The 57,671-nt window shown below is 63.8% G+C and carries 44 protein-coding genes and 1 pseudogene (1 of these 45 running past the window's edge); 17 read left to right on the top strand and 28 right to left on the bottom strand.

Going from position 1 to position 57,671, the window contains the following annotated elements; genetic code table 11:
• A protein-coding gene (locus tag LB554_RS05535) for an ABC transporter ATP-binding protein (protein ID WP_015317161.1) crosses the window boundary here: on the bottom strand, positions 1 to 273 show its 5' portion. It extends 519 nt beyond the left edge of the window; only the first 273 of its 792 coding nucleotides appear in the window; it begins with the start codon at positions 271 to 273; the stop codon falls past the left edge of the window.
• Between the two features lie 130 nt (positions 274 to 403).
• On the opposite strand from LB554_RS05535, the gene LB554_RS05530 reads away from it, so the two are divergent.
• On the top strand, positions 404 to 808 hold the full coding sequence (locus tag LB554_RS05530) for a cupin domain-containing protein (RefSeq protein ID WP_015317160.1): 405 nt from the start codon (positions 404 to 406) through the stop codon (positions 806 to 808).
• A gap of 242 nt (positions 809 to 1,050) precedes the next feature.
• Here LB554_RS05530 and LB554_RS05525 read toward each other — a convergent pair whose 3' ends face one another.
• The 4 genes from LB554_RS05525 to LB554_RS05510 form a co-directional block, all read right to left on the bottom strand.
• On the bottom strand, positions 1,051 to 1,437 hold the full coding sequence (locus LB554_RS05525; protein ID WP_224583452.1) for a hypothetical protein: 387 nt from the start codon (positions 1,435 to 1,437) through the stop codon (positions 1,051 to 1,053).
• The gene (gene hydA, locus LB554_RS05520) at positions 1,430 to 2,881 is read right to left on the bottom strand and encodes a dihydropyrimidinase (protein ID WP_140873295.1); all 1,452 of its coding nucleotides are present in this window, start codon (positions 2,879 to 2,881) and stop codon (positions 1,430 to 1,432) included. The genes LB554_RS05525 and hydA overlap by 8 nt, the downstream gene beginning before the upstream one ends.
• 67 nt (positions 2,882 to 2,948) lie before the next feature.
• On the bottom strand, positions 2,949 to 4,199 hold the full coding sequence (locus tag LB554_RS05515) for a Zn-dependent hydrolase (protein ID WP_224583450.1): 1,251 nt from the start codon (positions 4,197 to 4,199) through the stop codon (positions 2,949 to 2,951).
• Between the two features lie 67 nt (positions 4,200 to 4,266).
• Positions 4,267 to 5,595: an aspartate aminotransferase family protein gene (locus LB554_RS05510; RefSeq protein WP_140822299.1), complete on the bottom strand. Its 1,329-nt coding sequence runs from the start codon at positions 5,593 to 5,595 to the stop codon at positions 4,267 to 4,269.
• 242 nt (positions 5,596 to 5,837) lie between these two features.
• Here LB554_RS05510 and LB554_RS05505 point away from each other — a divergent pair, with 242 nt between their 5' ends.
• Entirely contained in the window at positions 5,838 to 6,473 is a 636-nt protein-coding gene (locus LB554_RS05505; protein WP_224583448.1) for a TetR family transcriptional regulator C-terminal domain-containing protein, read from the top strand.
• 250 nt (positions 6,474 to 6,723) lie between these two features.
• Here the strand turns inward: LB554_RS05505 and LB554_RS05500 are convergent, their stop codons facing one another.
• Positions 6,724 to 7,605, bottom strand: a complete 882-nt coding sequence (locus LB554_RS05500) for a helix-turn-helix transcriptional regulator (protein ID WP_140615556.1) — start codon at positions 7,603 to 7,605, stop codon at positions 6,724 to 6,726.
• A 103-nt stretch (positions 7,606 to 7,708) separates the two neighbouring features.
• Between LB554_RS05500 and LB554_RS05495 the strand changes: the two genes are divergently transcribed.
• The gene (locus LB554_RS05495; RefSeq protein ID WP_224583446.1) at positions 7,709 to 8,548 is read left to right on the top strand and encodes an SDR family NAD(P)-dependent oxidoreductase; all 840 of its coding nucleotides are present in this window, start codon (positions 7,709 to 7,711) and stop codon (positions 8,546 to 8,548) included.
• Positions 8,545 to 9,267 carry an SDR family oxidoreductase gene (locus LB554_RS05490; RefSeq protein ID WP_224583444.1) on the top strand — a complete coding sequence of 241 codons (723 nt, stop codon included), beginning with the start codon at positions 8,545 to 8,547 and terminating at the stop codon, positions 9,265 to 9,267. Before LB554_RS05495 ends, LB554_RS05490 begins: the two co-directional genes overlap by 4 nt.
• Positions 9,268 to 9,279: 12 nt before the next feature.
• On the opposite strand, the pseudogene LB554_RS05485 reads toward LB554_RS05490, so the two are convergent.
• The 7 genes and pseudogenes from LB554_RS05485 to LB554_RS05455 all read right to left on the bottom strand — a co-directional run bounded on the left by LB554_RS05485 (position 9,280) and on the right by LB554_RS05455 (position 15,217).
• Positions 9,280 to 9,655 (bottom strand): annotated as a pseudogene (locus LB554_RS05485) (DoxX family protein).
• Between the two features lie 69 nt (positions 9,656 to 9,724).
• Complete coding sequence (locus LB554_RS05480) at positions 9,725 to 10,183, bottom strand: carboxymuconolactone decarboxylase family protein (protein WP_140714521.1); 459 nt, start codon at positions 10,181 to 10,183, stop codon at positions 9,725 to 9,727.
• Positions 10,184 to 10,216: 33 nt separating this feature from the next.
• Positions 10,217 to 10,735, bottom strand: coding sequence for an RrF2 family transcriptional regulator (locus LB554_RS05475; protein ID WP_015317148.1), 519 nt, complete (start codon positions 10,733 to 10,735; stop codon positions 10,217 to 10,219).
• Between the two features lie 105 nt (positions 10,736 to 10,840).
• Positions 10,841 to 12,154 (bottom strand): NAD-dependent dihydropyrimidine dehydrogenase subunit PreA, encoded by a 1,314-nt coding sequence (gene preA, locus LB554_RS05470; protein ID WP_224583442.1) that lies wholly within the window; start codon positions 12,152 to 12,154, stop codon positions 10,841 to 10,843.
• A gap of 12 nt (positions 12,155 to 12,166) precedes the next feature.
• Entirely contained in the window at positions 12,167 to 13,009 is an 843-nt protein-coding gene (locus LB554_RS05465) for a class I SAM-dependent methyltransferase (RefSeq protein ID WP_140714519.1), read from the bottom strand.
• A 5-nt stretch (positions 13,010 to 13,014) separates the two neighbouring features.
• Positions 13,015 to 14,370: an NAD(P)-dependent oxidoreductase gene (locus LB554_RS05460; protein WP_015317145.1), complete on the bottom strand. Its 1,356-nt coding sequence runs from the start codon at positions 14,368 to 14,370 to the stop codon at positions 13,015 to 13,017.
• A 121-nt stretch (positions 14,371 to 14,491) separates the two neighbouring features.
• Positions 14,492 to 15,217 (bottom strand): gamma-glutamylcyclotransferase, encoded by a 726-nt coding sequence (locus LB554_RS05455; protein WP_015317144.1) that lies wholly within the window; start codon positions 15,215 to 15,217, stop codon positions 14,492 to 14,494.
• 178 nt (positions 15,218 to 15,395) lie between these two features.
• On the opposite strand from LB554_RS05455, the gene LB554_RS05450 reads away from it, so the two are divergent.
• Positions 15,396 to 16,172, top strand: coding sequence for a VOC family protein (locus LB554_RS05450; protein ID WP_140665321.1), 777 nt, complete (start codon positions 15,396 to 15,398; stop codon positions 16,170 to 16,172).
• A gap of 42 nt (positions 16,173 to 16,214) precedes the next feature.
• Here LB554_RS05450 and LB554_RS05445 read toward each other — a convergent pair whose 3' ends face one another.
• A complete protein-coding gene (locus tag LB554_RS05445; RefSeq protein WP_140615536.1) occupies positions 16,215 to 16,703 on the bottom strand; it encodes a hypothetical protein in 489 nt (162 codons plus the stop codon).
• Positions 16,704 to 16,910: 207 nt separating this feature from the next.
• Between LB554_RS05445 and LB554_RS05440 the strand changes: the two genes are divergently transcribed.
• A complete protein-coding gene (locus LB554_RS05440; protein WP_224583440.1) occupies positions 16,911 to 17,306 on the top strand; it encodes a DoxX family protein in 396 nt (131 codons plus the stop codon).
• 18 nt (positions 17,307 to 17,324) lie between these two features.
• Here the strand turns inward: LB554_RS05440 and LB554_RS05435 are convergent, their stop codons facing one another.
• Together LB554_RS05435 and LB554_RS05430 are read right to left on the bottom strand one after the other, a co-directional pair.
• The gene (locus LB554_RS05435; RefSeq protein ID WP_224583438.1) at positions 17,325 to 19,766 is read right to left on the bottom strand and encodes an FAD-dependent oxidoreductase; all 2,442 of its coding nucleotides are present in this window, start codon (positions 19,764 to 19,766) and stop codon (positions 17,325 to 17,327) included.
• Positions 19,767 to 19,832: 66 nt separating this feature from the next.
• Positions 19,833 to 21,371, bottom strand: a complete 1,539-nt coding sequence (locus tag LB554_RS05430) for a trimethylamine methyltransferase family protein (protein WP_224583436.1) — start codon at positions 21,369 to 21,371, stop codon at positions 19,833 to 19,835.
• Positions 21,372 to 21,587: 216 nt separating this feature from the next.
• Here LB554_RS05430 and LB554_RS05425 point away from each other — a divergent pair, with 216 nt between their 5' ends.
• Positions 21,588 to 22,178: a transglycosylase SLT domain-containing protein gene (locus LB554_RS05425; RefSeq protein ID WP_224583434.1), complete on the top strand. Its 591-nt coding sequence runs from the start codon at positions 21,588 to 21,590 to the stop codon at positions 22,176 to 22,178.
• Between the two features lie 13 nt (positions 22,179 to 22,191).
• Here LB554_RS05425 and LB554_RS05420 read toward each other — a convergent pair whose 3' ends face one another.
• The 6 genes from LB554_RS05420 to LB554_RS05395 form a co-directional block, all read right to left on the bottom strand.
• Positions 22,192 to 24,513 carry an ABC transporter ATP-binding protein gene (locus tag LB554_RS05420; protein ID WP_140873275.1) on the bottom strand — a complete coding sequence of 774 codons (2,322 nt, stop codon included), beginning with the start codon at positions 24,511 to 24,513 and terminating at the stop codon, positions 22,192 to 22,194.
• A 50-nt stretch (positions 24,514 to 24,563) separates the two neighbouring features.
• A complete protein-coding gene (locus tag LB554_RS05415) occupies positions 24,564 to 25,721 on the bottom strand; it encodes an ABC transporter permease (RefSeq protein WP_015317136.1) in 1,158 nt (385 codons plus the stop codon).
• A gap of 11 nt (positions 25,722 to 25,732) precedes the next feature.
• Positions 25,733 to 26,767, bottom strand: coding sequence for an ABC transporter permease (locus tag LB554_RS05410; RefSeq protein ID WP_015317135.1), 1,035 nt, complete (start codon positions 26,765 to 26,767; stop codon positions 25,733 to 25,735).
• Positions 26,768 to 26,914: 147 nt separating this feature from the next.
• A complete protein-coding gene (locus LB554_RS05405) occupies positions 26,915 to 28,573 on the bottom strand; it encodes an ABC transporter substrate-binding protein (protein ID WP_015317134.1) in 1,659 nt (552 codons plus the stop codon).
• 252 nt (positions 28,574 to 28,825) lie between these two features.
• Positions 28,826 to 34,879, bottom strand: a complete 6,054-nt coding sequence (locus tag LB554_RS05400) for a translocation/assembly module TamB domain-containing protein (RefSeq protein ID WP_224583433.1) — start codon at positions 34,877 to 34,879, stop codon at positions 28,826 to 28,828.
• Positions 34,880 to 34,881: 2 nt separating this feature from the next.
• Entirely contained in the window at positions 34,882 to 36,810 is a 1,929-nt protein-coding gene (locus LB554_RS05395) for an autotransporter assembly complex protein TamA (protein ID WP_224583432.1), read from the bottom strand.
• Between the two features lie 280 nt (positions 36,811 to 37,090).
• On the opposite strand from LB554_RS05395, the gene LB554_RS05390 reads away from it, so the two are divergent.
• The 7 genes from LB554_RS05390 (at position 37,091) to LB554_RS05360 (ending at position 49,672) form a co-directional block, all read left to right on the top strand.
• Positions 37,091 to 42,571, top strand: a complete 5,481-nt coding sequence (locus tag LB554_RS05390) for an alpha-2-macroglobulin family protein (RefSeq protein ID WP_224583431.1) — start codon at positions 37,091 to 37,093, stop codon at positions 42,569 to 42,571.
• Between the two features lie 212 nt (positions 42,572 to 42,783).
• Positions 42,784 to 44,874, top strand: coding sequence for a penicillin-binding protein 1C (gene pbpC, locus LB554_RS05385; RefSeq protein WP_224583430.1), 2,091 nt, complete (start codon positions 42,784 to 42,786; stop codon positions 44,872 to 44,874).
• 18 nt (positions 44,875 to 44,892) lie between these two features.
• The gene (locus tag LB554_RS05380; RefSeq protein ID WP_224583678.1) at positions 44,893 to 45,615 is read left to right on the top strand and encodes a M15 family metallopeptidase; all 723 of its coding nucleotides are present in this window, start codon (positions 44,893 to 44,895) and stop codon (positions 45,613 to 45,615) included.
• A 224-nt stretch (positions 45,616 to 45,839) separates the two neighbouring features.
• Positions 45,840 to 46,868 (top strand): sulfate ABC transporter substrate-binding protein, encoded by a 1,029-nt coding sequence (locus LB554_RS05375; protein ID WP_224583429.1) that lies wholly within the window; start codon positions 45,840 to 45,842, stop codon positions 46,866 to 46,868.
• 22 nt (positions 46,869 to 46,890) lie between these two features.
• Positions 46,891 to 47,742 carry a sulfate ABC transporter permease subunit CysT gene (cysT, locus tag LB554_RS05370; protein WP_224583428.1) on the top strand — a complete coding sequence of 284 codons (852 nt, stop codon included), beginning with the start codon at positions 46,891 to 46,893 and terminating at the stop codon, positions 47,740 to 47,742.
• On the top strand, positions 47,735 to 48,619 hold the full coding sequence (gene cysW, locus LB554_RS05365) for a sulfate ABC transporter permease subunit CysW (protein WP_224583426.1): 885 nt from the start codon (positions 47,735 to 47,737) through the stop codon (positions 48,617 to 48,619). Before cysT ends, cysW begins: the two co-directional genes overlap by 8 nt.
• 12 nt (positions 48,620 to 48,631) lie before the next feature.
• Positions 48,632 to 49,672 (top strand): sulfate/molybdate ABC transporter ATP-binding protein, encoded by a 1,041-nt coding sequence (locus LB554_RS05360; RefSeq protein WP_224583424.1) that lies wholly within the window; start codon positions 48,632 to 48,634, stop codon positions 49,670 to 49,672.
• Positions 49,673 to 49,716: 44 nt separating this feature from the next.
• On the opposite strand, the gene LB554_RS05355 is transcribed toward LB554_RS05360, so the two are convergent.
• Complete coding sequence (locus LB554_RS05355; RefSeq protein ID WP_224583676.1) at positions 49,717 to 50,202, bottom strand: GNAT family N-acetyltransferase; 486 nt, start codon at positions 50,200 to 50,202, stop codon at positions 49,717 to 49,719.
• Entirely contained in the window at positions 50,202 to 50,483 is a 282-nt protein-coding gene (locus tag LB554_RS05350; RefSeq protein ID WP_140714495.1) for a DUF1778 domain-containing protein, read from the bottom strand. Before LB554_RS05350 ends, LB554_RS05355 begins: the two co-directional genes overlap by 1 nt.
• A gap of 245 nt (positions 50,484 to 50,728) precedes the next feature.
• On the opposite strand from LB554_RS05350, the gene LB554_RS05345 reads away from it, so the two are divergent.
• The 3 genes from LB554_RS05345 to LB554_RS05335 all read left to right on the top strand — a co-directional run bounded on the left by LB554_RS05345 (position 50,729) and on the right by LB554_RS05335 (position 53,575).
• A complete protein-coding gene (locus LB554_RS05345; protein ID WP_224583422.1) occupies positions 50,729 to 51,715 on the top strand; it encodes a sulfate ABC transporter substrate-binding protein in 987 nt (328 codons plus the stop codon).
• A gap of 251 nt (positions 51,716 to 51,966) precedes the next feature.
• Entirely contained in the window at positions 51,967 to 52,416 is a 450-nt protein-coding gene (locus LB554_RS05340) for an RrF2 family transcriptional regulator (RefSeq protein ID WP_023769580.1), read from the top strand.
• 10 nt (positions 52,417 to 52,426) lie between these two features.
• Positions 52,427 to 53,575 carry a hypothetical protein gene (locus LB554_RS05335; RefSeq protein WP_224583421.1) on the top strand — a complete coding sequence of 383 codons (1,149 nt, stop codon included), beginning with the start codon at positions 52,427 to 52,429 and terminating at the stop codon, positions 53,573 to 53,575.
• On the opposite strand, the gene LB554_RS05330 is transcribed toward LB554_RS05335, so the two are convergent.
• Genes LB554_RS05330 through LB554_RS05315 form a run of 4 tightly spaced genes read right to left on the bottom strand, consistent with a single transcriptional unit; the run spans position 53,570 to position 57,628 of the window.
• Positions 53,570 to 54,118 carry a gluconokinase gene (locus LB554_RS05330; protein WP_140714487.1) on the bottom strand — a complete coding sequence of 183 codons (549 nt, stop codon included), beginning with the start codon at positions 54,116 to 54,118 and terminating at the stop codon, positions 53,570 to 53,572. The two genes, LB554_RS05335 and LB554_RS05330, sit on opposite strands and share 6 nt — an antisense overlap.
• Positions 54,119 to 54,120: 2 nt before the next feature.
• Positions 54,121 to 55,107 (bottom strand): ABC transporter permease, encoded by a 987-nt coding sequence (locus tag LB554_RS05325; RefSeq protein WP_015317118.1) that lies wholly within the window; start codon positions 55,105 to 55,107, stop codon positions 54,121 to 54,123.
• Positions 55,104 to 56,084 carry an ABC transporter permease gene (locus LB554_RS05320; RefSeq protein WP_015317117.1) on the bottom strand — a complete coding sequence of 327 codons (981 nt, stop codon included), beginning with the start codon at positions 56,082 to 56,084 and terminating at the stop codon, positions 55,104 to 55,106. The genes LB554_RS05325 and LB554_RS05320 overlap by 4 nt, the downstream gene beginning before the upstream one ends.
• Positions 56,081 to 57,628, bottom strand: coding sequence for a sugar ABC transporter ATP-binding protein (locus LB554_RS05315; RefSeq protein ID WP_224583675.1), 1,548 nt, complete (start codon positions 57,626 to 57,628; stop codon positions 56,081 to 56,083). The genes LB554_RS05320 and LB554_RS05315 overlap by 4 nt, the downstream gene beginning before the upstream one ends.
• Between the last annotated feature and the right edge of the window lie 43 nt (positions 57,629 to 57,671).

Below are 57,671 nucleotides of genomic sequence, written 5' to 3'. Positions count from 1 at the left end.
GGCCTGGAAGACATAGCCGTAGGCACGCCTCTCGCGCGCCTGTTCCGGCGTCATGCCATTGACCGAGATCGTCCCCGAAGTGGGCTTTTCCAGATCGGCGATGACGCGCAGCAAAGTAGTCTTGCCGCAACCTGAAGGCCCGATGAAGGAGACGAACTCACCCTTGCCGATGGTCAGGTCGACATTGGACAGCGCCTGTACCGGCCCGTCATTGGTCTGGAAGGTGAGGCCCAGTTTGCTTGCCGAAACGACGGCTGGCGAAGGTCCCGTCATCGGTTGCTGCCTGCCTTCCGCCGCACGAAACCGATTGCTTTTATCGTGATGTTGTTTTCCACTCGACCCGTCCCATTGGCCCCAGTCCTGCTGAGTTTGTCCCGCTCGGTCGACGCCCGGAGTTTCCCCGATGTCGCCTAAACCGACTTGTCATCTTATCCGCCCTGAAAGCACTTATGAAGGCAAGCAGGGCCTGACCTACTTCGCCGGCATAGCCACCGAGTCGGTCGGCTCCTCCGGCATCTGCATGCACGTGCTCACCATGCCGCCCGGTGCCCGCGCCAAGGCGCATCTGCACGAGAACCATGAAACGGCGATCTACGTGCTCTCCGGCGAGGTCCATACCTGGTATGGCGACCGGCTGGAGCATCACATCGTCGTCAAGGCCGGCGACCTTTTCTACATTCCCGCAGGCGTGCCGCATTTGCCGGCCAATCTGAGCAATGCGCCGTCCTCGGCCGTCATCGCCCGCACCGATCCCAACGAACAGGAAAGCGTCGTCCTGCTGCCGGAACTGGACGCGCTCGTCGCCTGAGGGCGGTATTGGCGGGTTGGCCGGCCGAGGCTCAATAGCTCCAGGTCCGCGCTGCCCCTCATCGCCCTGCCGGGCACTTCTCACCGTAGAGTGACGGGGAGAAGGACGCCATCGCGAAGGATTCCGCCAATCGCCTGCGTCGCCAGAAAGAGCACCGAGATCGCACTCGGCCCCCTTCTCCCCGTCACTATACGGGGAGAAGATGCCGGCAGGCAGATGAGGGGCGGCGCCGACCTCGGCAATCATCTGCACCGAGACACTTCCCCGTATACGCTGCCGTCCTCGTCGGCGATCACCAATTTCTTGTCATTCTTGGCGCTGTGCTTGATCGTGAAGGTGGCCGGCGACTTTCCCTCCTCGCCTTCGGCTTCGCACTCAGCCTTGACCGTCAGCGAACCATCGGCCTCACCGTGTTTGCCGGTGAAGGCGCAGGCGCTGGTCGCGGTGATAAAATCGGTGTCGGTCAGCAGCAGCATGTCTTCGGCATAGACCTTCTGGCCGTTCTTGTTGATGCAGCCGGACTTATTGCCATAAGGCTTGGACAGGTCGATGCCGGCCGCAGAGGCGGAGCCGGCTGCCAGAACAACAACGGCGGTGAGATAGAGCCCCGCGCACCTCACCTCAAACACCCGTCGCCGGAATGCCCGTCCGCTCGACCTTGCGCGGCGCGGTGATCTCCTTCCAGGTCGACAGCGCCCGGTTGACGGCCGCGTTCGGTTCGCGGCCGACGAACTCACCATGGCCAGGCTTCGCCTTGACCTCGGCCTCCTCGACCGACAGCTCGCCGCGCGAGAACACGAAGCGCGGCAGGCCGGTCACTTCGACCCCTTCGAAGACGTTGTAGTCGATGACGGATTGCTGCTTCTTGGCGGAAATCTTCTTCTTGCGCTGGGGGTCCCAGACGATGATGTCGGCATCCGCGCCTTCGACGATCGCGCCCTTCTTCGGATACATGTTGAGGATCTTGGCGATGTTGGTCGAGGTCACGGCGACAAACTCGTTCATCGTCAGCCGGCCGGTATTGACGCCCCTGGTCCACAGCACCGGCAACCGGTCCTCGAGGCCACCCGTGCCGTTGGGGATCTTGGTGAAATTGCCGACGCCGAAGCGCTTCTGGTCGGTGGTGAAGGCGCAATGGTCGGTCGCCACCACTTGCAGCGAACCGGCCTGCAGGCCGGCCCATAGCGAATCCTGGTGCAGTTTGTTGCGGAAGGGTGGGCTCATCACGCGGCGCGCCGCATGGTCCCAGTCCTTGTCGAAGTACTCGCTCTCGTCCAGCGTCAGGTGCTGGATCAGCGGCTCGCCGAACACCCGCATGCCTTTCTGGCGTGCCCGGCGGATCGCCTCGTGGCTCTGTTCGCACGAGACATGCACGACATAGAGCGGCACGCCCGCCATGTCGGCGATCATGATGGCGCGGTTGGTCGCCTCGCCCTCCACTTCCGGCGGGCGCGAATAGGCATGTCCCTCGGGGCCGTTATTGCCGGCGGCAAGCAACTTCTGCGACAGGGCCGCGACCACGTCGCCATTCTCGGCATGCACCAGCGGCAGCGCGCCGAGGTCGGCGCAGCGCTGGAACGACGCGTACATCTCGTCGTCGTCGACCATCAGCGCGCCCTTGTACGCCATGAAGTGCTTGAACGAGGTGATGCCCTTGTCGACCACGGTGGCCATCTCGTCGAACACCTGCTTGCCCCACCAGGTGATCGCCATGTGGAACGAATAATCGCAGGACGCCCTCGAGGTCTTGTTGTCCCACATCTGCAGGGCTTCGAGCAGCGATTGCTGCGGCGCCGGCAGGCAGAAATCGACCACCATCGTGGTGCCGCCGGCCAAGGCCGCACGCGTGCCGGATTCGAAATCATCGGCCGAATAGGTGCCCATGAACGGCATTTCGAGATGGGTGTGCGGGTCGATGCCGCCCGGCATCACATAGCAGCCGGTGGCGTCGTACTCATGGTCGCCATGCAGGTCCGAGCCGATGGCGACGATCCTGCCGTGCTGCATCAGCACGTCGGCCTTCCACGTTCGGTCGGCGGTGACGACGGTGCCGTTCTTGATGACTTTGGTCATTTTGCTGTTCCCTTGTTCTTCTCTTCCCGCTTCTTGGTGAGCGGCGTTTGAAGGTAAATCTCTAAGTTCACTCCACTATAACGGCCGTCTCCACCACCGCATGGAACAGAACGTCGGTGCCGGCCGCTGCCCATTCCTTGGTGATCTCTTCCGCCTCATTGTGGCTCAACCCATCCACGCAAGGGCACATCACCATGGCGGTCGGCGCGACGCGGTTGATCCAGCAGGCGTCGTGGCCGGCACCCGAGACGATGTTGCGATGCGTATAGCCAAGCCGCTCGGCCGCGTCGCGGATCGCCTTGACGCAGCCCTTGTCGAAGGTGACCGGATCGAAAGCGCCAACCTGCTCGATCTTGTACTGGATGTCGAGGGCGTCGCAGATCGTGTCGATGCCTTCGCGGATGCGGCCATCCATGGCGTCGAGCACTTCCTTTTCCGGCGAGCGTATGTCTATGGTGAAGACGGTGCGCCCGGCGATGATGTTGCGCGAGTTGGGATAGACCTCCATGTGGCCGACCGCGCCGACAGCGTCGGGCTGGTAGTCCATGGCGATCTCGTGGACCAATTCGATCACCCGCGCCATGCCGAGCCCGGCATTGCGGCGCTTGGGCATCGGCGTCGAGCCGGTATGCGCCTCCTTGCCGGTCAGCGTCACCTGCAGCCATTTCAGGCCCTGGCCATGGGTGACGACACCGATGTCGATGTCCTCGTCCTCGAGGATCGGGCCCTGCTCGATATGCAGTTCGAAGAAGGCGTGGATCTTGCGATCACCGACCTTCTCGGCGCCCTTCCAGCCGATGCGCTCCAGTTCCTCGCCGAATTTCTTGCCGTTCTTGTCCGTGTGCTCGTAGACGTCGGCCTGGTCGAGCACGCCGGCGAACACGCCGGACGCCATCATAGCCGGCGCGAAGCGCGCGCCCTCCTCGTTGGTCCAGTTGGTGACGACGATCGGATGTTTCGTCTTAATGTCGAGATCATTGAGCGAGCGCACGATCTCCAGGCCGCCGAGAACGCCGAGAACGCCGTCATATTTGCCACCGGTCGGCTGCGTATCGAGATGGCTGCCGACATAGACCGGCGGCAGGCTGGGGTCGGTGCCTTCGCGGCGGGCAAACATGGTGCCCATCTCGTCGACACCCATTTCGAGCCCCGCGGCATCGCACCAGCGCTTGAACAGATGCCGGCCCTCGCCATCCTCATCGGTCACGGTCTGGCGATTGTTGCCGCCGGCGATGCCGGGGCCGATCTTCGCCATCTCCATCAGCGAATCCCACAAACGGTCTGAATTGATTCGCAAATTCTCACCGGGTGCGGCCATTCAAAACCTCATCAATTGCGGGGCGTCCCCCTCCCCTCGAGGGGGAGGGATATCGGCGCCCAGTTCTTCAATCGATCATCCTAAGCACTTCACGCACATGGTCGATCAGTTCGTTGATCTGGCCCTTGGTGATGATCAGCGGCGGCGACAGTGCGATGATGTCGCCCGTGGTGCGGATCAGCGCGCCGCGCTCGAACGCCTTGACGAAGGCCGAGAAGGCCCGCTTTGTCGGACTGCCGGCGATCGGCGCCAGTTCGATCGCACCGATCAGGCCGATGTTCCTGATGTCGATGACATGCGGTTCGCCCTTCAGCGAATGCAGTGCATCTTCCCAGTAAGGCGCCAGTTCCTCGCCGCGCGTCAGCAGGCCCTCTTCCTTGTAGGTGTCGAGCGTGCCGAGTGCAGCCGCACAGGCGATCGGGTTGCCCGAATAGGTGTAGCCGTGGAAGAACTCGATCATGTGCTCGGGGCCGGTCATGAAGGCGTCGTGGATTTCCTTCTTCACGAACACCGCGCCCATCGGGATGACGCCGTTGGAGACGCCCTTGGCGGTGGTCATGATGTCGGGCGTGACGCCGAAATAGTCGGCCGCGAACGGCGCGCCGAGACGGCCGAAGCCGGTGATGACCTCGTCGAAGATCAACAGGATGCCGTGCTTGGTGCAGATTTCGCGCAGCTTCTCGAGATAGCCCTTCGGCGGCAGGATGACGCCCGTGGAACCCGCGACCGGCTCGACGATGACGGCGGCGATGGTCGAGGCGTCATGCAGGGCGACGATACGCTCGAGCTCGTTGGCGAGCTCCGCGCCATACTCCGGCACGCCTTTGGAGAAGGCGTTCTTCTCCGGCAGATGCGTGTGCGGCATGTGGTCGACGCCGCCCAGCAACGTGCCGAACATCTTGCGGTTGGTGACGATGCCGCCGACCGAGATGCCGCCGAAATTGACGCCGTGATAACCGCGCTCGCGGCCGATGAGCCGGGTGCGCGACCCTTCGCCCTTCACGCGGTGATAGGCGATCGCCATCTTCAGCGCCGTTTCGACCGATTCCGAACCGGAATTGGTGAAGAAGACATGGTCCATGCCCTTGGGCGCGAGGTCGACCAGGCGGTTCGCCAGTTCGAACACGATCGGATGGCCCATCTGGAAGGCGGGTGCATAATCCAGCTCGGCGGCCTGGTGCTGGATCGCCTCGGTGATCTTGGGACGGCAATGGCCGGCGTTGACGCACCACAGGCCGGCGGTGCCGTCCAATACCTTGCGGCCATCGCTGGTCGTGTAATGCATGTCCTTGGCGGACACGAACATGCGCGGCGCCTGCTTGAACTGCCGGTTTGCCGTGAACGGCATCCAGAATGCGCTGAGATCGTTCGGCGTGACTTTCAGCCGGTTGGACATGACCAAGACTTCCCCTTGTAACCTGTTTCGCTGCGTCCAACGCTTGGTCTTTGCCGCGCTTTCATGCTACGCAAATTTTGACCGATTGGACAAACGTTTAGCACCGCCATGTCGGCGGTCAATGGATTACTAGCGGAAATGCGGCTCCTGAAGTGCGTTCCACAGCCTGGGGAAAAACTGGTCCAGAGAATTGGTCCAGATGACCTTGAATGCGAGATATGGCAATAGGAAGGTCCGCAACGGTGACCACGAGCACGCAAGCCCCTCGCCGCACCCGCATCCAGCAGGAAAAGCGCGAACTGATCCTGGAGGCCGCGCTCGAAGTGTTCTCCACCAACGGCTTCCGCGGTTCGACCATCGACCAGATCGCCGAAGCCGCCGGCATGTCGAAGCCGAACCTGCTCTACTATTTCCGCCGCAAGGAAGACATCCACGAGACATTGATGGAACGGCTGCTCGAAACCTGGCTGGCGCCGCTGCGGGAACTCGACAACATCGGCGATCCGATGACCGAACTCAGGAGTTACATCAGGCGCAAGCTGGAAATGGCGCGCGACTTTCCGCGCGAGAGCCGCCTGTTCGCCAACGAGATCCTGCAAGGCGCGCCGCGCATCATGCCGCTGCTGGCGGGCGAGTTGAAGACGCTGGTCGACGAGAAAGCCGCCGTCATCAAGGGCTGGATGCGCGCCGGCAAGATCGCCCGGACCGATCCCTGGCATCTGATCTTCTCGATCTGGGCGACGACGCAGCATTACGCCGATTTCGATGTCCAGGTCCGCGCCGTGCTGGGGCCGAACCGTGGCGGCGACGGCCGCTTCGAGGACGCTGCCCGCTTCCTGGAGCAATTGTTCCTCGATGGGCTGAAGCCGAAAGGGTAACAGGCGAAATCATGTCTAGATTGGCCGAAGCGCACATTGGCTTCGTCATTCTAGGGCGAAGCAAGGAGCGAAGCGACGCGGCGCAGACCCTAGAATCCATGCCGCGACACATGAGCGCCGCTACGGTCCAGAATTCTGCTCGGCTGCACTATACTGTCAAGGTAACGGCATGGATCCTCGGGTCTGCGCGTCCGCTTCGCTTCCGCTCCGCCCGTGGATGACGAAGTTGAGAGCGCGCCGGCAGATAACTTCACGCGCTGCGCCGTTCGGCCGGCATCGCCTCCAGCAATCTTTGAAGTTTGGAGATCGAGTTCTGCTCGGCGAGCGGCGTGTAGACGATCAGCCGCATGTCCGAGCCGTCGTCGATCGACAGGCTCATATGCTCGAAGGCCATCAAGCCCACCATGGGATGCCGGACATGCTTCACTCCGGTTAGCCTGCGCGCCACGTCGCGCCGGGGCCACCAGTCACGGAACTCGGGACTTGAACTCATCATCAGCGCGATCAGCCGTTCGAAATCCAGATCGCCGACATATTTGGCGCTTTCGGCACGAAACGAAGCAAGCACCACGCGGGCGAGTTCTTCCCAGTCGACCAGCAGGCGGCGATGGTGCGGGTTGGTGAACACCATGTGGACGATGTTTCTGCTATCGCCCTCGAGCAAGCCATAGTCGCCGAACACCGCCACGGCCGCGTCGTTCCAGGCAAGAACGTCCCAACGACGGCCGACGACATAGGCGGGCTGCAGCACCAGGCTTTGCAGCATGTGCAACAGCGTAGCGTCGACCTTTTCAGGTGCCGCCACACGACGCTCCGGCTGCTGGCGGCCGGCCAGGATGAACAGATGCCGCTTCTCGACGGCGTCGAGGCGCAAAGCCTCGCAGAGCGCCGCCAGCACTTCCACCGAGGGCCGCACGTCCCTGCCCTGCTCAAGCCAGGTGTACCAGGTGGTGCCGACACCGGCGATCATCGCCACTTCCTCCCGCCGCAGACCCGGCGTGCGCCGTCGCGGACCTGTCGCGATGCCGGTGGCCGATGGCGCCAGCCTTTCCCGGCGCGACCGCAGGAAGGCGCCGAGTTCGCGCCGGCGGCTCTCGTCGGCTGATCGGGTGGAGGCAACGGGAGCGTTCATACCGGCTATTATAGCAGTATTGATACCAGGATAAAGTTTGAACTGTTTGACATAGGCGAAGCGCTCCATCTTGCGTTCAGAGCAACAACAGGAGGCTCTGAACATGGAATTGAAAGACAAGACCATCCTCATCACCGGCTCGACCGACGGCGTCGGCCGCGTGGTGGCGCAAAGGCTGGGTGCCGCCGGCGCACGGGTGCTGGTGCATGGCCGCGATGCCACACGCGGCGACGCCACTATCGCCGCCATCGAAGCCGCCGGCGGCAAGGCCGAGTTTTTCGCGGCCGATCTCGCTTCGCTGGCGCAGGTACGACGCCTCGCCGAAGCCGTGCGCGCCAGCACGAGCCAACTCGACATCCTCATCAACAACGCCGGCGTCGGCACCGCTGGCGACAAACGACAGACAAGCGCCGATGGCTACGAGTTGCGCTTTGCCGTCAACTATCTCGCCGGCTTCCTGCTGACCTCGGAGCTTCTGCCGCTGCTGAAGGCGAGCGCCCCGGCACGCATCGTCAATGTCGCGTCCGCCGGCCAGCAGGCGATCGATTTCGGAGACGTCATGCTGACCCGCGGCTATAGCGGCGTGCGCGCCTATTGCCAGAGCAAGCTGGCGCAGATCCTGTTCACCGTCGATCTGGCCGGGCAGTTGGAAGGCAGCGGCGTCACCGTCAACGCGCTGCATCCGGCGAGCTACATGAACACCACCATGGTCCGCCAGGCGGGCGTCACGCCATGGAGTTCGGTCGAGACCGGCGCCGAGGCTATCTTGAATCTCGCCACCTCGCCCGCGCTGGAAGGGCGCAGCGGCCTCTATTTCGACGGCCTGCGCGAATCCCGCGCCGACGCCCAGGCTTACGATGCCAAGGCAAGACAACAATTGCGAAGCCTGAGCCTCGACCTCGTCGGGCTGGCTCTCCCTGAAACGAAGGAACAGCATTCATGACCAGCAACATCGAACACACGGTGATCATCGGCGGCTCATCCGGCATCGGCCTGGCGACGGCGCGCAAACTGCTCGGCCCGGGCATGAAGGTCACGATCACCGGGCGCAACCAGGACAGGCTCATCAGCGCCTGGAAAAGCCTTGGCGGAGCGGCCGACAAGGCGGCCTTCGACGCTTCGGAACCGGATGAAGTCCGCCAATTCTTCGAGCGCCTCGGCCCGTTCGACCACCTCGTTCTGGCGGCGAGCGGCGGCAAGGGCCTCGGTCCGTTCGAAACCCTCGACCTCACCGATATCGCCGGGGGCGTCGACGAGAAGGTGCGACCTCAACTCTCCTGCCTGCAGGCCGCCTTGCCGACGCTGAACAAATCGGGGTCGGTCACCTTCATCTCGGCGGTATCGGCCCAGCTCGCCACGCCGGGCGTCGCCGGCATCGGCGCCATCAATGGCATGCTCCTGACCGTGGCGCCGATCCTGGCGGTCGAGCTGAAGCCGCTGCGCGTCAACGTCGTGGCGCCCGGCGTCATCGACACGCCATGGTGGGACTTTTTGCCCGCAGAGCAGCGGCAGGCGGTCTTTGCAGACCATGCGGGGAAAACGCCGGTCGGCCGCATCGGCCGCGCCGAGGACGTCGCCTCGGCGATAGCCTTCCTCGTCTCCAACAGCTTCATGACCGGCCAGGTGCTGACCTGCGACGGCGGCCTACGGTTCGCGGCGTAAAACGTTGGAGAGTTAAAGCGACTGCGCGATCAGCGACAAAAACCTCCGCTCAGTGCGACATTGCCGACGAAGCCATTGATGCGGGATGCACGCTCCGGACCTGATGATCCCAGAAATTGTGGAACATCGGCGTCGCCACGATCAGGAACAGCACCAGCACCACGCAGGCAATCGCGGTCCAGAGGCCGACCATCACCAGCACTCCCGCGATGATCTGCGCGACAATGCCAGCCCACAACGCCAGCCGGGCCTGGGGCACGCCACGCGCGGCCACCAACCTGGTCAGGAAATCCGCGTTCTGGATGTTGCGCAGGCCGGCGAAGACAAAGGCACCGCCGAGCAGCAGGCGACCGAGAAACAGCAAGGTCGAAGGCAAATCGACAGGCATTGAACTCCCCCTTTGAAACAGTAGGGGCGCCGCCTTTCCCCGGCTGCGCCCCAACAGATGTCCGGACTGTCAGGCCGCCTTGGCGGCCGGCATCGGATGGATGGCGTGGAACGGAATGCAAAGTCGGTTCCATGTGTTGATCATGCCGATCGCGACGGAGAGCTTGACCAACTCTTCTTCCGAGAAATGCTCCAGCGTGCGCGCATAGAGTTCGTCCGGCACGCCGTTGTTGGCGACCAGCGTCACCGCCTCGGTCCAGGCCAGTCCGGCGCGTTCGCGCTCGGAGAACAGCGGCGATTCCTTCCAGGCGGCGACGAGATAGAGCCGCTGCTCGGTCTCGCCGTCGCGCCTGGCTTCGCGGCTGTGCATCTCCACGCAGAAGGAACAGCCATTGATCTGCGAGGCCCTGAGCTTGACCAGGTGCAGCAGGCTCACCTCCAGTCCACATTCGTCGACCGCCTTGTTGAGTGCCGACACGGCCTTCATGATCTCGGGCGCCTTGGCGAAGAACTGCAGCCTCTGTTTCATCGTCTTTCCTTTCACATCCTTGGGGAGGTTAATTTAGGCTTGGTTGGTTGAACTGGGTTTCTGCCGCCGTTGATGGCGCTCGACAAAGGCGCAGCTCGCGGCAAACGATCTGGGGTCGCCTTCCGCAGCGTAATCCGCCACGATGTCGGACAACTTCACCTCGGCGAGCGCTGCCCGGTAGGCGCGCTCCGCCTTGAGCATCGCGGCATTGATGCCGCAAGGTTTCACATAGGCGGAGGCATCGATCTTGACCGGACCGTTGCGGCGGATCTCGCCGCAGCGAAAAGCCGGCTCGCGCCCTTCGATGGCCAGCACGATGTCGAGCAGCGTGATGCGTTCGGCAGCCCGCGCCAGCCGGTAGCCGCCGGCGGGACCCGGCACCGATTCCAGAATGCCGGACGCCGTCAGCATGTTGAGGTGCTTCAGCAAATAGCTCGGCGACAGGCCGAAGGATTCCGCCAGCGCCGCGCCCGGCATGGTACTGTTGCCGTCGACGCTCGCCAGTGTCGCCGCGCAGTGGATGGCCGCCTCAACGCCCTCGCCCAGCTTCATAATGCTAGTCTCCAATTCGTAGATACATCATATCCTGGATAAAATTTATCTGCAATAAGAAAATGAAAAGGCGACGCCCGGAGACGCCGCTTTTGAAAGGTTGCCCTACTCCGCCGCCACCTTGGCCATCGGGTTGTTCGGGTGCGTGGTCCAGTTGGCATAGACCGGCGACACAGGTCTGCCGGTGCGCTGGTCCAACGCGCCGGCCGCAAGCGGCTCCATGGTGATGCAATTGTCCACCGGGCAGACATTGACGCACAGATTGCAGCCGACGCATTCGGCCTCGATCACCTCGAAATGCCTGACGCCGTTGACCATGCTGGTGATCGCCTGGTGCGAGGTGTCCTCGCAGGCGATGTGGCAGCGGCCGCATTTGATGCAGGCATCCTGGTCGATATACGCCTTGGCGACATAGTTGAGGTTGAGATACTGCCAGTCGGTGACGTTGGGCGTGGCGCGGCCGATAATGTCGTCGAGCGAGCGGTGGCCCTTCTCGTCCATCCAGTTTTCGAGGCCGGCGATCATCTCCTGCACGATCTTGAAGCCGTAGGTCATCGCCGCCGTGCAGACCTGCACATTGCCGGCGCCTAGCGCCATGAATTCGGCGGCGTCCCGCCACGTGGTGATGCCGCCAATGCCGGAGATCGGCAGGCCGCGGGTTTCGGGATCGCGGGCGATCTCGGCCACCATGTTCATGGCGATCGGCTTCACCGCCGGGCCGCAATAGCCGCCATGCGAACCCTTGCCATCGATGGTCGGCATCGGCGCGAAACTGTCGAGGTCGACGCCGGTGATCGAATTGATGGTGTTGATCAGCGACACCGCGTCAGTGCCGCCGGCATGCGCTGCCCGCGCCGGCTTGCGGATATCGGCGATGTTGGGCGTCAGCTTGGTGATGACGGGCATGCGCGTATATTGCTTGCACCAGCGCACCACCATTTCGATATATTCCGGCACCTGGCCGACGGCCGCGCCCATGCCGCGTTCCGACATGCCGTGCGGACAACCGAAATTGAGCTCGATGCCGTCGGCGCCGGTCTCCTCGACCAGCGGCAGGATCGATTTCCAGCTCTCCTCGACGCAGGGCACCATGATGGAGGCGATCAGCGCACGGTCGGGCCAATCCATCTTGACCTGCTTCATCTCGCGCAGATTGGTCTGCAAATCGCGGTCGGTGATCAGTTCGATGTTGTTGAGGCCGAGCAGGCGCCGGTCGGCGCCCCAGATCGCGCCGTAGCGCGGGCCGTTGACGTTGACCACCGGCGGCCCCTCTTCGCCCAGCGTCTTCCAGACGACACCGCCCCAACCCGCCTTGAAAGCGCGGATGACGTTGTAGGCCTTGTCGGTCGGCGGCGCCGAGGCCAGCCAGAACGGATTGGGCGATTTGATGCCGACGAAATTATTTCTGATGTCAGCCATGACAGGTCCCTTTCAACCGAGACGAAGGAGCATTTCCACGGGTGCAAGAATGCCGCCTTCAAGCGCGGCGGTGAGATTGGCGATCTTGGTGCGGGCATCCTCGCCCATGATCAGGCCGACGCCGGGCGGCGGCTTTTTGCCCTCGGCCTGCGCGGCGGCCATGCGGGCACGCATGGTGGCGAAGAATTCGATGGCGAAAGCGCCGCGCGGGCGCTCGGCGATTACTGAAAAGCCGCAGACGGTGGCGGCGGCTCGATAATCAGCAGGCGTGGCGACGAACGACATGGTCGCGTCGGAGGCCCATGGCAGCGGATAGGTCAGTGCTCCATCCTTGAGCCGCATCACGTCATAGACGGCAAAGACACCGCCGGGCTTCAGCACGCGGGCGGCCTCGCTCATCAGCTTGGCCTTGTCGGGAAGGTTCATGCCGACATGCAGGATCATTGCCGCATCGAAGCTGGCCTTGGCGAACGGCATGTCCAGCGCGCTGCCTTGCACGAAGCGCGTCTTGCCGGCCATTCCCACCCGTTTCGACAGGCTGGTCGCGATATCGACATAGCTTTGGGTCAGGTCGATGCCGGTGACATCGGCGCCGGCATTGTTCGCGGCAAAACGGGCCGGGCCGCCGATGCCTGAACCGATGTCGAGAAGCCGGGCTCCAGGCTTCAGCCCCATCTGGTCGATGAGTTCCCTGGTGGCGGCCACGCCGCCAATGTGGAATTCGTCGACCGCTGCGAGATCGTCAGCGCTCAGATGGTCAATTTCCACGCCGGTGTCGGCAAGCGCGGCAAGAATCCGCTCCTCCAGGCCTGAAATCTCGTAGTGACGGGCAATGCCCGGTTCCACCGTGGCCATGGTCCTTATCCCTGGGTCAGGCTCCTGTGGATGCTTTCCGCCGCGTCGCGGCCTTGCGCCACAGCCGAAACGGTCAGGTCGTCGCCACCAAAAATGCAGTCGCCGCCGGCCCAGACCTTGGCCAGCGATGTGCGCCCTTCCGCGTCGACCTTGATACGGCCGGCTTCGAGATCGATCGACGCCCCGCTGCCGTTGAGTGCAGCCGGCACGAAACTCTGGCCGATGGCCTTGAACACCTGGTCGGCAACCAGCGTCAGCGTCTCGCCGGTGCCGGCAAGCCGGTCGCCGTCGAGTGCCGTGTATTCGAGTTCGATGGCACTGACCTTGCCGCCTTCGGCAATCACCCGCTTCGGCTGCAGCCAGTGACGGATGGTGACGCCATTGGCGGCGGCCAGGTCCTGTTCGAATTCGGAGGCGTTCATATGCTCCTGGCCGCGCCGGTAGCAGATCGTCACCTCCTCGGCGCCAAGCAGCTTCGACTGCACGGCGGCGTCGATCGCCGTCATGCCGCCGCCGATGACGACGACGCGGCGGCCGACCGGCAATCCGGAGAGGTCGCTGGCCTGGCGCAGTTCGGCAATGAATTCGACCGCGTTGGTGACGCCGGCGGCATCCTCGCCATCGGCGCGCAGCGCGTTGACACCGCCAAGCCCCATGCCAAGGAAAACGGCGTCGTAATTGCGGATCAGGTCGGAGAGCTGGTAATCGCGGCCGAGCGCCTTGCCATTCTGGATGTCGATGCCGCCGATCGCGGTGACATAGTCGACCTCGGCCTGGGCAAAGTTGTCGACGCTCTTATATGCGGCGATGCCATATTCGTTGAGGCCGCCCGCCTTCGGGCGCGCCTCCAGGATGGTCACGTCATGGCCATGGCGGGCGAGCCGGTGCGCCGCGGCAAGACCGGCCGGGCCGGCGCCGACGACGGCTACGGTTTTTCCTGTCGGCTCGGCGCGCGGATAAAATTGCCTGCTCTCGCTCATCGCGACATCGGTGGCGTAGCGCTGCAGACGACCGATCTGGACCGGCTTGCCTTCCGCAACCTCGCGCACGCAAACCTCCTCGCACAGCGTCTCGGTGGGGCAGACGCGGGCGCACATGCCGCCCAAAATGTTCTGGTCGAAGATGGTCTTGGCCGAGCCGATCGGGTTACCGGTCGAGATCTGGCGGATGAACAGCGGAATGTCGATCGAGGTCGGGCATGCGTTCATGCACGGCGCGTCGTAGCAGAAATAGCAGCGGTCGGATTCGACCAGCGCCTCGTGATGATCGAGCGGGGGATGCAGGTCGGAAAAATTATCCGCGTATTGGTCGGGCAGAAGCCGGCCGCCGACAATACCCTCTTTGAACTGGCCTTCTGGCATTCTCAGTTCCCCATGTTTTCGTTTTGGGGAAGGCTAGCACGTTTTATTTTTTTATCAATTGGTCAATTTTTGGCACAAACCGTTGAAAAGACTGGAAGAAAACATGATAGTGGTATTCATGTTATGATGACGGTGACACTGGGATAAGGCCGCCACCCCTGCCATTGCCATGGATAGACCTGATTTCGTCGGCGACCAATTGCTGCAGGCGCCACAGATTGCGGTCGCGAATGCCGAATTCCTCGAGGTGGCTGACGGTGTTGTAGAGATATTCGGCGCCCGATCCGACATGGCCACAGGCCCGCGCCAGCACCCGCGCCACCCGGTCCAGCGGCTGCCCGAGCGAAGTGCCCCTGCCCGTCACCCCGACCCAGAAACCCAGCGCCCGAAGATGCCCTTGCGCCGTACGCACCGAGACCCACCTGACCGAAGCGACGCTCTCATGATCGTCGATCTCGCGCCGCAACAGCCTTTCGATCTGAGCAGTCTTCTCCCCTTCCGGCAAACGGTAGATCACACCATCGCACCGCCCGCCGCGTTCGAGCGCCATCATCAGTCCAGGCTGCGCGACGCTGCCGCGCCAGCGAACCATGTCGATGCAGAACGAGCGGTGCCAGCCATGGGCGGTGGCACGCTGGCGTTCGACGGACTCGAAAGCCGGCTTCCAGATCAGCGAGCCATAGGCGAACACCCATAGCGGCCCCGCATCTGCTTCATCGGCGAGCCGCGCGGAAAGGACCCGGAAATCCTCGTCGCTCAGTTGCGTCCAGCCGCCGCTGGGCCCGGGATCGGCCTCGTCGCGATGGCACAGTGCGACAAGCTCGGCTGTAAGTGACATCTGCCGCATGGAACGACGACCTCCTCCTCGAGGCCAAGCAAAGGCGAAAATCGCAAGACACGCAAGATTGCCAAGAGGGTGCGCCTTGCCGTTCCCGATTTCCAGCCCAGATGTCGGATTTCCGTCGTCAAGATCGTCCTAGGATGGATCGAACGACGATCGGCGCACAAAGGTGAGGAGACCGACCATGCCACAATCCCCGATGCCCTTCTTCTGGTACGAACTGATGACATCAGACCTCGACGCCGCCGAGGCTTTCTACCCCGCCGTGGTGGGCTGGAAGGCCGAGCCCTTCGATAAGGCTCCAGGCATGCCGCGCTATGTCGTCATGAATGCCGGCGAGCGTGGCGTCGGCGGCCTGATGACGATGCCTCAGGATGCCGCCAAGATGGGCATGCCGCCCGCCTGGCTGGGCTACATCCACGCCAGGGATGTCGACGCGGCAACAGCGTCGCTGGAAAAGGCGGGGGGCGCCGTTCACCGCCAGCCCGACGACATTCCAGGCGTCGGCCGCTTTGCCGTCGTGGCCGATCCGCAAGGCGCGACCTTCATGCTCCTGCAGCCGAACGGCCCCGACCAGCCCGTCGTGCCGGCCAGCACGCCGGGCCATATCGGCTGGCATGAGCTTTATACGAGCGACTGGAAGGCCGCGTTTGACTTCTATTCCAGCCAGTTCGGCTGGGCCAATGCCGGCGAATTCAACATGGGGCCGATGGGCACTTACCAGACCTTTACCGCCGGCCCCGAATCCGGCGGTGGCATCATGAACAAGCCCGAGCAGATTCCGGTGCCGGTCTGGCAGTTCTATTTTAACGTCACCGGCATCGACGCGGCCGCAAAACGCGTCACCGACAATGGCGGCAAGATCCTGATGGGACCGATGGAGGTCCCCGGAGGCAGCTGGGTCGTGCAATGCCAGGATCCGCAAGGCGCGCACTTCGCTTTGATGGCGCCGGTGCGATAAGCGCCCGCGTCAACCGCTGATATCACGCTTGCTGGCGTCGGCTTATTCCGGTGCCAGCACCGCGACCTTGAGGGTCTCTTTCTTGGCACCGCTGAACTGGACGGTGGCTTGGCCGGCCGCGAGCTTGAAGCGCACGCTTTTGCGGATGCCGGGACACGTCTTGACGCCGCTATAGCCGGACGATTTCACGGCTTTGCCGTCCTGGATAACATCGACCCAGGCCTCGCCCGACAGGCTGATCTGGATGGTCCCCTCCGGCGGCACCGCCACACTGGCGACAGCGCCGAACGTGCCTTCCGCAGGTGCGCGTTCGGGCGGCACCGCAAAGCCGGCCTTCTCGGCCGGCACCAGCGCCAGATCCGCGGCCGCCCCTACTGCCAGTGTCGCTCCGGACGGCGTTGAGGGTGCCGTTGCAAACAGCGCCTGTTCGCGCGTCACCGGCCATCTAAAGGCCTCGCAGCCGGCGTCCTCGGCCATGGCTAAACTGGTACTCACAAGGATTGCGAACAGGCTGATGGCGACTTTTTTCATGGCAAGGGGACCCACATGTGAAGAGCATCCAAATCGACGCCTACAACCAATACAACCAAACAGGCAAAAATGCAACCTTTACGAGAACAATATGAAAGGCGGGGAACATTTCCAATCACCAATTGTTGATGGCTGGCCATGGGATGTGAATGGTCCACTGCCGGGCAATAACCTATGGCCGGTCCGAGAAGCCAAACGGAGTTTTGGATGAAGCTTTTCGATGGCCTTGCCAGATACCAGCCGCAGGCGCTTGGCGTTCTGCGCATCATGACCGCGCTGCAGTTCATCGAGCACGGCACGCAGAAACTGTTCAATTTCCCCGCCAGCGACCACGTAGCCAGCGCGTTGAGCGGACTGCCGCTAGCAGCCGGCATCCTCGAATTCGTCGGTGGCATTCTGCTGACGCTGGGCCTTTTCACCCGCCCGGTCGCATTCCTTCTGGCCGGCGAAATGGCGATCGCCTATTTCATGGCTCACATGCCGCGCGACTTCTTCCCCGTCAACAACAGCGGCGATTCGGCGATCTCGTTCTGCTTCATCTTCCTCTATCTGGTCTTTGCCGGCGCCGGCGCCTTCGCGCTGGACAACCGCCGTAGCGCGTGAACCCCATGCGGGGGTGGTTCACCCCCGCATCCGTTCGAAATTCGCATCGAACAGCGGCGCCGCCTGGATTCGCGCCGCATGCCGTTTGCCGAGCAACTCGATTTCGAAGCCGTCGCTCTCCTCTGCGATCTCCTTCGGCACATAGCCGACAGCGACCGACTTCTTCGAATGATGGGCATAGCCGCCCGACGTCACCCAGCCGCGCACCGCGCCACCGAACCAGATCGGTTCGTCGCCGATGACATCGGCATCGTCGGCATCGACGATGAAGGCGCGCAGCCGCAACTTGCCGCCCTGTTTGCGCTCGGCCAGAGCCGCCGCCTTGCCGATGAAATCTGCGTCCTTGCCGTAGGCGACGAAACGATCGATGCCGGCTTCCAGCGGCCCATAGATCGGCCGGTATTCGCGCCCCCATGAGCCGTAGTTCTTCTCCAGCCGCAGCGCGTTGAGCGCGCGCGAGCCGAACAGACCGATGCCGAATTCCGCCCCCGCCGCCATCAGCGCCTGATAGGCGGCACGCTGATATTCCGGCGCCACCCAGATCTCGTAGCCGAGATCGCCGGTGTAGCTGACGCGGCCGACCAGGCACGGCGCCATGCCGACATCCATCTTGCCGACGGCCATGAAGGGAAATGCCGCGTTCGAGATGTCGGAGCGCGTGGCTTTCGCCAGCACGTCCCTGGCCTTGGGGCCGGCAATCGACAGGCCGGCAAGCTTTTGTCCCAGCGCTTCGATATGGACCGAGCCATCATCAGGCAGATGCTGCTCGAACCAGCGCATGTGATATTGCTCGGCAATGCCGGAGCCGGCCAGGAACCAGCCCTCTTCTTCCCGACCTTGGGGGCTGAGATTGGCCAGCGTGAAATCGCCGATCAGCCTGCCGTCGTCTTTCAGCATCGGGGCGAGCGTCATCCGGCCGGGCTTCGGCAGCTTGCAGGCGAGCATCCGGTCGAGCCAGGCCGCGGCCCCCTCGCCCGTCACCTTGTATTTGGCGAAGCTCGATATCTCCGACAAGCCGACGCCAGCGCGAACCGTCGCGACTTCGGCGGCGACATGGCTGAAGTCGCTCGAGCGCCGCCATGAGAATTCGTCCTTGACGCCTTCCGGCGCGTACCAGAGCGGCACTTCCAGCCCGTAGGCGACGCCCCACTGCGCACCCTTGGCCGACAACAGGTCGTAGACGGGCGTCGTCTTTAGCGGCCGCCCGGCCGGCAGTTCCTCGTTGGGGAAGCGGATCGAAAAACGCCGGGAATAGTTTTCGCGCACCTTGGCGTTGGTGTAGGCCATCGTCGCCCAGTCGCCGTAGCGCGCAACATCCATCGCCCAGATATCGGCGCCGGGATCGCCCTCGATCATCCAGTTGGATAGCGCCAGACCAACGCCACCGCCCTGGCTGAAGCCGGCCATGACACCGCAGGCGACCCAGAAGCCCGGCAGGCCGCGCACCGGCCCGACCAGCGGGTTGCCGTCGGGCGCGAAAGTGAAGGGCCCGTTGATGATCTGCTTGATGCCGGTGTTCTGGAAAGCCGGGAAATGCCGGAAGCCGACCTCGAGCGACGGCGCGATGCGGTCGATATCCGGCGCCAGCAATTCATGGCCGAAATTCCACGGCGTCTGGTATTCTGACCATGGTTTGTTGGCTTTCTCATAGGTGCCCATCAGCATGCCGCCGCGTTCCTGGCGCAGATAGAGTTCGCCGTCGAAATCGACCGCATGGATGATTTCGGTGCCGGTTTTCTGGTTCCAGGCGGCAACCTCCGGCATGTCCTCGGTGATCAGGTACATGTGCTCCATCGCCAGTACTGGCAGTTCGAGCCCAACCATGCGGCCGACCTCGCGCGCCCACAGGCCGCCGGCATTGACGACATGCTCGGCCACCACCTCGCCCTTGTTGGTGATGACGCGCCACAGCCCGTCGGGACGGCGCACGATATCCTCGACCTTGGTGAAGCGCTCCACCTCGGCGCCGAGTTTTCGTGCCGCCTTGGCATAGGCGTGGGTGACACCGGAGGGATCGAGGTGGCCGTCCTCCTTGTTGCGGACGGCGCCGACGAACTGCTTGGGATCGAGCAGCGGCATCAGTTCGGCCGCCTCTTTCGGGGAGATTTCCTCCAGCTCGATGCCAAGATAACGGCCCTTGGCGACCACCCCGCGCAGCCAGTCGAGCCGCGCCTCGGTGGCCGCAAGAAGCACGCCGCCGGTCAGGTGGACGCCGGTTGCCTGGCCCGACAGCTCCTCGATCTCCTTGTAGAGGTTGATGGTGTATTTCTGCAGCTTGGCGACGTTGGGATCGCCATTGATCGTGTGCATGCCGCCGGCCGCGTGCCAGGTCGAGCCCGAGGTCAGCTCGTCGCGCTCCAGCAGCACGACGTCGGTCCAGCCATGACGGGCGAGATGGAACAGCACCGAACATCCGACGACGCCACCGCCGATGACCACGACCTTTGCATGCGATTTCATGGTTTCTTCTCTGATATCAGTTAGTTGGATGGGTGGGATGATTCAAAACGGGACGTTCGTGGCGCATTACGGCTCGCCCTGTCCGATCGCTTCCTTGCGCTTGGCCACGTAGGCCTCGAGCGCTTCGCGTACGGCGATGTCCATCACCGGCTCGACATAATCCTCCAGCGCCTTCTTCCACAGCCGCGTCGCGCGCGCGGTTGCGTCGAGGCCGCCGGCCTCCTGCCAGGCTTCGTAATTCTGCCAGTTGGAGAGCATCGGCTGGTAGAAGGCGGTGGCGTAGCGCTCCAGCGTGTGCGGCTCGCCGAAGAAATGGCCGCCGGTCGGCACCGCGCCCAGCGCCTCGACGGCAAGTTCGGCCTCATCGACCACGATCGGGCGCAAAAACTCCATCATGTGCTGGATCATCTCGACGTCGATGATGAATTTCTCGAACGAAGCCGTCAGCCCGCCCTCCTGCCAGCCGGCGGCGTGGTAGACGAGATTGCCATGGCCAAGCACCGCGCCCCACAACGCCATCAGGGTCTCATAGGCGCCTTGCGCGTCGGCGGCGTTGGAAGCCGAACCGGGCGTCGTCCGGTATGGCAGGCCATAGCGGCGCGCCAATTGACCCGAAGCGATGTTGGCCTTGGTGTTTTCAGGCGTGCCGAAGGCCGGCGCGCCCGACTTCATGTCGACATTGGAGGTGAAGGCGCCGTACATCACGGGCGCGCCTGGCCGCACCAGCTGCGTCAGCACCACGCCGAACAGCGCCTCGGCATTCTGCTGCGCCAGCGCCCCGGCCAGCGTCACCGGGCTCATCGCTCCCATCAACGTGAACGGTGTCACCGCCACCGACTGGCCGTACTCGGCCATGGTCATCAGCCCCTCGGCCATCATCTCGTCGAAGCGACGCGGCGAGTTGACCGAGATGATGGTGGCAATGCCGGGATCATCAGCCATCTGGGCCAGCGTCATCCCACGCGCGATCGCCATCATCTCGATGCCGTCCAGCGCCCTGCCCCGGCCGATCGCCGAGACATGAAAACTCTTGTCGGTCAGCGTCAGATTGGTGAAGTACGTATCGAGATGGCGTGAGTTGGCCGGCAGTTCGACCGGCGCGCAGACCTGGTTGCCAAGCATGTGGACGCAGTTGAAATGCTGCGCCAGCCTGGTCAGATCCGCATAGTCGCGCAGATTGCCGGCACGGCGGCCCCGCTCCATGTCATGCACATTGGGAGGACCCGCAACCAGCGTGAAATTGATGGTGTTGCCGCCGAGATGGATTGTGTTGGCCGGATTGCGTGGGGTCAGCGTATAGCCGGACCGCGTTGTCTTCAGCGCCGCGTCGATCATGCCGCGATCGACGCGCACATTGGCCGAGGCGTGATCGACCTTGGCGCCGGCCTTCTCGAACAGCGACAGCGCACGCGGGCTCATCACCTCGATGCCGAAATTCTCCAATATGTGCATCGACGCCTGATGGATCGCCTCGATCTGGTCTGGTGACAGCAAGGCCATCGGCGGATAGGGATTGATCACCCGCCTGGGCCGCAGCTGTGCGATGGGCGCTGGCCCCCGGTTGCTGGTGCGCTCGGCGCCGCGCTTGCGTCTTGGTTCGGTCATGCCGGCATCAAAGCTTCGGTAAACCGCGCAAGCTGTCAGAAATGCGCCGTTTACGGGCGTGATTTTAGCCAAGGCGGCATATACTCAGCACGACTTTATAAAAGGCGACAATTGGCGTCGAAATACAGCTATGGCATTTTCTCACCTGACCGTGCCGACGAGGCGTTAACAGCGGCAGCAAGATTCCCTTTATGATTTCGGGCTATTGCTCATCCAATGCGTAGGTCGAGTTTTAGTAAAATTGTAGCGGTTGGCGCGCTGCTGGCACTTTCGGCCTGCGCGACGGCACCCAGTCACATCAACAATGTCTGCGCCGTCTTCGACCAGAACGATGGCTGGTTCGACAATTGGCAGTCGGGTGCCGAGCGCGCCTCACAGAAATACGGCGTGCCGGTGCCGGTGCTGATGGCAACGGTGCGCAAGGAATCCGGCTTCAAGAGCAACGCCCGGCCGCCGCGCACCAAACTGCTCGGCTTCATTCCGTGGAAACATGTCTCCTCGGCCACCGGCTTCTCGCAGGCGCTGGACGGCACCTGGTCGCAATATCAGCGCGAAACCGGCAACTGGGCGGCGCGGCGCACGAGATTCGCCGACGCCGTCGACTTCGTCGGCTGGTATCATTCCAAGACAGCCGACACATACGGCGTCGCGCGCAACGACACCTACAACCTCTACCTCGCCTATTACCTAGGCTGGACCGCCTATGGCCGCGGCAATCGTGGCGATGCGGGCGTCCAGGGCTACGCACGGGCCACCGACAAGATGGCCCGCGACTATGCTGTTCAGCTGCAGCAATGCGGGAGCTGATGTCCTGTCCGCGCTAGTGCGGCTTTGTCGTGTCTTTCGGTTTTGAATCACCGGTTTCCGACACCTCGTCGCGGACTTCGTGGCGACGGGCCCGCGAAACGGCGTCCGCCTCCTCGGCGGCCTCCCCGATCGCGTCGGCCTCAGCACCTGCCACCTTACCATGTGGCCGCTTTGGCGGCTCGCCGGCAAAGCCCGGACCTTCGCCATGCGGCGCGTCGTCAGGGACGCCTTCATGGGCAGCATGTTCCTTGTCGAACTTGATCACCGGCTCCATGGTCTTGAGCACGTCGTCGGAGAGCCAGCACAGGCTCATATGGCCATCGCCGAGATTCTTGACCGGCGGCACCTTGGTCTCGCACAGATTGTCAGGCACCAGCTTCTTGTAGCCACAACGTGTCTGGAACGGACAGCCGGACGGTGGGTTCATCGCCGATGGGATGTCACCTTCCAGCACGATGTGCTTCTTGACCACGCTGGTGTCGGCAATCGGGATCGCCGAGAGCAGCGCCTCGGTATAGGGATGATAGGGCGGCGCGAAGATCTGGTCTGTCGTGCCTTGCTCGACGATATAGCCGAGATACATGACGACGACGCGGTCGGCGATGTAGCGCACGACCGAGAGATCGTGGCTGATGAACAGCATCGTCGTCTTGTTCTTGCGCTGGATGTCCATCAGCAGTTCCGTCACCGCCGCCTGCACCGAGACATCGAGCGCCGAAACCGGCTCGTCGGCCACCACCACCTTGGCGTCGCCGGCGAAGGCTCGCGCCACGCCGATACGCTGCTTCTGGCCGCCGGAAAGCTGGCGCGGCTTGCGGGTTTCGAACGCCCGCGGCAGTTTCACCAGGTCGAGCAGTTCCAGCATGCGCTTGCGCCGGTCGGCAACGGTCTTGCCGACGTTGAATTTTTCCAGCGTCCGGATGATCTGCGACCCGACCGAATGGCTGGGGTTCAGCGTGTCGAACGGGTTCTGGAACACCATCTGGATCGACGACACGGTGTCGACGCTGCGCTTCTCGATGCCGGTCGACTGGATTTCCTTGTTGCCGAGCGTGACGCTGCCGGAGCTGGCGGTTTCCAGCCCGAGCAATACCTTGGCAAGCGTCGACTTTCCGCAGCCGGATTCGCCGACGATGGCCACGGTCTCGGATTCGCGTGCCATGAACGAGATCGTCTCGTTGGCCTTGACGACGCGGCCTTCGCTCGAGCCGAACACCTCGCTGCCGCCGACCTTGTAGTATTTCCGCAGGTCCTCGATCTTGAGTACTGGCGCACCGGGCACGACGCGCTCATTCACCTTCTTGGCGCCGGGCGGCAATGCCTCCCAATCGATCTCGTTGAAGCGCACGCAGCGCGAGAAATGGCCCTCGTGTCCGGCGACTTCGATCATCGGGATTTCGGCGGCGTTGCAGACGCCCTCGACGAAATGGTGGCAGCGCGGGCCGAAATTGCAGCCTTTAGGCCGTTCGTGCGGCAGTGGCAATTGCCCCGGGATCGAGATCAGCGGCCGCGAGTTCTTGTCGGCGCCAGGCAGCGGGATCGAACGGAACAGCCCCTGCGTATAGGGGTGGCGCATCCGGTCGAAGACGTCCTTGATCTTGCCGGTCTCGACCGCCTCGCCCGAATACATCACCGTGATGCGGTCGCAGGTTTCCAGGATGAGGCCGAGATTGTGCGACACGAAGATCATCGAGGTGCCGAACTTCTCGCCCAACCCCTTGACCAGATCGACAATGCCCGCTTCCACGGTTACGTCGAGCGCCGTCGTCGGCTCGTCGAGCAGAAGCAGCGCCGGCTTCGACAGCAGCGCCATGGCGATAACGATGCGCTGCTGCTGGCCGCCGGAAAGCTGGTGCGGATAGGAGCGCATCATGCGCTCGGGATCGGGAAGCTTGACCGAGCGCACCATTTCGAGCGCCCTGGAGTAGGCCTCTTTCGTCGACACCTTGTCGTGGATCAACGGCACTTCCATCAGCTGCTGGCCGATCTTCATCGCCGGATTGAGGCTGGCCATCGGCTCCTGGTAGATCATGGCGATCTTGTTGCCGCGGATGGCGCGCAGCTCCTCGTCGGAGAGCTCGCCCATGTCCTTGCCCTGGAACTTGATCTTGCCGCCAACGATCTTTCCGATGTTGGAGAGGTCGCGCATGATGCCGAGCGACACGGTCGACTTGCCGCAACCGGATTCGCCGACGATGCCCATCGCCTCACCCGGCATGACCGTGCAGGAAAAGTCCATGACGGCCGGTATCTCGCCCTTGCGGGTGAAGAAGGAGATCGAAAGGTTCTCGATCTCGATGATCGGCTGTGCCGGATTTCGAACTGCCTCGTTCATGGGTCGCTCCAATCCTTATTCTTGGCCAAGTGGGATCTGAGACCCCGCCGTCAATCCTTCATCGATTGCTCACGCAGTGAGTCGGCGAGCAGGTTGAGGCCCAGCACGAACGACATCAACGCGATCGTCGGCGGCAGCGCCGGGTGAATAAAGGACCGCAGCAATCGGCTGGCATCCTTGATCGCCGTACCCCAGTCCGGGCTCTCGGGCGCGAGGCCCAGGCCGAAGTAACCCAGCGTGCCGAGCAGTATGGTGGTGTAGCCGATGCGCAGGCAGGCATCGACAATCAGCGGCCCGCGCGCATTGGGCAGGATCTCCCACAGCATGATGTACCAAGGCGATTCACCGCGCGTCTGCGCTGCCGCCACATAGTCGCGCGTCTTGATGTCCATCACCAGGCCGCGCACGATGCGGAACACGCCCGGGCTGGAGGCGAACACCACCGCCACGAAGATATTGAGCTGGTTGGGATCGATGTGGACGATGTGCAGCGGATCCCTGTCGAAGACAAGGCCGAGGTAGATCCAGCCGCCGATGATCAGTGTCAGGCCGAGCAGGATATAAATCCGGTCGGGCCGGTTCTTGTAGCGTGTCCAGAACAGCACGCTGAAGAAAATGATCGGAAACAGAAAGAAGACGCCGGCCAGCGCATAGGGGATCGGCGTGTCCATGATGCCCGGCGTCACCAGCAGGTAGAACAAGAGGATCACCGGGAAGGCCAGCACGAGGTTGGCCAGGAACGACAGGATGGAATCGATCTTGCCGCCGTAGTAGCCGGCCGGCAGGCCAAGCGTGATGCCGACCATCAGCGCGAAACCGGTCGCGGCGGGTGCGATGATCAACACGATCTGGCTGCCATAGACCATGCGCGAGAACACGTCGCGGGCGAGCTTGTCGCCGCCGAAGAGGTAGACGAGCCCCGATTGCGGTTCGATGGCGCCAGGCAGCGTGTCCTTCATGATCGGGATCTGGCCGAGCGGATCGAAAGGCGAGATGGTCGAGGCGAAAATGGCCGTGAACAGCCAGAACAGGCAGATGAACACGCCCGCTATGCCGACGCCGCTGTCGAACAACTGGCCGTAGAGCGCCAGCTTCTTCTTGTAGAGAAAGCTCGCACCCATGACGATGGCGAGCGCGGCCCAGACCGGCCAGAAGCGCCAGAGCACTTCGAGGATGATGGTGGAGGCGCCGATATATTGAGCTTGCATGCGCCTTCTCCCTACTGAACGCGGATGCGCGGATTGAGGAATGCGTAGCCGACGTCGGAAATGAGCTGGGTGATCAGCACGATGAACACCGAGACCAGCGAACAGCCGAGCAGAAGATCGATGTCGTTGTTGCCGGCGGCCTCGACCAGCGTGTAGCCGAAGCCCTGGTAGCGGAACATCACCTCGACGATGACGACGCCGGTGAGCAGCCAGGGGAACTGCAGCATGATGACGGTGAACGGTGCGATCAAGGCGTTGCGCAGCGCGTGCTTGACCACGACGCTTTTGAAGGAAAGCCCCTTCAGGCGTGCCGTGCGGATATATTGCTGCGTCATCACCTCGACCATCGAGGCGCGTGTCATGCGTGCGATATAGCCGATGCCGTAGATCGCCAGCGTGATCACCGGCAGGGTGAAATTGTAGAACGTGATGCCCTGGCTTGCTGAGGCGGCCGACCCGTTCAGCCAGCCGAGCCAGGAGGCGAAGATGACGGTGAAGATGACACCCGACACATATTCAGGCGTCGCCGTCGAGGCGATCGAGGCGATCGACAGCACGCGATCGGTGCGCGACCCCTCCCGCATGCCGGCAAGGATGCCAACCAGCAGCGACACCGGCACCATTACGCCCAGCACGCAGAGCATCAGAATGCCGGTAGCGCCCAGCGCAGGGAACAGCTTGGCCGCGACCGTGGTCTTGAACTTGGTCGAGCAGCCGAAATCACCCTCGATCACGCCGGAGAATGTCGGCACGGCCGGGTCATTGCAGAAGGAGAAGCGCTGCGTGGTCTTTCCGGTCGCCGGATCCGTGATCGGCTGCTTGGGTACGACGCCGAGCCACTGGCCATAGCGAACGAAGAAATTCTGGCGATAGCCGTGATTGACCAGCCAGCTTTCGAGTTGCTCCGCCGATGTGTGCATTTCGGTCTGGCTGATCGCCAGCTTTTTCAGATTGGGTTCGAGATTGACGAGGAAGAAGACGACCAGCGTCAGGCACAGCATCGTGAGCAGTATCGTGCCGATGCGTCTGATGATGAATGAGAACATTGTGCCCCCCTGCCGGCCGGGTTGGGGTCAGATATGGTCAACCCTGTGACGAAAACCCTGTAGCGTCCCGCCGCCGCTGCATCCAATGCAACGGCGACGATCCTGCGAATATGAGGGGCAGGCGCCCCTCATATCATCAAGCAGCGGTCACGCCTGATCGAGCCAGACCTTGCCGAAATCGTGCTCGTAGGTGGGGTGCATCGAGTGGTTCTTCACCTCGGGCTTGATGTTGATGTAGAGCTTGCGCCAGTAAGGCTGGATGATGATGCCGGAATCCTGCAGCATCTGCTCGATGTCCTTCATCACCACCTTGCGCTTCTCCGCATCGGCGATGCCGAGCGCCTCGTTGACCTTCTTGTCGAAGTCCGGATTGGCATAGGCCGTCTCGTTCCAGGCTTCGCCCGAGCGGTAGGCGATGGCGATGACCTGGATGCCAAGCGGACGCATGTTCCAGTTGGTTTCCGAGAATGGATACTTCGTCCAGTCGTTCCAGAAGGTCGAGCTCGGCAGCACGGTGCGCTTCACCTTGATGCCGGCCTCGCGCAGCTGGGCCGCGATCGCGTCCGTGGTGTTCTTGTGGTAGTCCTCGTCGTTGCTGATCAGCTCGTGTTCGAAATCGATCACGCCGGCTTCCGTCAGCATCTGCTTGGCCTTGGCGACGTCGCGCTTGATCTTCGGCAGTTCGACATATTCCGGATGGATCGGCGCGACATGGTGGTTTTCGGCCGGCGTGCCGGCATTGCCGTAGCCGAGCTGCAGGACCACCGAATTGTCGACGGCCAGGCACATCGCCTGACGCACCTTCTGGTCGCCATAAGGCTTGGCGTTGACGTTGAAGCGCGACACCACGGTAGCCGCGGTCACCACTTCCGAAGGCGGCGCGCCGACGTCCGCGATGATCTTGACGTAGTCGGCGGTCGTTTCGTGGTTGGTCTGCACTTCGCCCGATTCGAAGGCCGAAACGGTCGCGGCCGGATCGGTGCCGTAGTCGATGAACTCGACGCCGTCGAGGAAGGCTTCGCCCTGCCACCACTTGCCGGTCGTGCGGCGCTTGTAGACCACCTTCTGGCCGACATCATAGGAGACGAGCTCGAACGGACCAGTGCCGATCGGGCAGTTCTTGAAGTTGGCGCCCTTCTCGTCGAAGCTCTTGTGGACGACGAGGCCGGGATAGTCGCACAGGTTCGGGATGATGGCGATGTCGGGCTTCGACAGCTTCAGTTTGACGGTCATGTCGTCGACCTTGACGATCGACCCTTCGCGCAACTTCTTGGTCTTTTCGTCGACGAGGCTGCCGAGACGTCCAGGCATCGAGTTGCCTTCGGCTGATTTGTCGGCCCAGCGGGTGAAATTGTAGATCACGTCATCGGCGGTGAACTTGTCGCCATTGTTCCATTCGACGCCAGGCCGCACATGCAGCGTGTACTCGGTGGCGTCGTCGTTGATGTCCCAGCTTGCCAGCAGATATGGAGCGAATGTGTACTCCTTGGTGTATTTCACCAGCGGCTCGAGCGCCTGGCGCTCGGCGTTGGAAATCTCGGACCAGTCGGCGGTACGCGGATCCTTGGGATCCTTGACCGACATCGCCACTTTCAGCACGCCGCCCTTCTTGCCCTGGACGTCCTCGGCCTTGGCCGGGGTCGGAGCGGCAAGGCCGAGCAGGCCGTAGGCCATGGCGGTCGAGGCACCGAAGACGCTGGCGAGCGCGAGGAATTCGCGGCGATCGACTTTGCCCGACTTGGCTTCTTCGGCCATCGCCAGGATGTGATCCGGAACGCTGTCGCCGTTGCTCTTATAGATTGTCATGACTAACTCCCATTGTTGGCTTTCCGCCGATTAACATTCCGCATCCGGGCCATGATGTCAAAGACGGCATGGATTGGGAACATGTTAGCGAATGTGCAACTTTGGAAGGGGGGCAGTTCGCGTGATAGCGACAGTCTTGGCGCAAAATTGCTAGTGCGCCCAGATTTCGCCAAAATCTCTTCGGGCAATTAAATTGAGACATTCGCACTGGTTACGACAGCGCCAGTTGCGGCCAGGATGAAGGCCAGGCCCTCAATATTCCTTCTCGTAGAAGATGCCGCCCTTGGCTTCGCCGGCGTCCGTCGCCTCGCCGCGCAATTTGACGCCGCGCCCGACATTGAGATCGATGGTCGCCTTGCCGGAACCCGGCTTGTCGCCCTTCTGGATGGTCACATAGGTGCGGTCGTTCAGGTACTTGCCGGCCGAGACCGCCGTGCCGCCCTTATCATCGGTGGTCACGTCGAGGTCGTCGACGCCGATGGCGCTGCGCAGGTTTTCCAGAAGCGACGTCGAACCGCCGACGCCGGCCAATTGTCCGGCGGCCTCGGCCAGCTGCGCGATCTGCAGCGGCGACAGGTTCGACATCGACCGCCCGAAGATCAACTGCGCCAGCACCTCGTCCTCCGGCAGCGCCGGCACCGAACTGAAGGTGAATTTGGGATTGGTCGCCTCGCCCGACACCACGATGGTGACGGTCGCGCCGGTCGTGGTCGTCGTCGCCGTCAGATTGAGGTAAGGCACCAGCGAACCCGAGAACCCGACCGTGCCTTCGGTGAAGGTCAGCCGCTTGCCAAGGATCGACAGCCGGCCGCGCTGCAAGGTGAAGGTGCCGACGGCTTGCGGCGACGAGGCCGGGCCGGTTAGCTTGAGCGAGCCACCGAATTCGGCGTCGACACCCCTGCCCTGGATGAAGATCTGGTTCGGCGCGTTGACCGTGACGTCGAGCGCAAGACCGCTGCCACCGCTCTTGCCGCTGGTCGTCGCCGGGCGCAGCGCCTTGTCCTGCGCCCTGACCGGACCCGGCGCATTCTTGTGCTTGACGTCGAGCGCCGAGAGCGAGCCTGGCAATTTGTCCGGGACCGTGATGACGGTCTTGGCCAGGTTGACGGTGCCGGCAATCGCCGGTGCCGAAGTCAGCGGCCCCTTGATCGTCAGGTCGCCGCCAAGGTTGGCGGTCACCACGCGACCGTCCGTATAACGACCGTCCGTGAGCTTGATCGACAGGTCGGCCGGGAATCCTTGCGCCGGATTGATGCCGACCGTGCCACTGGCCGACAGGCTGCCGCGCGTCGACAGGGTTCCGGTCAACCGATTGACCCTGGCAACGCCATTGCCGATCGAGACATCGGCCGCGATATCGTTGATGGCAAGGCCCGAGCGTGCATCGACCAGCCGCGCGCCGGAGGTTTTGACGCTGCCGCCGATCACCGGAGATGTCGCCGGACCACGCACCTGGACATTGACGTTGGCGTTGCCGGTCAGCGACAAGCCCTGCGCGGCAAGTTTCTCGCTGAGAAGGCCGAATGGCACCGCACCGTTGAAGTCGAGCGCCAGCGCCGGAGTGCCCACCGTCGTCACCGTGCCGCCGCCCTTGAGCCCAAGGCCGGCCCCGTCGCTGATGTTGGCGTTGAAGGCCAGCTTGTTGCCGGCAAAGGTGCCGGACGAAGAAACGCTCACCGCGCCGACGCCCGCGCCACGGGTCTGCGATGTCTGCACGCCGGCCGCGTCTATGTTGAAGGCAACCGCGGGGCTCGCCGGTGCGCCCGTCACCTTCACCGTGCCGGAAATGGAACCCGCGGCATCGAGCCCGGGCGAAAAACTGTTGGCGAGCGACATCGGCACGCGTGCCAGCACCGCATTGATGTCGAGCGCCTGCCCGACCTTGCCGGTCATCGTCGCGGTGCCGCCGCCAAGGTTGAGCACCAGCCTGTCCAACGTCGTCGTGCCATTGGCGATGCTGACGGTCGAGGCCTGGGCGATGGCCGCCTTGATGCCCTGGACGGTCGCCTGGCCTGAAGCAAGCTCGATGGTGGTCGTCCCGTTGGCTACCTTCACCCGGCCTGCCGCCTGCGCCGGAATGCCCTTGACCGTCGCTCCACCGGAAAAGCCGGTCCAGTCGCCATCGCGCTTCAAATCGACATTGATGCCGCTGATCACCGTACCGCCCGAGGTGACGGTGTCGGCGCGGATCTTGCCTGAAATCACGGGAGCGGCGAGATAATTGGCGATCAGCGCATCGACCGAGACGGCCTTCGCCTGCAGGTCGCCGCGTATGATCGAGTCGGTCGTCGCCTTGATGGCGACCTGCGGCGCCGCGCCATTCCTGGAGAAGGCGATCGTGCCGCGAACGTCGCCTTCGGCCTTTTCCAGTGCCAGTGCGGCAAGCGGCCCGATGTCGGGGAGGTCGAGCGAAATGATGCCTTCAGGCACGAACTTGTCGTCCAGCGCCAGATCGCCCGAGATTCGGTTCTTGCCCAGCGACAGCAGCAGGCCGTTGATGGCGCTCTTGCCGTTCGCCGTTGCCAGCACGGCACTCCCCTGCAGCGCCTGCCCGGCGACATTGCCGGTGAGTTGGACATTGGCCGCCGGATTGGCGGCATCGGCCTTGCCGGTAGCCGTGAGCTTCAATCCGGTGATCTCGCGCGATGCCACCGACAGTCTGTCGCTGTTGACGGTAAGCGACAGGTCGGGCGCCATGGCCGGCCCTTGCGCGCTCAGCGCGAAGGCGATGGCGCCCGTGGCATCCTTCGACAATGGCGAGATGTCGCTCAGCGCCCCCCTGATATCGGCGGTCACTTTGTTGTCGGCAAGGCTTGCCTGTCCGTCGGCGCTCAGCGCGCCGGAAGTCAGCTTCAATCCACCGATGTGGAGATTGCCGTTGGGTTCGCGCTTCAGCATGGCGCTTATCTGGGCGCGGTCGCCAAGCATGCCGCGCGCCGCCGCCGGCAAGGCCGACGATGGCGCATCCGCCTTCAGGTTGAGATCGATGGCACCGTCACGCAGCGATACGTGACCGGCCACCTGGCTGCTCAGCGCATCGCTTTTCAGCGAACCGCTGTCGATAGCCACAGTGTCGGCGCTCAGCCGGGCGCTGAGCGCGGCCGTGACCTTGCCGGCGATAAGCGGCGCGATCGTTGGATTGTCGAGCCCAACCTTGTCCACCGATACCGTTCCGGAAACCGGCCCGGCGCGATTCCGGAGATCGAATGCGTCCGAGTGCAGTGCCAGGGTCAGTCCGTCCACCTTCGCCGGGCTGGTGACGACCGAGGGCAGGATCACGGAAAGGTCCAGTCGGGCATGCGTGCTTTCGCCCGCGATTTTAGCCGATACTGATCGGACCTCGATCTTGACGGGGCTCTCGGCGCTGCCGACCGTCAGCGGCAGGCTGGGGCCCGACGAGGTCAGATCGATGGCAAAATCGCTCGCCCCGTTCGGATTGATGGTGCCTGTGGCCTGCCCGGAGACCTTGTCGCCGGACAGGGTTGCATGGTCGAGGGCGACGCCGCCGGCGATCGTGTAGCTGCCGGCCGCATCGACGGCGAGCGGTCCGAGCCCTGCCTGGCGGGTCTGGCTGGTCTGGGCACCGGCCAGTTTCGCGTTGAACCGGATATCGGGAGTTGCCGGCGCTCCGCTCACTTCAGCGATACCGTCAAGCGTTCCCGTGGCATCCAGGCCAGGCGAAAACGCATTGGCAAGCGCTGCCGGCAAGGCGGAGACCTGCGCCGCCAGATCGAGCGTCTCGCCAGCGCTGCCCGACAGCGCCACCTTGCCGCCGCCAATATCGAGCACCAGCTTCTCGATCTTGGTCGTACCGTCGGCGATGGTCAGAGCCGACGGTTCGGCAATCGCCGTCTTGATGCCGCGAACGGTGGCGTCGCCCGAGGCGATCTCGACGCTGGTCGTGCCCTCGGCGATCTTCACCCGGCCGGCAGCGGTCGCAGGAATGCCTGCTATGGTCGCGCCACCAGTGAAATCGGTCCAGTCGCCGTCGCGCTTGAGGTCGACGCCGATGCTGCTGATTTCCGTGCTTCCCGAAGTGACCGCATCGGCCTTGATGGTGCCCGAGATCGCCGGCGCCTTGAGATAATTGGCGACGAGCGCATTGATGGCGATCGCTTTGGCCGTCACCTCGCCACGCGCGACCGAGGTGCTCTTGGCATCGATGGCAATGGACGGTGCATCGCCGTCCTTGGCGAACAGGATGGTGCCGTTGATGTCGCCGGTCACCGCCTGGCCGGCGAGCGCGGCCAACTGGTCGATGGCAGGTGCGGCGAGCGTCAGCGTGCCCAGGGGCATGAATTTCTCGTCGAGCGCCAGATCGCCCGAGACCTTGTTGTCGCCCAGCGACACCAGGAAGCCATTGATCGAACGCTTGCCCTCGCTGGTCACCAGGGCCGCCTTGATGTCGAGCGGCTGGTCGTTGACGGCGCCGGTCAGCGAGACGTTGGCGGAAGGGTTCGTTATGTCGGCCTTGCCGCTCGCGCTCAGCTTGATGGCCTTCACCGTGCGGCCCGAAGCGGTCAGGCTGTCGCTGTTGGCGGTTACGGTGAAATCCGGCGCGGTCATCGCGCCGCTTGCCGACAGCGCGAAATCGACCCCGCCGGCAACCGGCACGCCGACCGTCGGCGACAACACCGAAACATCGCCCAATTTGCCCTTGATGTCGGCCTGGATGTCCGTGCCTTGCATGCTGGCCGTACCGCTGGCGCTGAGCGATCCCGAAGTGAGTTCGATGGAGTTCGCGGCGAAAGATCCCTGCGGATCGCGCGATGCCGTGGCCGAGAACTTCACCCGCCCGCCGAGTACCGAGGCGATCTGCTGGGGAAACGCGGTCGCCACGGCATCGGCATTCATTTTGAGCTGCATCGACATGTCGGCGAGCGCCACCGTCGCCGTCAGCGAGGCATTGACCGCATCGGAGCGCAGCGTACCCTGATCGATGGCAATGGCGTCCCTGCTGATCGAACCGGCCAGATCGACATTGACCTTGCCGGTGATCAGCGGCGCCAACGTCGCGACGTCGGTGTTCAGGCCGCCCGCCTCCAGCTTGACGGCAACCGGGCCGGCGCGGTTCTGGATATCGAAACCATCGGAATGGATTTGCGCCGCCAGATCGTCCAGCCGCGTGCCGCCGGCGACGATCGAAACGAAGGAGGCGCCGATGTCGACGATCGGCGCCTTGCCGTCGCCGAAGGCGCGCGCGGTGGCGTTCTTGATCGCGAGCGTGATCGGCTGCGCCTTGCTGCCGACGCTGATCACCACGGGCGGGCCCTTGGCGGCGAGTTCGACCGACAGGTCGCTGGCGCCGGCAGGATCGGCAATGCCGGACGCGGTGCCGTGCACAGCATCGCTCTCGATGCTGGCCCGGTCGATGCTGATGCCGCCCACCGACGTGGCGGTGCCCGCGACATCGAAGTTGGTCTTGCCGGCAAACAACGGCTTCAGGTTTTCCGGCAGGAAGCGGGCAAAATCGCCGTCGCCCTTTGCCTCGACATGATTGCCCTTGTCGGTGAGCTGGTGACGGCCGGTGAGCTGGGTGACGATCCGATGGTCGACGAGGAAGGTGCCGACACCGCTCCAGTTGGCAAGCGGCCCACTGCCCGAAACCACGATGTCGACTGGTGGCGCATCCGGCAGCTTGAGCAGGTTGGCAATGATGCCGCCGGCCGGCTCCGATGCCTTGAGGTCGAGGTCCAGCTTGTTGTCGGCGGGTGCGAAATGGATCTTGGCGTCGACATTGCCCTGTTTGCCATCGTGACGGGTGACATTGAGCACCGTCTGGACCGCCAGTGGCGCGGCGTCGGCCTTGAGCATTCCCTTGGCCGCGAGCTCGGCGATGCCGCTGCCGGCCAGTTGCTGGCCAAGCGCGATTTCCGGCAGCTCGATCTGCTTGATGTCGATGGAGACCGGCAGCGTCGTCGTGCCGCTCTGCGCGGGCGGCTGCGTACCGGCCACCGGCAGGCGTGCCAGTTCGACGCGATCGGCGGCGATGCGATCGGCGCTGAAGCTTTTGGACAGAAGTGCCGTCGGCGACCAGTCGACGGCCACCTTGCGCGCCACCAGCCAGGCGCCCTCACGGTCCTCAAGCACGACATGGTCGACGCTGAGATTACCCGACCAGATGCCGTTGATGCCGCTGACGGTGACCTTGCGGTCGGCGCTCGAAGCCAGCCGCGAAATGATGCCGGCGAGGTTGTCGCGCCCGCGCTCGGTCTTGGTCAGCACGACCAGCGCGCCGATCGCACCCGCGACCACGATCAGCAGCGTGTAAAGGACAATGCGAAGGATGCGCCAGACCGTTTTCATCGTCAGAACGCCTGTCCGATGCCGGCATAGATGCCGAAATGCGGATCACCTGGATCGCGGTTGAGCGGCACGGCCGCGTCGATGCGCAGCGGCCCGAACGGCGTGACGTAGCGCAGGCCGACACCGGCGCCGACCTTGACGTCGGAAAAGTTCGGAACCGACTTGGTCGACACGGTGCCGGCATCGACGAACGGCACGATGCCGATCGTGTCGGTGACGGCGATGCGCATCTCGACCGAAGTCTCGAAGAAGGACAGACCGCCGATTGGCTGGCCGGTGAAGTCCTTCGGGCCGATACCCTGATAGGCATAGCCGCGCACCGAGCCGCCGCCGCCGGAATAAAAACGCCGGTCGGCCGGGACGTTCTGCAGCCCGGTACCGACGATCGAGCCTACGGCGACCCGTTCGGCCAGCACGAATTTCGAGGCCGTGTCCAGCGATTGATAGGCCGACCCTTCGCCCTTCAGCTTGAGGAAGGCCGCACCGCTCAAAATGTCGTAGCTCGGCTCGGCATAGGCCAGCAAACGGAAGCCGGTGGTCGGATTGAGCCGGTTGTCTCTGTTGTCATAGACATACTGCAGCGGAATGCTGGCGATCAGGTATTTGTGCTTGCCGAAGGCGTCGTGAATGCGCGAATAATCGAGCGCGACCTCGGCCGACACGGTCTGCTTCTTGTCGAGTTCATAAGACAGGCCGGTGCTGCCCTTGACCGAGAAATGGTCGTAGGCGTCGGGATGTTCCAGCACCGTCTTGACGCTGGCGAAAAACTTCGACGCCGGCCCGATGACGCCGGGTTTCTCGAACATGACGCCGGCGTTGTAGTTCAGTTCGGACAGATTGTTGCTGCCGATGCCGCTGATGGCACCGTCGATGCGCAGCTTTTCGGCACGGCCAAACAGGTTGCGATGGCCCCAGTAGCCCTCCAGGCCAAGCCCCTCGGTGTTCGAAAATGTGCCGCCCAGCCCGAAATAACGCGGCTTGCGCTCGCTGACCTGAACGCCGATCGGGATGTTGCCGTCGGCATCGAGCTTGTCGGCTTCCTTGAAGGTGACACTGTTGAACACCTCGAGCGCCAGCAGCCTGTCGCGCGCGTCGCTGATTTCCTGCGGCGAGTACTGCTTGCCGCGCTTCAGCCCAGTCATGTATTCGGTGAAGTCGCGGTCGACCTTCTCGGTGCCTTCCACCGTGGTCGCGCCATAGCCGGCTACCGGCCCGGCCGCGACCGTCAGCGTCACGTCGAGCGTCGATGTGGCGTGGTCGGCGACGATCTGCCGGCCGGTCACCTTGGCCAGCGGCCTGCCCTGCTCCTTCAGCGTCCGCACGATCAGCGCCTCGGCCTTGAGCACTGCGCCCGATCCGGCGTCGCCGCCTGATATCAGCCCATAATCGGCGCTCATCAGCCCCGCCGCGTCGCCTTCCAGCCTGATGTTGCCGAGCGTGAATTTGGGGCCGGCCGAGATGGCGATCGCCACCGGAATGGGCTGCGGCCCCTTGAATTCGGCGTCCGGCGGCAATTCGTCGAGCGGCTTGCCGTCGATGGTGAGGGTGACGACGCCTTCATAACGGGCATCGGCATAAAGGGCGGCGACCAGCTGTTCACGGTCGCTGCGTGCCTTGGCCATCAGCCCGAGCGAGCCCGAAACCGGCCGGTCCTCGTCGCCTTTCAGCGCCGAGGCGTTTTCGAGCTTCTTGACCAGGTCCTTGTCGGCATCGGGCGCGGAGATGGTCACCGCATAGCGCAGGGGATCGACAATGTCGGCGTCCTCGTCGCTGGACGATCCCCACAGCTTGATGCCGAAAAGCTCGAACGCGGCCGCGGGCCTCGATTCGCAAAGCAGCGCCATCGAGCACATCATGGCCAAAAGCAGGGCGCGCGGAAGCACGCGCCCTGGCGCGATCGCTCCTGACATCTGCTCTTCATGCGCCGGCATTAAGACAACCTAGTTCGTAAAACTAAAATTGGAATGAAGTTCTGAAGCGCTCGTAAAGGGGCCACAATCCAATTGTCTGAAATAGGACGGGCTTGGAATTCACACCTTCTGCGTTTCCGCAAGAAAGCGTGATCCCCTTTCCCATGGAGGTTACTGTCCGCATACCGGTCCTTGGCCGGAAAATAAACCGTTGGCAGGCGGCACCTGCCGCGTTCGCGCGTTGACAAGCCCGACTGAAGCTTGATCATGCCCGGACGTCTGCAATTGTCTGGAGGGTGTAATGGCAATGCGCGCGGCTCGTGGTCTGTCGATTCTCGTCCTTTTTTTCCTTGCCTGGGGTAGCGTCGCGCAAGCGGCCGAGGCCCGGCGGATCGCGACGACGGACAATTCCGATTATTTCGGCTTCGATCTCCGGTCCGACCAGAACGTCACGCTCGACCAGTGCAAGACGACATGCCTCGGCGATCCGGCCTGCCGCGCCTTCACCTACAACACCAAGGCAAAATGGTGCTTTCTCAAATCCGACTATAATCAGTTGAAATCTTTCACCGGCGCGGTCGCCGGCAAGGTCGTCAGCATAGACGGCGATCCCGACATCGGCGCGCCGCCGGAACTCGCCTTCTTTCCCAACTGGATGGCCGACCAGGCCCAGCAATACCGCAACAAGCTGCTCGGCCCGGCCTTCGACAAGCCGACAGAGGGCATGGCGGCGCTGACCAATGCCGCCGAACAGGCCGTGTTGTCCGGCGACCATCGCTCCGCCATGCAGAAATACGAGGCCGCGGTCTCGGTCATGCCTGACGATGGCCAGCTCTGGCTCAAGCTGGCGCGCGAAACGCTGGCCGTGCAGCCTGCCGCCAACACCTCCGAAGCCTCGACTTTGCCGGCAAACGGCACGTCGGCCGCCTTCAACGCCTATAAGCTGCTGCGCACCACCAAGACGCGCGCCGAAGTGCTGGCGCTGCTCGGCAACGGCCTCGATAAGCGCGATCTCTACCGGCCGGCGCTGCAGGCCTATGAGGCCAGCCTTGCGCTGGAAAGCTCGCCCGCGGTCCAGGCCGACTATGCCGATCTGAAGGCCCGCAAAGGGTTCCGCGTTGTCGATCACAGCATCGATGCCGACACCAGCGCGCCGCGCATCTGTGCGCAATTCTCCGAGGAACTGGTCAAGACCGGCGTCGACTACGCGCAGTTCGTCACCGTCGACAACGCGCCGCCCAAGGGCGTCGAGGCCAAGGACAAGCAGATCTGCGTGGAGGGCCTGGAGCATGGCCAGCACTACGACGTCACCTTCCGCGCCGGCCTGCCGGCGGCGATCGGCGAAGTGACCGCCGCCCCCGTGGTGCTGTCGATCTACGTGCAGGACCGCGCGCCGTCCGCCCGCTTCACCGGCGACAGCTTCGTGCTGCCGGCCGGCGCGCGCCGCGGCATCCCGGTCGTCACCGTCAACATGAACGCCGCCGAAATGAAGCTCTACCGCATCGGCGACCGTTCGCTGGCGCAGCTTCTGTCGGGCTACCAGTTCCTGCACCAGCTCGACGGCTATGACATCTCCAACATTTCCGAGCAGATGGGCGCACCGGTCTGGCAGGGCCAGCTCGACATCGGCAACGACCTCAACAAGGAAGTCACCACCTCCTTCCCGGTCGACGAAGCGCTGCCGCAGCGCAAGCCCGGCGTCTATGTGCTGACCGCGCAGCCCGTCAACGACAAGAGTGACGACTACGGTTCGCAGGCCACGCAGTGGTTCGTCGTCTCCGACATCGGCCTGTCGACCTATACCGGCCAGGACGGGCTCAATGTCTTTGCCCGTTCGCTGGGCAGCGCCAAGCCGATTGCCGGCGCCGAACTGACGCTGGTTGCCAGGAACAACGAGGTTCTCGGCACCGCGACGTCGGATGCCGACGGCCACGCCGTTTTCAACCCCGGCCTGACGCGCGGTGACGGCGGCATGGTGCCGGCCGTGCTGATGGCCAAGCAGGGCGATAATGACTTCGTCTTCCTCGACATGGCCAAGGCCGGCTTCGACCTGTCCGACCGTGGCGTCACCGGACGCGCGGCACCAGGCGCGCTCGATGTCTATGCCTGGACCGAGCGCGGCATCTACCGCGCCGGCGAGGACGTCCATGTCGCCGCCCTTGCCCGCGATGGTGCGAGCAAGGCGGTCGAGAACCTGCCGCTGACCTTCATCTTCTCGCGCCCCGATGGCGTCGAGGACCGCCGCATCGTCAGTGACGGGGCCTCGGCCGGCGGCCATGCCGTCGACCTGCCGCTCGAACCCAACGCCATGCGCGGCACATGGTCGGTGTCGATCCACACCGATCCCAAGCAGCCGGCGGTGGCCAGCCAGATGTTCCTGGTCGAGGACTTCGTGCCGGATCGCATCGAATTCGACATGAAAGCCGACAAGCAGGAGATTGCGCGGGGCGAAACCGCCAACATCGACATCGACGGCCGCTTCCTCTATGGCGCGCCGGCGGCGGGCCTTGCGCTGGAAGGGGAGTTGACGCTGTCGACCTCTCGTGACTGGGACCGCTTTCCCAACTTTTCCTTCGGCCTCGCCGACGAGCAGTCGGCGGAGCCGACGGTCACGCCGCTCACCGACCTGCCGGTGGCCGGCGATGACGGCAAGGCGACCTTCCCTGTTACCGTCGACCAGTTGCCCTCGACCACCAAGCTGGTCGACGGCAAGGTGACGGTGCGCATGCGCGAAACCGGCGGCCGCGCCATCGAGCGCTCGCTCAACATCGGCATCCGCCCGCAAGGCCATATGATCGGCATCCGACCGGACTTCGCCGATGGCGAAGTGCCGCAGGGCGGCACCGCCAAGTTCAGCCTGATCGCCGTCGATCCCAACGGCAAGCGCGAGGCGCTGAAAGGCGCGCAGTGGACACTGGTCAAGGTCGAACGCAATTACCAGTGGTACCGCTCCAACAACTCCTGGAACTACGAGCCGGTCTCCTTCACCAAGTCGATTTCCAACGGCCAGGTTGACCTCGGCGCCAACGGCGACGCCACCGTCTCCGTGCCGGTCGATTGGGGCCAGTACCGGCTCGAGGTCGAGACATCCGATCCCGAGGGGCCGGCGACCAGCTACGAGTTCGACGCCGGCTGGTATGTCGCCTCGACGACCACCGAAACGCCTGATGGCCTGGAGATCGCCCTCGACAAGGACAATTATGCCGCGGGCGAAGTGGCGAAGCTGAAAATCTCGCCGCATTTTGCCGGCGAACTTCTGATCAACATCGGTTCCGACAAGCTGTTGAAGACCATCACGGCGACCGTACCGGCAGGCGGCGGCACCGTCGATATCCCCGTCGGTGACGATTGGGGTGCCGGCGCCTATGTCACGGCAACCCTGTTCCGGCCGGGCGATGCGCAGGAAACGCGCATGCCGGCCCGCGCCATCGGCGTGAAGTGGCTGACGGTCGATCCGGGCGCCAAGAAGCTCGCCATCACGCTGACGCCGCCCGACAAGACCGTGCCGCGCCAGCAGCTGTCGATCCCGGTTTCAGTGGCCGGCGTGCAGCCGGGCACGAACGCCTATGTCATGGTTGCCGCCGTCGATGTCGGCATCCTCAACCTGACCAACTACAAGGCGCCGGATCCGGAGAACTGGTTCTTCGGCCAGCGCATGCTGGGCATGGAGATCCGCGACATCTACGGCCGCCTGATCGATGGCTCGCTGGGCACCACCGGCAAGCTCCGGACCGGCGGCGACGGCGCCAATATGCAGGCGCAGGGCAGCCCGCCCACCGAAAAGCTGGTCGCCTTCTTCTCCGGCATCGTCCAGCTCGATGCCGACGGCAAGGCGCGGATCGACTTCGATATCCCGCAGTTCAACGGCACCGTGCGCGTCATGGCCGTCGCCTGGACCAAGGAAGCGGTCGGCCATGCCCAGGCGGACGTGATCGTGCGCGATCCCATAGTGATTACCGCCGGCCTGCCGCGCTTCCTGGCGCCTGGCGACAACGCCGTCATGCGCCTCGACGTGGCCGACACAGACGGCCCGGCTGGCGACTACGCGCTGTCGATCGATACGACGGGCGACCTGTCGACCGGCGACAAGCCCCTGCCCCAGAAGCTGACGCTCGCCCAGGGCAAGCGCCAGACGCTGACCGTGCCGCTGATCGCCAGGACAGCGGGCAATGCTTCGCTCACCATCAAGCTGGCGCACGCCGACGGCACGAAGGTCGAGCAGACGCTCTATGTGCCGGTGCGCCCGGCGCAATTGCCGGTCACCACGCGCCTTGTGGTCGACCTCAAGGGCAATGGCGGCGCGCTGCGCGTCGACAAGGAACTCCTGGCGGCCAGCCTGCTCGACGGCGCTTCGGTCAGTGTCGGCGTTTCGCAGGCCGCAGCCTTCGACGTACCCTCGCTGCTGATGACACTTGATCGCTACCCCTATGGCTGCGCCGAGCAGACCACCAGCCGCGCCATGCCGCTTCTCTACGTCAACGAGATGGCATCCGGCGTCGGCATGGAAAGCGACCCTGACCTGCACGGCCGCGTCCAGGACGCGATCTACAAGGTCCTGAGCTACCAGTCCTCGAGCGGCAGCTTCGGCCTGTGGGGTCCGGGCTCCGGCGACCTGTGGCTCGACGCCTATGTCAGCGAATTCCTGACCAGGGCGCGGGAGCAGAAATACGACGTGCCGGCTCTGGCGATGAACCAGGCCCTCAACAACCTGCAGAACTCGCTCGGCTACGACCAGAGCGTACAGGACCGCGGCAGCGAGATCGCCTACGCCCTCTATGTGCTCGCCCGCAACAAAAAGGCCTCGATCGGCGATCTGCGCTATTACGCCGACACCCAGCTCGAAGCCTTCTCGAGCCCGATGGCCGTTGCCCAACTGGCGGCGAGCCTGGCGCTCTACGGCGACACGCAGCGTTCGGAGGCGACGTTCAAGACCGCGCTGCAACTCGCCAAGTCGAGCACGGACTACGACTGGTACCGCTCCGACTACGGTTCGGCGTTGCGTGACGGCGCGGCGATGCTGTCGCTGGCGGCGGAATCGAAGCCGGTATCGACCATCGTGCCCGAGCTGATCAAACTGGTGACCAGGGAACGCGCCGAAGCCCGCTGGACCAGCACCCAGGACGATTCCTGGATGCTGCTGGCGGCGCGCGCGCTGAAGGAGGGCAACGACTCCATCGCGCTCACCGTCAATGGCGCGCCGCATTCCGGCGGCTATTCCAACCAGGTCAACGGCTCCGAACTGGTCGACAGCCCGCTGGAAATCGCCAACACCGGCAAGACCCCGCTGCAGGCCGTCGTCACCACCGTGGCGTCGCCGATCCAGCCCTTGCCGGCCGGCGGTGACGGCTTCACCATCAGCCGCACCTACTACAAGCTCGACGGCACTGAAGCCAATGTGACCGAGGCAACCCAGAACGAACGCTATGTCGTCGTGCTCAAGGTCACCGAGCAGAACAGCTGGCCGTCGCGCCTGCTGGTCACCGACCTGTTGCCGGCCGGCTTCGAGATCGACAATCCAGGCCTGGTCTCCAGCGCCCAGTTGACGAACTTCTCCTGGCTGGCACAGACCGACGCCGCGCATCTGGAATTCCGCGACGATCGCTTCGTCGCGGCATTCAACCCGGCCGATGGCGACCACGACCACAATCTGACGCTTGCCTATGTCGTGCGCGCCGTGACGCCGGGCACCTACGCCCATCCGGCGGCAACGGTGGAGGACATGTACCGCCCGCAATATTCGGCCCATACAGCTACCGGCATGATGGAGATCAAGGCACCGTAAGGTGCCTTGGCGGAAATGAACGTGAGGTTCGCGCCGCCCCTCATTGCCCTGCCGGGCATTTCTCCCCGTATAGAGACGGGGAGAAAGAAGCCTGCACCAAAGCTTTCGCCAGCTTTAAACGTCGCAGGAAAGGCGCCAATGCATGCCACAGCTCCCTTCTCCCCGTCACTAAACGGGGAGAAGGTGGCGGCAGCCGGATGAGGGGCGGCGCCATGCTTTCCAAGAAACTCCTCCGTCGCGCTGCCATCGCAGTTGCCTCCCTTGCCGCCTTCTTCACGATTGCCGCCGCCACCCTCTGGCAACTCGACCGCGCCTTCCCGCCCCCGCTTCCTGAAAGGCTCACCGTCTCCACGGAAGTCCAGGACCGCGACGGCCAGCTGTTGCGCGCCTTTGCCACGCCGGACGGCTACTGGCGGCTGGAAACCCGGCTCGACCAGGTCGACAAGCAGTTCGTCGACATGCTGGTCACCTATGAGGACAAGCGCTTCTGGGACCATGACGGGGTCGACGTGCTGGCGCTGGCGCGCGCCGCCGGCCAGTTCGCAACCAGCGGCCACATCGTCTCCGGCGGCTCGACCCTGTCGATGCAGCTTGCCCGCCTGATCGAGCCACGCGAGAGCCGCAGCCTCGGCTCCAAGCTCAAGCAGATGCTGCGCGCCGTCCAGATCGAGCGGCGGTTGTCGAAGCGCGAGATCCTCGAACGCTATCTCACACTGGCGCCCTATGGCGGCAATCTGGAGGGCGTGCGCGCCGCTTCGCTCGCCTATTTCGGCAAGGAGCCAAAGCGGCTCACCGTTTCCGAAGCCGCGCTTCTGGTGGCCCTCCCGCAACTGCCGGAAAAACGCCGCCCTGACCGCAACCTGCAGATCGCCCACGCAGCTCGCGACCGTGTGCTCACCCGCATGGTCTCATCAGGCCTGATCGGCGAACGCGAGGCGGCACGCGCGGCGCTTGACGATGTGTTGGGCCTGCGCCGGCGCTTGCCGGCGCTCGCCCCGCATGCCTCTTACGCGATGCTGCCCAAGGCCGTCCCCGGCCAGCCGCTCAAGCTGACGATTCGCAAAAGCGTCCAGCAGGGACTGGAACAGGTGGCCCGCGACGCCGCCACCAGGCTCGGGCCGCGTCTGTCGGTCGCCATGGTGCTGGCCGATGCCCGCACCGGCGACATTCTGGGCGAAGTCGGCTCGGCCAATTTCTTCGATTCCAGCCGTTCCGGCTGGATCGACATGACCAAGGTCGTGCGCTCGCCCGGCTCGACGCTGAAGCCGTTCATCTATGGCCTCGCCTTCGAACAGGGACTGGTGGCGCAGGAGACGCTGATCGAGGACAGCCCGGTCGATTTCAGCGGCTACAGACCCAAGAATTTCGACATGGGCTATCAGGGCGATGTCTCGATCCGCCAGGCGCTGCAATTGTCGCTCAATGTGCCCGCGATCCGGGTGCTCGACGCGGTCGGTCCGGCGCGGCTGACGGCGCGCTTCCGCCAGGCGGGCGTCAACCCGATCCTGCCGGTCAATGAGGCGCCGGGGCTGGCCATCGGGCTTGGTGGCGTCGGCGTCACGCTGCGCGACCTCGTCCAGCTCTATACGGGGCTCGCCAATGGCGGCAAGACGCACTCGCTGCGCGACGGCACCGAACCGGCCAATGCCGTGAGTTCGACCGCCACCATCCTCAGCGACCAGGCCAATTGGCAGATCATCGACATCCTCTCCGGAGTAAAACCGCCGGAAGGTGCCTTGCAGCGCGGCATCGCCTACAAGACCGGAACCTCCTACGGCTACCGCGACGCCTGGTCGGTGGGCTTCGATGGCCGCTATGTGCTGGGCGTCTGGGTCGGCAGGCCCGATGCCGGCGCGGTGCCGGGCCTCTCCGGCTATGTCTCGGCCGCCCCGATCCTGTTCGAAGGCCTTGTCCGCTCGGGCCTCGCCACCGTACCGCTGCCAGGCAAACCGCCCGGTGCCTTCACACCCAAGCGCGAGGACCTGCCTGTGACGCTCGCCCGCTTCGGCGCCGGCGCGGATGGCCTGGTGCAGGCGACGCCGACCGAACCGGCGCCGAGCATCATCTTCCCGCCGGACGGCGCCCGCGTCGATCTCTCCACCAACTCGGCCGACGCCTCGCCGCTGGTGCTGAAATTGCAAGGCGGCCGCGCCCCGTTCCGCTGGCTGGCCAATGGCAAGCCCCTCATCGGCCTCGACCGCCGCCGCACCGCGACCTGGCTGCCCGACGGCGCGGGCTATTCGACGCTCACCGTCATCGACGCTGCTGGACGGGCGGCCAGTGTGAAGGTCTTCGTCCAGTGAAAGCGATCCTTGAGTAGTATGCGCCAGGCGATTCAGCGCATTGGCTTTTGTGCGCTGATGATTGCCGGCTCGGCCCTGCCGGTGCGTGCCGGTCCCCTCCCCGCGGGTTTCGTTCGCCTCGCCGATGTCGCCCCATCGATCCGCCAGGACATTCGCTACGCCAACGCCGACAATTTTCTGCACCGCAAGGTGAATGGCTATGACGCGCCGGTCTGCATTTTGACCCGGGAGGCCGCCGAGGCACTTTCCAGAGTCCAGCGGGCGATCGCCACCAGAGGCCTGACGCTGGTCGTCTTCGACTGCTATCGCCCTGCCCGCGCCGTTGCCGACATGGGCGAATGGACGGCCGCGGGTGGACCGCCGGACCCGCAATGGTATCCGAAGGTCAAGCGTGGCGATCTCATCGCCAAGGGCTATGTCGGCGAACTGTCCAGTCATTCGCGCGGCTCGACCGTCGATGTTGCCATCGCGCCTGTCGACAGTACGCCCGTGCCGAAACCGGCCTGCGGCGCGATCGATGCCGACACCCTCGATTTCGGCACCGGCTTCGATTGTTTCGACCCGATGAGCGAGACCGCGCGTCGCCCGCTCGGCGCCAAAGCCGCGGCAAACCGAAAGCTGCTCGTCGATGCCATGCGTGCTGGCGGGTTCAAGAACTACGCGCGCGAATGGTGGCATTTTGCGCTGGCCCGGGAGCCATTTCAAAAGCAGCGCTTCGATTTCCCGGTGACCGTCGAGTAACCTGCCCAACCAGCCTTGCCCAACCAGCCTTGCCCGGCAACCGCGCATCCCTAGATAGGCCGGATGGTGGGCCGACTCCGGCGCGGAGCGACCGCGAGCAAAATAGTTCTCACAACAGCGACAGATCGCCGAAGATTTTCTTCAGAAGGACAAAAAAGGCAACATTCAATGCATCTTATTTCTATCAATTAGCTAGATTTGGCGCGGGTTCAACGGAGGCAGAAATGACCAAACCTCATTTCAGGAAACTGCTCGGCGCACTGGTCGCCACATCTGTTCTATCAGGCACGCTCGGTTTCGCATTTGCCGAAACCACCATTCTCAATGTGTCCTACGATCCGACGCGCGAGCTCTACAAGGCCTATGACGAGGCCTTCACCGCGCATTGGAAGGCGGAGACCGGCGAGACGGTGACCATCCAGCAGTCGCATGGCGGATCGGGTGCCCAGGCCCGCGCGGTGATCGATGGCCTCGACGCCGATGTGGTGACGCTGGCGCTCGAAGGCGACATCAACGCCATCGTCTCGAAGTCAAAGAAGATCAATCCAGACTGGCGCACCAAATTCGAAAACAATTCGGCGCCCTACACCTCGACGATCATCTTCCTTGTCCGCAAGGGCAATCCCAAGGGCATCCACGACTGGAACGACCTCGTCAAGGACGGCGTCCAGGTGATCACGCCCAACCCCAAAACCTCGGGCGGCGCACGCTGGAACTATCTCGCGGCCTGGGCCTATGCCAACGCCAATGACGGCGGCGATGAAGCCAAGACCAAGGAATTCGTCGGCAGGCTCTACGCCAATGCTCCCGTGCTCGACACCGGTGCGCGCGGCTCGACCGTGACCTTCGCGCAAAAAGGCCTGGGTGACGTGCTGATCGCCTGGGAAAACGACGCCTATCTGGCGCTCGACGAGTTCGGCGCCGACAATTTCGACATCGTTTATCCGCCGACCTCCATCCTGGCCGAGCCACCGGTGGCCGTGGTCGACGCCAATGTCGACGCCAAGGGCACACGCAAGGTGGCCGAGGCCTATCTGAGCTACCTCTATTCCAAGGAAGGCCAGACCATCATCGCCAAGAACCATTATAGGCCGTCCAAGCCCGAACTGGTTCCGCCCCAGGATCTCGCCAAGCTGCCTCCGATCAAGCTGATCACCATCGACGATCCGCTTTTCGGCGGCTGGAAGAAAGCGCAGCCTTATCATTTCGGCGACGGTGGTATATTCGACCAGATCTACAAGCCGGCCCAGTGAGCTAAACCTAGATCGGGACGACATGACCACAGCACCCGCGCGGGCGGGGTGGCGGTTCAGACAGCCGAGCGTCATTCCGGGTTTCGGATTGACGCTCGGCTTCTCGCTTGCCTACCTCATCCTCATCATCCTCATCCCGCTATCCGGGCTGATCTGGCGTTCGGCCGCTCTCGGCTGGGTCGATTTCTGGGCCATCGCCACCGATCGCCGCACGATCAACGCCCTTCGAATCAGCTTCGGCACGGCGTTCATCGCGGCTGTCGTCAATGTCGTCTTCGGCACGCTCGTCGCCTGGGTGCTGGTGCGCTACCGTTTTCCCGGCCGCCGCATCGTCGACGCCATGGTCGACCTGCCCTTCGCGCTGCCGACGGCGGTGGCCGGCATCGCGCTGACCACGCTCTACGCGCCGAATGGCTGGATCGGCAAATTGCTGATGCCGCTCGGCATCAAGGTCGCCTACACGCCGCTCGGCATCGTCATTGCGCTGATCTTCATCGGCCTGCCCTTCGTCGTGCGAACCGTGCAGCCGATCATGGAAGAGATCGACAAGGAAGTGGAGGAAGCCGCAGCCACCCTCGGCGCCAGCCGCTTCCAGATCATCACCCGCGTGCTCTTTCCCGGCCTGGCGCCGGCCATCATCACCGGCTTCTCGCTGGCCTTCGCGCGCGGCGTCGGCGAATACGGCTCGGTCATCTTCATCGCCGGCAACCTGCCCTACAAATCCGAGATCGCGCCGCTTCTGATCGTCATCCGGCTCGAGGAATACAATTACCCGGCGGCGACCGCGATCGCCGCGATCATGCTGGCGCTGTCGTTCATCATGCTGTTGATCGTCAATCTGGTGCAGACATGGAGCCGCAAGCGCTATGGCTGATCCCGAGATCAAATCATACGAACCGTATCATGAGAGCCGCTCGGCGGCGGTGACCGAGAGCCGGCCGGCACGCGCCGTGCTGATGGCCATCGTCTTCGTCTTTCTCGCCGTCTTCCTGCTGCTGCCGCTGATCATCGTTTTCAAGGAAGCTTTCGCCAAAGGCGTTGGCACCTACCTGCAATCGCTAAGCGATACCGACACGCGTTCGGCGATCCGCCTGACCTTGCTGGTGGCCGCGATCTCGGTCCCGCTCAACATCGTCTTCGGCATCTCGGCCGCCTGGGCGATCGCCAAGTTCGAGTTCAAGGGCAAGGCCTTCCTGACCACGCTGATCGACCTGCCCTTCTCGGTCTCGCCGGTCATTTCGGGTCTGGTCTACGTGCTTCTCTTCGGTGCTCAAGGGTTGCTCGGCGAGTGGCTGAAGGCACATGGCATCCAGATCCTGTTCGCCGTGCCGGGCATTGTGCTGGCCACCATCTTCGTCACCTTCCCCTTCGTCGCGCGCGAACTGATCCCGCTCATGCAGGAACAGGGCAATGGCGACGAGGAGGCGGCGCTGTCGCTTGGCGCCAATGGCTGGCAGGCCTTCTGGTACGTGACCTTGCCTAACGTCAAATGGGGCCTGCTCTACGGCGTCCTTTTGTGCAATGCGCGCGCCATGGGCGAGTTCGGCGCGGTTTCGGTGGTGTCGGGCCACATACGCGGCCTGACCAACACCATGCCGCTGCATGTCGAAATCCTCTACAACGAGTACAACGCCGTCGGCGCCTTTGCCGTCGCTTCCTTGCTTGCCGGGCTGGCGCTCGTCACGCTGGTCTTGAAAACACTGCTCGAGATGCGCTACGGCGCCGAACTCGCCGCGACGCGCGGACATTAGAAGGTTCATTGCATGGAAGTTCGCGTTGCCAACGTGCGCAAGGAGTTCGAGCGGTTTCCGGCGCTCCACGATGTCTCGCTCGACATCAAGTCGGGCGAACTGATCGCGCTGCTCGGACCGTCCGGCTCCGGCAAGACGACGCTGCTCAGACTGATCGCCGGGCTGGAACGCCCGACGCGTGGGAAAATCTTCTTTGGTGACGAGGACGCTTCGCAGAAATCGATCCAGGAGCGCAACGTCGGCTTCGTCTTCCAGCACTACGCGCTGTTCCGCCACATGACGGTGGCCGACAATATCGGCTTCGGCCTCAAGGTGCGGCACGGGCCGACGCGGCCGCCGACCGCCGAAATCCGCCGCCGCGCCTCCGAGCTTCTCGATCTTGTCCAGCTTTCAGGGCTGGAGAAGCGCTATCCGGCGCAGCTTTCGGGCGGCCAGCGCCAGCGTGTGGCGCTCGCCCGCGCCATGGCCATCGAACCCAAGGTGCTGCTGCTCGACGAGCCGTTCGGCGCGCTCGATGCGCAGGTGCGCCGGGAACTGCGTCGCTGGCTGCGCGAAATCCATGACCGCACCGGCCACACCACCGTCTTCGTGACCCACGACCAGGAAGAGGCTTTGGAGCTTGCCGACCGCGTCGTGGTGATGAGCCAGGGCCGCATCGAACAGGTCGGCACCGCCGACGACATCTACGACACGCCGAACTCGCCTTTCGTCTACGGCTTCATCGGAGAATCGAGCTCCCTTCCCGTCAAGGTCGAGAATGGCGAGATCTGGCTGGCCGACCGTCCGATCGGATTGTCGGCGCCGCATGCGCCCGAGGGCGACGCGATGCTCTACTTCCGGCCGCATGACGTCGAACTGCTGGACGGCTGCAGCGGCTGCATCGCCGGCACCGTGGCCGCCAGCCGCCGCGTCGCCGGCACAAGGCGCGTCGAGCTCGAGATCGGCGGCGAACGCCAGCGGGTCGAGATCGAACTGCCGGTCGATCATCCGGCGGCGCAGAAGAGCCGCGTGGCGTTCCGGCCGGGGCGCTGGAAGCTGTTTCCGGCTGCGTAGCGATAGGACCGCCGTCAATCCCTATCCCGGTCGAGGGCGGCCGCCTACCCTTTCACCAGGCCTTTCAACGACAGCACCAATGTCATGGGATTTTTCGGGGAAGCCGCAAAGCCATGGCGCTCATAAAAGGCTTTCGCTTCGTCCGATATCGCATGAACAAAAATTCCGCGTATCCCGAGGATCGTCGCGGCTTGACCGGCGCGCAGGACGGCATCTTGCAGAAGCGCTGCACCCAGTCCCTTCCCTTGCCAGCCTGTGCCCACCGCGAGACGCCCGAGCACGACCATTGGAATGGGATCCGGCATGTTGCGCCGAACAATGCCGGGCGCTTCCGCTAGGTCAAGCCCGCCCGAAGACAGGCAGTAGTAGCCGACAACGCGTATGCCTTCCGCGACCACATAAGTACGAGATGCGCCACTGACCTGGTTGGCCCGCGCGCGGCGGCGAAGCCATTGGTCGAGACTTTCCGTTCCGCTTTGGAAAGGTTCGAGATCGTGGTTCTCGGCCAGCGGCGTGGGCGCCGACAGCATCAGTCCTGCCATGGCTTGGGCACGTTCATAAGACGCGCAAAACCTTCCCCGCTTGGCGGTTCATCGAGGATGTCGAGATAGTGCCGGTAACTCTCGGCATCCACCTTGATCAGTGTTTGGTCGAGGAGCGTATCCTCGGCCGCGCGGTAGGCGGCATCGATCATGAAATCGGAACGGGTTTTCCCGCGTAGCTTCGCGGCGCGGTCAATCAGTATGCGCATATCCTCGCGAATGCGCAGATTGACAGGCTTAGCGTGAGTTTCGGCTGCGGCTTTCGCCATGGAGGGCTCCTTTCCTTCACCATAACATGCCGCATACACAATGTGTATCTATTTGTCCTTTCCATTGGGAAAAGGTTGACGTGAACCGAGCTCCAATATGATGCCGCTCAAAAGAAAAACCTAGGATCAGCCTGTCTAGGAAACGGTTTTCTAGCAACGAGTGCCAAGCCCTGAATCTATGCCTCGCCGCCCCTTTGTACCCTCGCTATGCTCGAACGATAAAACATTACATCCGGAGCCATTTCATGAAGCGATTTTTCCTCGGCGTTGCCGTCGCAGCCGGCCTCATCCTCGCATCCTCCCAGGCTTGGTCGGCCGACAAGCTGCTCAACGCCTCCTATGACGTCGGCCGCGAACTCTTCGTGCAGGTCAACAAGGCCTTTATCGCCAAGCATCCGGGCGTCAGCGTCGACCAGTCCCATGCCGGCACCTCGGCGCAGGCGCGTGCCATAGCCGAGGGCCTCGGCGCCGATGTCGTCACCTTCAACCAGGTCACCGATGTCGACTTCCTGGTCAAGAAGGGCCTCGTCTCGACCGACTGGCAGAAGGATTTTCCCGACAACGCCTCGCCCTTCTATTCGCTGCCTTCGTTTCTCGTCCGCGCGGGCAATCCCAAGCACATCAAGGACTGGAACGACCTCGTGCGCGACGATGTGCAGGTGATCTTTCCCAATCCGAAGACGTCGGGCAATGCGCGCTACACCTATCTGGCGGCCACCGCCTACGCCAAGGAAGCCTTCAAGGGCGACGACGCCAAGGTGAAGGAGTTCATTACCAAGCTGTTCAACAACGTGCCGATCTTCGACACCGGCGGGCGCGCCGCGACCACCACCTTCGTGCAGCGCGAGATCGGCGACGTGCTGATCACCTTCGAATCCGAGACGCGCGGCATCCGCAAGGAATATGGCGACGACAAGTTCGAGCAGGTCACCCCTTCGGTCAGCCTGCTGGCGGAATTCCCGGTGGCGATCGTCGACAAGGTGGCCGACGAACACGGCACGCGCGACCTGGCCAAGAGCTATCTCGACTTCCTCTACACGCCCGAGGGCCAGGGCATCGCCGCCGAGAATGGCCTGCGCGCACGCGACGCGGCTGTCGCGGCCAAATACAAGGCCGATTTTCCGGACGTGCGCCTGCTGACGGTGGAAGACGTCTTCGGCGGTTGGGACAAGGTCCAAAAAGAGCATTTCGCCGCCGACGGCCTGCTCGACCAAGCTTATGGCAGCCGGTAAAGTTTCAGCGGTCCGATAGAAAGATCAGGAGAGCCGGCCCCGGGGCCGGCTTTTCTTGTTTAGGCAGACGATAGGGCAATCCGGCGCCTTCGTGCAAAACGTTACGAACAATCAACGCGTATGTGCCAAACATGCCTTTGCAATGGCTTGTTTTCGCGAAACGGCAGGGTGTGGAAGCAATGCCGTCATCATTTGCACACAAACAGCCGCCAGATGCGGGGTGGTTGGGGCTTCAACGGGTTGACTCGGGCATGCTGACGAAAAAAGGCAAATACGGCCTCAAGGCCCTCGTGCATCTTTCCAATCTTCCGGTTGGCCAATTGGCCTTCGTCAACGACATCGCCGTCGCCAACAACATCCCGAAGAAATTCCTCGATGCCATACTGGGCGAATTGCGCAACGCCGGCTTCGTCCAGAGCCGCAAGGGCAAGGAAGGCGGCTATCGCCTCGCCCGCCCCGCTTCCGAGATCAAGATCGGCCATGTCGTGCGCGTGCTCGACGGTCCGCTGGCGCCGATACCTTGCGCCAGCCGCACGCAGTACCAGCGCTGCGAGGATTGCGACGAAGCGACCTGCCAGGTCCGGCACATGATGCTGGAAGTGCGCCAGGCGATCGCCGAGGTGCTGGACAACCGCAGCCTCGCCGCCATGCGCGATGCCGACAACGACGATTTTCCGGTCGAGTTGACATCCCAGATCTAGAGCCGGGCGAATGAGGCTGTCGAGGTTCACGAAATCCCGAAAAGCCCGCCGCAAGCCATCGGCAGCCAGCTTCCGCACCGAGATCATCACCGACGTCTTTGTCCCCGAATATGCCGAGGACGTGCGCTTCTTCAGCCGCAAGCAGCTTAACGCCGGCAAGCTCCGCCGCTTCTCCACCAGGGATCTTCGCGAAAGCCTGGCCGCCCTCTTCTACCTCGCGGTCGCGGCGGTGCTGCCGGTGCGCTGGTGGTCGCCGATCTGCGATTGGGCGTCGAGGTTTCGCCTGAAGCGCCATATGCGCAAGGATTTCCCCGGATATGCCGCCGCAACGCGCGCGGTGCTCGGCAGCGACATCGATGCGCGCAAGCTGTTCGAGGCATTGCTCGCGGCGCGCCATCGCCGCCGCATGGAGCTTGCCGCGCATCTGGTCGCCCGTCGCTGGACGCCGGCGATCCGGCTGGAAGGGCTCAAGGATTTGCAGGCCGCTTTGCAACGCGGCCATGGCGCGATCCTCTGGTGCGATCAGTTCACCGCCCAGACAATGATCGGCAAGCGCGCCATGCATGAGGCCGGCATCGAAGCGCATCAGGTCAGCGTCAACACGCATGGCGTTTCCGAGACGGCATTCGGCCAGCGCTTTCTCAACCCGCCAATGGTTCGTGTCGAGAACCGGTTCCTGAAAAGCCGGATCGTCTTCGACCGTGACGACGCCTATCAGGTCACCATCCGCATTCAGAAGATGCTGAGGCAGAACGGCGTAGTGATGATGACCAACACAATCCACGCCGGCTCGACCTTCACCGAAACCGCGCTTGGCGAAAGCGGCTGGACGCACCTTGCCTCGGCACCGGCGAATTTCGCCGCGCGCGGCAAGACGGCCCTGTTTGCGATGTCGACCTTCGAGGTCGTTCCCTTCCGGGAATATCGCGCCGTCTTGAGCCCCGAGCTGGTGCCGGCGGCACCGGCGCTCCAGGCAGCGGACACAGTCAGGGACGGCGCCAAGAACATGGCCCTGCAGGCACGCTACATCTTGCTCAAACGCGACCGCCTGCTGCAGGCGCTGAAAGAGTGCCCCGAGCAGATGATGTCCTGGTCGCGCCATGAGCGGTTGACGGAAGCCCAGGACGGCATCGGCATCAGCGCCGAAGAAGGCTCATGACGGGCGTATCAAGCGCATTGCCTGGGCGACGAGTTCGTCGACCGGCCGTGTCGCGTCGAGCGTCAATGCCCGCTCGTCTTGCCCCGGCGGCTCGAGGATGGCGAACTGGCTGTCAACCAGGCTTGCCGGCATGAAATGGCCCTTGCGGTTGCCAACGCGCCGCCGCGCGGTGGCGGGATCGATCTCCAGATAGAGGAAGACGATATCAGGGCAAAAACCGCGCAGGCGCTCGCGATAACCGCGCTTCAGCGCCGAGCAGGCGGCGACCACACCTTGCCGCTTGCCGATCGATGCCTGGATCTGCTCGCCGATCGCGTCGAGCCAGCCTTCGCGCAGTTGATCGGTGAGCGGCTCGCCGCGTGCCATGCGGGCGACGTTTTCGGGCGGATGCAGCCTGTCGCCCTCGATGAAGACGGCACCGAGCGCGGTGGCCAGCGCGATGCCGACGGCTGACTTGCCGCAGCCGGCGACACCCATCACCACGATGGCCGCTGGCGCCAAACCGGAAGCGCCCGTCGGCGCCTGCGCTGCGTTTTCGTCCACCGTCAGCGGCTCGCCGGTGCGCGGCCATAAAGCAGGAGCATGGCGACGATGACGACGCCATAGATGATCTGCCGTCCCGCCTCCGGCATCTGCATGACCGAGAGGATGGATTGCAACAGCGTGATCAGGATCACGCCGGCGACGGTGCCGAGATAGGAGCCGCGCCCGCCCAGGATCGAGGTGCCGCCCAGCACCACGGCTGCGATCGACGGTAGCAGATAGGCATCGCCCATCGACTGCGCCGCCTTGGAGGCGTAGCCGGCCAGCAGCACGCCGCCGAAGGCGGAGAGCCCTCCGGAGACAGCGAAGGCGATCATCACCACGCGTCTCGTGTCGATGCCGGAGAGATAGGCGGCACGCTCGCGGTTGCCGATGCCATAGACCGCGCGGCCGAAGCCGGTGCGCGTCAGCACGAACACCATCGCGATCCCTATAAGCGCCCAGATGATGACGGCGTTGGGGACGCCCGGAATGGTGAAGCCGGTGGCCAGGTAGCGCATGGCGCCGGTCGCCGAATCCTGTGGCGAGAAGCCGCCGGTGTAGACCACCATCAGCCCTTGCGCGACGGCATTGGTGGCGAGCGTGATGATCATTGAGGGAATGCGCAAATAGGCCACGCCGATGCCGTTGACGATGCCGATCAGCACGCCGCAGAAGATGCCGAACGGGATCGCCAGCACCACCCCGGCCGGACCGTAGGCGGCCGCCGCGCAGGCCATCATCGCGCCCGCCGCCACCGACCACGGCACCGACAGGTCGATCTGGCCGAGCAGGATGACCAGCATCATGCCGGTGGCGATGACGCCGAGGAACGAGGCCACCTTGAGCTGCTGCAGGAGATATTCAGGCGACAGGAAGCTGCGTGAATAGAGACTGCCGACCAACAGCAGCACCACGATGCAGGCAAAGGCGGTCAGCACCGCCGGGTCGGCGCGGCGGATGAATTTCGGCATGCGGCCGGCAATGCCGCCCAAGGTCGTCTCGCTCACAGGAACCACTCCAGCCGGTTGCGGACCCGAAACAGGGCGAAGGCGCCGAGGCTGACGGCGACCAGCAGGATAACGCCCTGGAACAGCGGCTGCCAGAGCGGATCGAAGTCGAACACGAACAACAGGTCGCCGATGGTGCGGAAGGCAAGGGCGCCGAAGATGGCGCCGATGGCGCTTCCCTTGCCGCCGAACAGCGACACACCACCCAGCACGACCGCCGCGATCGAGAACAACGTGTAGGAGTTGCCGCTCGCGTAGGCAGCCTCGCCCGTATAGGTGAAGAAGGTGAGGAACAGCCCGCCGATCGCCGCCAGCAGCCCGGCCAGCGTATAGGCGGCGAACTTGCCGCGCCGGATCGGCACGCCGGACATATAGGCCGCCGTTTCCGAAGAGCCCGCCGCGTATGCCGCGCGGCCGAGGATCGAGCGGCTGAACGGCACCCAGATCACCAGCACGATGGCGAGCAGCACCACCAGGCTCGCCGGCACAAAGCCGAACACGCGGCCGGTCAGCGCGTCGGCCAGGTCCTCATTGACCGAACCGCCCGGGAAAGGTCGCAACAACAGTCCGATACCGTAGTAGACAGCCCCGGTGGCGATGGTGGCGACGATCGGCTGCAGCCGCCCATAGATGACGATGGCGCCGTTGACGGCGCCGCACAGAAGGCCCGCCACAAGCACGGCGATGACGCCGAGCGTGGTCTGCAACGGCGTGCCTACCACCAGCCAGGAGGCCAGGCAGTTGGTGAGCAGGAAGATCATGCCCACGGACAGGTCGATGCCGGAGGTGATGACGACCAGCGTCTGCGCCATGGCGACAAAGGCAAGCAGCACGCCCTTGTTCGCCGCCGTCTGCACGACATTGGCGGTGAAGCCCGCCGGGTGGTTCGAGGTGTAGATGACGAACATGACGATGAAGATGCCGAGCGCCAGCAACGTTCCGCGCTGCTCGGCCAGCCAGTAGCGCCAATCTTTCACACGCTTGCTCCCAGGCCCACCGGGCTCTCCTCGCCATGGATGTTGAGCGCGCTCGCGATCAGCGCCCGCTCGGTGATCTCGCCGCCGACCAGCTCGCGCTTGACGGCGCCGTCATAGAGCACCAGGACCCGGTCGCAGCAGCCGATCAGTTCGTCATAGTCGGTCGAATAGAACAGGATCGCCGCGCCCGCATCCGCCAGCTTGCGCATCAGCTGATAGATCTCCTGTTTGGTGCCGACATCGATGCCGCGTGTCGGGTCGTTGAGCAGGATGATGCGCGGCTGGCGCATCAGCCATTTGGCGATCACCACTTTCTGCTGGTTGCCGCCCGACAGCGCGCCGACCGGAATGTCGAGGCCGGCCGTCTTGATCGCCAGCAGGCCGACCATGTCGTCGATCAGCCGCTGTTCGGCGGCGCGATCGATGACGCCGCCTTTCGACAGCCGATCGAGCGCGGCGAAAGACAGGTTTTCGCGCACCGTCATCGGCAGCATCAGTCCTTCGGTCTTGCGGTCCTCCGGGATGAGCGCCATGCCGACGCTATCCTCGCGGGCCGCTGCCGGGCTGGTGATCGTCACTGGCTTGCCGTCGATCAGCACCTCGCCGGAGAGGCCGCGCAGCACACCGAAGAAGGCGAGCAGCAATTCGCGCTGGCCCTGGCCGTCCAGCCCGCCGAGGCCGACCACCTCGCCTGCCCCGACTGTCAGCGAGATATCGTGCAGCCGGTCGGCCCAGGACAATCTGCGCGCCTCGAGCCGGGGGGCGGCGCCAGTGGGTGCCGCCGCCGGCTTGGGCGGAAAGATATGGCTGTATTCACGGCCTATCATCAGCTCGACCACCTCGTTGTCGCTCTTCGAGCCGGCCTCGTAGCTGGCGACATTGCGGCCATTGCGGAACACGGTGCAATGATCGGCCAGTTCGGCGATCTCATTCATGCGGTGCGAGATGTAGAGCAGCGCCAGCCCTTCCGAGCGCAGTCGTTTCAAGACGCCGAAGATCTTCGCGACATCCGCCGCCGTCAGCGCCGAGGTCGCTTCGTCGAGGATGAGGATGCGCGGTTTCCTGGCCAGCGCCTTGGCGATCTCCACCATCTGCCGTCGTGACAGCGGCAGGTCCTTGACCAGCGCCAGCGGATGGATGTCACCGGCACCCGCGCGCGCCAGCGCGTCCTCGGCGATGCGCCGCTGCGCCTTGCGGTCGATCATGCCGAAGCGTTTGGGCGGATCGGAAATGACGATGTTGTCGGCGACGCTGAGTTCGGGGATCAGCGACAGTTCCTGGAAGATGCAGACGATGCCGGCCTTGTTCGCCGCACCCGGCGACGCGAAGGTCACCTCGCGCCCGTCCAGCGTCATTTGGCCCTCGTCGGGCGCCACGACACCGGCCATGACCTTGATCAGCGTCGACTTGCCGGCCCCGTTTTCACCGAGAATGGCGTGGATGCTGCCGGCCTCGACCGTCAGTTCGGCCTTTTCCAGCGCCCGCACGCCGCCATAGCGCTTGGACATGCCTTCCATGCGAAAGAGTGGAGCCGCACCGTCCATCAACCCTCCCCAGGGCGATTGTGGGATTGCAGGCTGGGGGGGG

The organism is Mesorhizobium sp. CO1-1-11, assembly GCF_020164995.1.
GTDB lineage: Bacteria > Pseudomonadota > Alphaproteobacteria > Rhizobiales > Rhizobiaceae > Mesorhizobium > Mesorhizobium australicum.
This window is presented reverse-complemented; position numbering and strand designations above follow the sequence as displayed.

Excerpts from the sequence above, each read along its gene's own strand:
- LB554_RS05445 (WP_140615536.1), bottom strand. The coding sequence starts at position 16,703 with ATGAAAAAAGTCGCCATCAGCCTGTTCGCAATCCTTGTGAGTACCAGT.
- LB554_RS05435 (WP_224583438.1), bottom strand. The coding sequence starts at position 19,766 with ATGAAATCGCATGCAAAGGTCGTGGTCATCGGCGGTGGCGTCGTCGGA.
- LB554_RS05405 (WP_015317134.1), bottom strand. The coding sequence starts at position 28,573 with ATGACAATCTATAAGAGCAACGGCGACAGCGTTCCGGATCACATCCTG.
- LB554_RS05460 (WP_015317145.1), bottom strand. The coding sequence starts at position 14,370 with ATGCCAGAAGGCCAGTTCAAAGAGGGTATTGTCGGCGGCCGGCTTCTG.
- LB554_RS05475 (WP_015317148.1), bottom strand. The coding sequence starts at position 10,735 with ATGAAGCTGGGCGAGGGCGTTGAGGCGGCCATCCACTGCGCGGCGACA.
- LB554_RS05515 (WP_224583450.1), bottom strand. The coding sequence starts at position 4,199 with ATGGCCGCACCCGGTGAGAATTTGCGAATCAATTCAGACCGTTTGTGG.
- LB554_RS05400 (WP_224583433.1), bottom strand. The coding sequence starts at position 34,879 with ATGAAAACGGTCTGGCGCATCCTTCGCATTGTCCTTTACACGCTGCTG.
- LB554_RS05425 (WP_224583434.1), top strand. The coding sequence starts at position 21,588 with ATGCGTAGGTCGAGTTTTAGTAAAATTGTAGCGGTTGGCGCGCTGCTG.
- LB554_RS05450 (WP_140665321.1), top strand. The coding sequence starts at position 15,396 with ATGCCACAATCCCCGATGCCCTTCTTCTGGTACGAACTGATGACATCA.
- LB554_RS05335 (WP_224583421.1), top strand. The coding sequence starts at position 52,427 with ATGAGGCTGTCGAGGTTCACGAAATCCCGAAAAGCCCGCCGCAAGCCA.
- LB554_RS05360 (WP_224583424.1), top strand. The coding sequence starts at position 48,632 with ATGGAAGTTCGCGTTGCCAACGTGCGCAAGGAGTTCGAGCGGTTTCCG.
- LB554_RS05455 (WP_015317144.1), bottom strand. The coding sequence starts at position 15,217 with ATGCGGCAGATGTCACTTACAGCCGAGCTTGTCGCACTGTGCCATCGC.
- LB554_RS05490 (WP_224583444.1), top strand. The coding sequence starts at position 8,545 with ATGACCAGCAACATCGAACACACGGTGATCATCGGCGGCTCATCCGGC.
- LB554_RS05530 (WP_015317160.1), top strand. The coding sequence starts at position 404 with ATGTCGCCTAAACCGACTTGTCATCTTATCCGCCCTGAAAGCACTTAT.
- LB554_RS05380 (WP_224583678.1), top strand. The coding sequence starts at position 44,893 with ATGCGCCAGGCGATTCAGCGCATTGGCTTTTGTGCGCTGATGATTGCC.
- cysT (WP_224583428.1), top strand. The coding sequence starts at position 46,891 with ATGACCACAGCACCCGCGCGGGCGGGGTGGCGGTTCAGACAGCCGAGC.
- LB554_RS05430 (WP_224583436.1), bottom strand. The coding sequence starts at position 21,371 with ATGACCGAACCAAGACGCAAGCGCGGCGCCGAGCGCACCAGCAACCGG.
- LB554_RS05410 (WP_015317135.1), bottom strand. The coding sequence starts at position 26,767 with ATGTTCTCATTCATCATCAGACGCATCGGCACGATACTGCTCACGATG.
- LB554_RS05315 (WP_224583675.1), bottom strand. The coding sequence starts at position 57,628 with ATGGACGGTGCGGCTCCACTCTTTCGCATGGAAGGCATGTCCAAGCGC.
- LB554_RS05495 (WP_224583446.1), top strand. The coding sequence starts at position 7,709 with ATGGAATTGAAAGACAAGACCATCCTCATCACCGGCTCGACCGACGGC.
- LB554_RS05390 (WP_224583431.1), top strand. The coding sequence starts at position 37,091 with ATGGCAATGCGCGCGGCTCGTGGTCTGTCGATTCTCGTCCTTTTTTTC.
- hydA (WP_140873295.1), bottom strand. The coding sequence starts at position 2,881 with ATGACCAAAGTCATCAAGAACGGCACCGTCGTCACCGCCGACCGAACG.
- LB554_RS05480 (WP_140714521.1), bottom strand. The coding sequence starts at position 10,183 with ATGAAACAGAGGCTGCAGTTCTTCGCCAAGGCGCCCGAGATCATGAAG.
- LB554_RS05375 (WP_224583429.1), top strand. The coding sequence starts at position 45,840 with ATGACCAAACCTCATTTCAGGAAACTGCTCGGCGCACTGGTCGCCACA.
- LB554_RS05510 (WP_140822299.1), bottom strand. The coding sequence starts at position 5,595 with ATGTCCAACCGGCTGAAAGTCACGCCGAACGATCTCAGCGCATTCTGG.
- LB554_RS05350 (WP_140714495.1), bottom strand. The coding sequence starts at position 50,483 with ATGGCGAAAGCCGCAGCCGAAACTCACGCTAAGCCTGTCAATCTGCGC.
- LB554_RS05465 (WP_140714519.1), bottom strand. The coding sequence starts at position 13,009 with ATGGCCACGGTGGAACCGGGCATTGCCCGTCACTACGAGATTTCAGGC.
- LB554_RS05440 (WP_224583440.1), top strand. The coding sequence starts at position 16,911 with ATGAAGCTTTTCGATGGCCTTGCCAGATACCAGCCGCAGGCGCTTGGC.
- LB554_RS05420 (WP_140873275.1), bottom strand. The coding sequence starts at position 24,513 with ATGAACGAGGCAGTTCGAAATCCGGCACAGCCGATCATCGAGATCGAG.
- LB554_RS05395 (WP_224583432.1), bottom strand. The coding sequence starts at position 36,810 with ATGCCGGCGCATGAAGAGCAGATGTCAGGAGCGATCGCGCCAGGGCGC.
- cysW (WP_224583426.1), top strand. The coding sequence starts at position 47,735 with ATGGCTGATCCCGAGATCAAATCATACGAACCGTATCATGAGAGCCGC.
- LB554_RS05355 (WP_224583676.1), bottom strand. The coding sequence starts at position 50,202 with ATGCTGTCGGCGCCCACGCCGCTGGCCGAGAACCACGATCTCGAACCT.
- LB554_RS05340 (WP_023769580.1), top strand. The coding sequence starts at position 51,967 with ATGCTGACGAAAAAAGGCAAATACGGCCTCAAGGCCCTCGTGCATCTT.
- LB554_RS05415 (WP_015317136.1), bottom strand. The coding sequence starts at position 25,721 with ATGCAAGCTCAATATATCGGCGCCTCCACCATCATCCTCGAAGTGCTC.
- LB554_RS05345 (WP_224583422.1), top strand. The coding sequence starts at position 50,729 with ATGAAGCGATTTTTCCTCGGCGTTGCCGTCGCAGCCGGCCTCATCCTC.
- pbpC (WP_224583430.1), top strand. The coding sequence starts at position 42,784 with ATGCTTTCCAAGAAACTCCTCCGTCGCGCTGCCATCGCAGTTGCCTCC.
- LB554_RS05500 (WP_140615556.1), bottom strand. The coding sequence starts at position 7,605 with ATGAACGCTCCCGTTGCCTCCACCCGATCAGCCGACGAGAGCCGCCGG.
- preA (WP_224583442.1), bottom strand. The coding sequence starts at position 12,154 with ATGGCTGACATCAGAAATAATTTCGTCGGCATCAAATCGCCCAATCCG.